We start from the raw sequence: 57,671 nt of genomic DNA on the forward strand, positions 1-57,671 counted from the left end.
GCGCGCGGGGGCAAGGTCATGGCGATGGGCGTGAACAACGTGGTGCCCGGCCTGGCGATCCGCGCGGGCGCCACCGACGCCGGCGCGGCCGCCGGCATCACTCGTACCATGCCGATCGACGCCGAAACCCTGCTCAAGGCCAGCCCCGACATCTTGTTCGTGGAGGATTTCATGGGCGCCGGACTTGAGCCCTTCGAGGATCTGCTGGGCAACCCGGCGCTGGCCGACGTGCCCGCGATCAGGGACGGGCGCGTGGTGCTACTGCCGATGAACGAGGCCTCCTCCACGGCCGGCCTGCAGATGGACAAGGGCTACGCCACGATCGCTACCGAGGTGCAAAAGTAAAGGTGAGGGGTTAGTCCTCTTCAGGGAGCACCTTCTCCTGCGGGATGTCGGGAAGCTCGGTCATCTCCTCGTCGCCCTGGCGGAGCGTGCGGTAGACCGACCAGGCGATCGCCATGAGCGGGATCGCAATCACCGCGCCCACCAGGCCGCCGGCGAAGCCACCTGCCGCCACGCCAATCGCCACCACGATCGGGTGAAGCGCCACCTGGCGGCCCATGATAAGCGGCTGGAGGAGGTGCCCTTCGATCTGGCCAATGCCCGCGATGCCCACGCCCACGACGATGAACTTGACCAGGCCGCCCGACGCCAGCGCTACGATCATCGCCACCACCATCGCCGCCGGTGCGCCGACCAGCGGAATGAACGTGCCGATCAACACCAGGACGGCGAGCGGGGCTGACAGCGGCACGCCCACGATTGACAAGAAGATGAAGGCCAGGATCCCGTTGATGATCGAAATGATGACGGTGCCGCGGGCGTACCCGGAGAAGGCCACCCAGCCGGCCGTCGCGCCCAGGTGGCTGCGGTAGCGGTTGCGCGCCGGGAGCAGGTTCAAGAACCACAGCCACATCTGAGGGCCCTGGGCAAGGAAAAAGAAGGTGACGAACAGCGACAGAGCCAGGATCGTCATGACGACGGCGAAGTTCGAGGCGTTGGCCAGCACGGTCTGCGCGATGGTGCCCGCGTTGGACTGGATCCAATCCGTGCCCGTGGACACGGCGTTCGAGATCGCCTCGGACAGGTCCTGGCGGGACAGGTGCCAAGGCAGGTTGTCGCGGGTGAAGAAGTCGAGGATGGAGTTCACGCCGTCCTGAAACTGATTGGCCAGCGAGTCCCATTCGTTGGCCACCGAGTAGACTACGTAGCTGACCATCCCGCCGAACACAATGAAGCCAAACAGCATGGCGAGCGCGGTGGCAGCCGTGCGGGGCATGTACTTCGACAGCCACGATACGATCGGGTAGAGCACGGCGGTGAGCACGAAGGACAGGAAGACGCCCAGGAACACCTCGGTGACCGCGCCCAAGATCCACGCGATCGCCACGATCACGATCCCCAGGCCGATCAGCATCCAGGAGGCGAGCCCATACTTGGCCAGCCAGTGCGGCACGCCCAGCGCCGAGTTCATCGCCGCCGGGGGCGCCACCATGCCACCCCACGTGCCAGTGGATTTCCCCGCGGCGATCGCGGCCACCTGTGCCTCATCCGTAGCCACCTGCGCCTTCTCGGTTGACGCCTTTTTGCGCCCACAAATCCAATTCATCATGCCTTCGAGCCTACTCGCTTGTGCCGGTGGGCACGACCCGTCCCGCCGCCCCGCCTGGCGGGAGAGAAATCGCATAGTCTGCGCCCAATACTGGAATATATGCGGAATTTATTCAAAGAATGGAGGTATGGAAGAAAAGAATCAGGACGTAAACTGGAGCGAACCGCTCGACGCTAACTCATCAGCCACCTCGGAGCTCGCCGCGCTCCTGTCAGTGGAAAAGGAAATCAACGCGGCAGACATTCAAGAAAAACCAGTCGAACTTGCCTCCGAAACCGCCGACGGCTCCATCAGCTGGCCCGTGGTCATCCCCGCGATGGCACTGGTGATCGCGGTGGTCGCCTGGGGACTCGGCGCCCCGGACAACTTCGAAAACGCTGCCTCGGCCATGTTCAGCTGGGTGCTTGAGAACCTGGGGTGGGCGTTCGTCCTGTTCTCCACGGTGTTCGTGGTATTCGTCGTCGTGATCGCCGCCTCGAAATTCGGCTCGATCCGGCTGGGCGCCGCGAACGAGCAACCGGAATTCTCCAACACGTCGTGGGTGGCGATGATGTTCGCCGCCGGCATGGGGATCGGACTCATGTTCTACGGCGCCTCCGAGCCGCTCGCCTTCTACCGCGACGGCGTGCCCGGCCACCAGCCCAACGAAGTGGGCACCGCGATGGCCACCGCGATGTTCCACTGGACCCTGCACCCGTGGGCCATGTACGCGATCGTGGGCCTCGCGATCGCCTACTCGACCTACCGGATCGGGCGCAAGCAGCTGATCTCCGCCGCCTTCACTCCGCTGATCGGGGAGAAGCACGCGAACGGCGCGCTGGGTAAGGCCATCGACTCCCTGTCCGTCTTTGCCACTGTGTTCGGCACCGCCTGCTCGCTCGGGCTGGGCGCCCTGCAGATCCGGGCGGGCCTGACCGCGGCCGGTATCGTGGAGAATCCGGGGACCGGGCTGATCGTGGCGATCGTGTCCGTGCTGACCCTGGCCTTCCTGCTCTCCGCAATGTCTGGCGTTGGGCGTGGCATCCGCTACCTGTCGAACGCGAACATGGTCTTCGCCTCGATCCTCGCGGTCGCCGTCTTCATCCTTGGCCCCACGATCGCCCAGCTCAACCTTTTGCCCGGCTCGGTGGGCGCCTACCTGTCGCGCTTCTTCGAGATGGCCGGCCGCACCGCCGAATCCGCTAACGGCACTGCCGGCGATTGGCTGTCCGGGTGGACGATCTTCTACTGGGCCTGGTGGATCTCGTGGTCGCCGTTCGTAGGCATGTTTATTGCGCGGATCTCGCGCGGGCGCACGGTGCGCGAGTTTTGCATGGGTGTTATGTTCATCCCTGCCGGCCTGTCCACAGTGTGGTTCGCGATCTTCGGTGGGTCCGCGATCTCGATGGAGCTCGCCGGCGAGTCGATCTACGGCGATGGCAACGTGGAGTCGCAGCTGTTCAACCTGTTGCACTCGCTACCGGGTGGGTTCGTGCTTGGGTTGGTTGCGGTGTTGTTGCTCGCCACCTTCTTCATCACCTCCGCCGACTCCGCCTCCACGGTCATGGCCTCCATCTCACAGGGCGGGAAGTCCACGCCTACCCCGTGGTTGTCCGGCCTGTGGGGTCTACTGACCGCGGCCATCGGGCTCACCCTGCTCGTGTCCGGCGGCGACAGTGCCCTCGGCAACATCCAATCGGTGACCATCGTGGCGGCCACCCCGTTCCTCTTCGTGGTGGTGGCGCTCATGTTTGCCCTGGTCAAGGACCTGCGCAACGACGTCGTCTACCTCGACCAGCGCTCCCAGGAGGCCTTCCAGCGCCAGCTCGCGATCGAACGCCGCCACCGGCGCGAGCGCGAGGAGGAGAAGCGGCTCAACCGGGCGCTGCGCCACGCGATGGGCCGCCGCGGGCCCCGGGAGCACAGCAAGACTGAGTAGTCCGCGCTGATCCTGTAACTAACTGGTGAGTCTGGGGGCGTTGCTGAAAACGGGGCTTTCGGGCTCAGATTCACCAGTTAGCCACGCCGGGGCGTTTGCTGCCCCGCCACGTGGCCCACAGGGCGGGCCAGCGGGAGTGGGTATGATGTGCGGGAACCGACTGAAGGCGGAAGTGACATGACCTCAACCCTTGACCAGCTGATCTTGGACGTGGTGGCGGCCGAAGCGCCGGGCGCCGCGTCCGTGGCGATCCTCGACGACCCCGCCGCCACCCTCCTGCGTAGCGCCCTTGATGCCGCCGAGCGGGTGTGGGTGGCCTCGCGCACGGTGATGCAGGCGCGCGAGGCGGATCGGATGGCTCGTGAGCTGGGCGCCCGCGATCGCGTGCGGATCGCGGGCGCGGACGGTCCCCTGCGTCTCGATGAGTTCTTTACGGAAAAGATTGACGTGGCGCTCGGCCACACCCCGAAGTCGCTGGAGGAGGTTGCCTATCTCGCCGGGTCCGTGCCCGCCGGCGCCCTTATCTTCGGGGCGAATAACAAGCATATGGATCGCGGGCACAACGCCACGCTCGCCCGCTATTTCACTGACGTCCACGCCTCCCGCGGCCGCGGCAAGTTCCGTTGCCTTGTGGGCACCGGCCGCACGGGCCAGGGCTACGAGCCGGCATCCCGTGAAACGGAGGCTGGGACGATCGTGGGCGTGGGCGGGGTGTTCTCCGGCGCGGAGGTCGACCACGGCGGCCAGCTACTGGCCGACACCGCCCTGGCCGAGCTTCGTGCCGAGCGCCGCAAGGCGAAGCTCGCCGCAAACCCGTGGGATTCCTGGGAGGCGCCGAGCGAGGTCGATACCGGCCGCAGCGTCGTCGACCTCGGATGCGGCAACGGAACCGTTGCCCGCATCGTGCTTGCCACCCTGCCCGACGCCACCGTGCTCGCCACGGATGCCGATGCCGACGCCGTCGTCTCCGCCAGCCTCACCCTCGCCGAGTTCGGAGACCGCGCCCGCGTGACCTGGGACGACGCCGCCGGGCAGGAGCCGACCGGGAGCTCCGACGTCGTGCTCCTCAACCCGCCCTTCCACGCGGGCACGGCGCTGGACGCCACGCTCGTCCAGGACCTGCTCGACGCGGCCGCGCGCCTCCTGCGCCCCGGCGGGCGTCTCTACATGGTCCACAACAACCATCTGCGCTACCGCCCGGAGGTGGAGCGGCGGGTGGGCCGCACGCGCCAGCTGGCCCGGAACGCGAAGTTCACGGTGCTGCGGGCAGACGTGTCGTTCGGTTCGCAGGTTTAGGCCTTGACGTACCCGTAGCCCTCGGACTGGAGCTTGGCGATCTCCACGATGCCGGCGGGGACCACCTTGACGTATTCGGGGATGAGCTCTTCCTTGACTTGCCGCTCGCCGAGCGCGATCTGGCACACCACGAAGGACACGCCTTCGGCTTCGAGGCCGCGGATGCGGGCCATGCGGTTGGGGTCGGCTTCGAGTTGGGAGAAGGAGCGGACGGCCCCGCCGTTGGCGACCACCACTGCGCGGTGGCGGTCGTCGGCGCGGATGAAGTTGCGTACGGAGCGCAGGGTGAACGGCCAGCGGTCGTTCTCGTTGATGTGGAAGACGAGCTTGTAATCGGACATTCTTTTCCCCTTCGAAAATCCCGGCGTGTGCCGGTTGTCACCTGATTATTCTTCTGGTGCTCACACTACAATGTCCGCGGAGTATTTTCACGTCAAGATAAAGCCTTACCCTATCGGTTCTAGCGGGTGCCCGTGCGTCCGCCTGCCCGGCCCTCTTGTTCACGACGCCCGAGCCGCCCTGTCCGCCTGCGGGATCGCCTTGCCTTCACCCACCCCACAAGCGGCCTGGCTGCCGTGACGCAAAAGCTTTCGAGGTGGTGCCGTGGCGAATCAACACGCGTTCGCCTTGCTGGCGGCTCGCTACCCGGTCATGAAGGTGCTGGGCGCGGTGCTCGGGATCGTACTGACCGGCGTCGTCCTGTACTGGGTGTGGTTCGCCCTTGCGACGTCGACCAGAGCAGTGGCGACCAGACGGCGTTCGTGTGCGACCCCGTCAGCCAGACCGGCGGGAAGAACGGCATCCTTCTGGTCGGCGACGGCATGGGCGACCAGGAGATCACCGCGGCCCGCAACTACGCGGTCAGCAACGGAAACAGATCGCCATCCTCCCCAAGGTGAGAGCATCTAGAACCAATCCTTGACGATCGCTATGTGATCTTATGCTCACTGACAAAACGCCCGTAGGGGAGTATCCCTCAACGCCTTGCTGTTCAATTGTTGGCCGCCTCGGATATGCGAAATCCGCGCAGTGTCGAAAGCAAGAAAAGTGCAGTATCCTAGATGCGAATGCTGTTAACTCCTTTACAAACCTGCCGACCCCGAGCCTGCGAGGCCGGCGGTGGAGAGTGTTCTTGCGCGCCGCCCCGTCCTCCGGCTGCCGCAGAAGTCATATAGAAGATTGGAAGGACTTAGGGATGGATTTATCTAAAGCTTCGACACCGGGAAGGCGCTTTTTGCGTGCCCCGAGTGCTGCACTGACAGCCCTCGCCTTAACTCTGGGCGCATCTGCCGGATCCAGCCTCGTGACGGCCTCACCGGCGTCCGCGTCAACCTTCACCGGCGGCATCCGAGACACGTCCGGCGCGGTGGAGAAGGACGCCCAGAAGGCTTCCGACCTCCCGGCTGGATCGTGCGTTGTCTCTGAAAGCACTCCGGACGGCAGCCAGGCGGGTTTCACGTGGAAGACGTTGGAGCCAAGCGCAACGAGCCCCTCGAAAACCCTATGGGGCGTGAGTGTGTCTTTTGATAACTCGAAAGATCGCACATTCGCTGATTGGAGCTTCACCAATTCGGGTCTACTTGGCGGCGTTCTGGATGTCGGCGAGCTGCCCTCCATGGAAGTCGGTCAGACCTTCCTTGACAAGAACGTCACCCACAAGGCTGACGAGAACATTGAGATTACTGCGGCCGTCCGCCAACGAAACGTTAATATCTATGCAGAGCTGACCGAGGAGAAAATCAAACAGTTCGCCTCGGCCACTGCCGATAACCCTGTGCGTTACGGTTGGCAAAGTAACTACAAGAAAGAGAACCCGACCGGACCGTATGCCTCGCAAGGTAACAGTGCTGGATTCAGCGCTATCGTAAACCCGTGGCCGAGCGAGAACATCGAATGTAACCCGATCACGGTGTCGTGGGAGTCTTTCGAGAAGCACGTTATCGTCCCTGGTGTGGAAACCAAGGTCGGTAAGATCAACGTTCCTGCTGTCAAGGGCGAAGGCACGGACGATTCGATGTCTCGCATGGTCGTGGAGGCCTACGGCGGCAACGGTAAGTTCATCGGCACCACCGACCCGGCAGCGTCCGGCGGTACGCAGAACCTGCGTATCGCCGAAAAGACCGGCGAGATCTACTTCACCTGGCCTGAGTATCGCGGTACCGACTTGGCCACTGACAAGAACGTGAGCTTCTCCGTTCTGGCTAAGCCACGTACCGTGGACCAGCTCCAGGCTGCTGACAAGAACAACAACCTCTATGGCGAAGGCAAAGTCTTCGACAGCTCCAATTCGCTGACTCGCTACAACAAGGCGAACGTCATCGACTCGAAGGCCTTCTCCCTGGATGACACGGAGTACCACTCCCCGAAGTACGACAAGACCGAGGCTTCGATCGTCTCCGGCGTCGATAGCGCTACCGGCCCGATTGCGACCGAGCCGCAGAAGGTCACCTTCACCCAGACCGCTGACCTGATTAAGGAACTGGCAAAGAAGAAGGGCGACGGCGGCTTCGAAGCTAAGGTCACCCTCGACGAGAGGTACGTCTACGAGGGCTGGACCGTGGAGATGGACGAGGACTACAACGTCACCGTCACCGCCCCGGAGAATCCGCGTCCGGGCACCTTCGCGCGCCCTGTTATTACAGTGGAGTACTCCAACGGCTCCACTGACAAGCTTGAACTGCTCGTCGTTGTTGACCCGAACAACACCCAGGTCACCGACCTCGTACGCCCGGGTCTGACGAAGGGCACGATTGGCGACGAGCTGACCGCCCAGGTGGGCACGAAATCCATCATGAAGGGCTACAAGCCGGTTCACCCGGCTAAGTTCGAGATCGATGAGTCCACCGTTCCTGAAGGCTGGACTGTCACTATCGATGAGACCGGCAAGGTCACTGCGAAGGCCGACGACACCGTGGCGCCGGGCACCATCATCACCCCGAAGGTGAAGGCAACCTACCCGGACCAGACCACGGACGAAATCGAGACCCAGTTCCAGGCGATCGTTGACATCAAGATCCCGACCTACGGCACGGTGACCAATAAGCCAAGCGCCAAGGTCACTCTCAAGCCTGAGGTTCCAGAGCGCGGCCTGAGTGGTAACACGAGCGATGAGGCGCCGAAGCGCTACACCTTCAAGGAAGGTAAGACCGAGTACACCGTCGAAGATGAGAGCGGTAAGTGGACCGTCAAGATTGATGAGACCACTGGTGAAATCACCACGACCATTCCTCGGACCGCTCCAGAGGGCTACATCCTGAACGTGCCGGTTCTTGCCTACTACGACAACGTTGACAAGCCGCAAGAGGTCAAGGGCACCGTGGTCGTTCTGAAAGGCGATATCAACGCGTCATACGACGTGCAGACCACCGGCCCGAACCAGGCTGTGAACCACAACGTTCAGGACGCCCCTAAGGGGTCGAAGTTCTCGTTCGGTAAGGATGAGAACGACCAACCGATCACCGAGCAGGAGGTTGACGGCTGGAAGTACAAGGTCGACCCGAACACCGGTGTCGTCACTTCTACCCCTCCGGCAGATGCCAAGCCGGGTGACAGCAAGACCATCAACGTCACTGTTGAAACCCCAGACGGTTCAACTCCGTTGGTGCCTGTCACCACCGTGGTGAAGCTAACCAACAGCTGGGAAGCTGAGCCGACCTACCCTGTAGAAACGGTCTACCCGGGCGAGACCGCGACACTACCAGTTGCTCTGGAAAAGCCAGACAACGTCAACGTCGCAAAGGAAAACCCCTACAAGCTGGGTGAAATTCCGGCCGGCTGGGATGCCCGCATTGACGAGAACGGCCAGGTAACCGCAACCGCACCTGCGGATGCAAAGCCGGGCGACCAGGTCAAGATTCCCGTCACCGTTTCCTACGAAGACGGCTCCACGGATAGCGCTTACGCAGTGGTGAACGTTGTTGACGTTCCTACCCGTGAAGTTCCGTTCAAGGTCGAATACAAGTACGACGACACCATCCCTGCCGGCGAGTACAAGGTTGAGACCAAGGGCGAGCCGGGCTCAGAAAAGCAGAACAAGGACGGCAGCTGGGAGCAGACCAAGGCGCCGGTGAACGAGGTCGTCATCGTCGGCACTAAGCCTGCTAAGAGCGCCAAGGAAGTCACGTGGACGGTTCCGATCCCGTACCCGACCGAGGTTCGCGAGAACCCGGACCTGAAGCCTGGTGAAACCCGGGTTGTTCAGGAAGGTGAGAACGGCGAGAAGACCTATACCGCTAAGTTCACGGCCGAGGGCGATAAGGCTGAGGTAGCCGAGGAGAAGACCACCAAGGAGCCTGTCAAGCGGATCGTTGAGTACGGCCCCGGCCTAGCTCCGAGCGAGCTGGTGACCAAGGTCGAGAAGCCTGTTCCGTTCGAAACCGAGATCGTCTTTGACAACACCCTGGAAGAAGGTCAGCAGAAGGTTGATCAGAAGGGTGAACTCGGTACCGAGGTTGTGACTTCGACTCAGAAGATCGTGGACGGCAAGCCCTCGGGTGACCCGGAAGTGACGACTGAGCGCACCAAGGAACCGGTCAAGCAGATCATCCGTGTCGGCACCAAGACCACCACTGAAGGCACTCACACCAGTGAGTACACCAAGGACGTGCCGTTCGAGACAGAGGTCATCTTCGACGACACGATGGAAGCCGGGAAGCAGGAAACTGTTCAGGAAGGCAAGCTTGGTAAGGACAAGGTCACCACTACCCTGACCATCGAGAACTCGAAGGTTGTGGACTCCAAGACCGAAACCGAGCGTGTGACCGAGCCGGTCAAGCAGATCATCAAGGTCGGCACGAAGGGCAAGCCCGCCTCCACCGAGATCGAGTGGACTGAGAAGACTCCGTTCGACGTCGAGGTGCGCGTCAACCCTGACCTGCAGCCTGGTGAAACCAAGGTTGTCCAGGAAGGTAAGCAGGGTGAGGTCAAGCACACCGTCAAGGTGAACGCCGAAAACGGTAAGATCTCCACGGAGGACACCTCCGAAAAGATCAGCGATCCGGTTAAGCACATCGTCGAGGTTGGTCCGGCCAAGAACCAGACCGAGCTGACCGATAAGCACACCGAGAAGATCCCGTTCGACACGGTCATCGAGTACGACCCGAACCTCGAAGTCGGCAAGATCGTTGAGGACCAGCCTGGCGCTTTCGGCGAAAAGGAAATCACCAAGACCTGGAAGCTCGAAAACGGCAAGCCGGTCGGTGACCCGGAGACCACCGAGAAGGTCGTGACCGAACCGCAGCCGCGCAAGCTGCGCGTAGGCGCCAAGTGCAACTGCGAACAGCCGACCCCGGACCCATCCGAGGACCCGAGCGAAGAGCCGACCCCGGACCCGACCGACGATCCGTCAGACGAGCCTACGCAGGACCCGTCCGAGGATCCGGGTGACAAGCCCAGCAACCCGACTGAACCCGGCACGCCCGGCGACGAGCCGAGCCAGCCTTCCACGCCCGGTGACAAGCCGAGTGATGGAGCTCAGACTCCTGGCACCTCGGGTGGGCACGGTAGCAACCCGGCGGGCTCGAGCAGCTCTGGTAGCTGGTCTCTGCCGCACACCGGCGCCAGCGTCGCAGCGGCACTCGTTGCAGCAGCTATGCTGATCACCGGCGGCGTGGGACTGCTCGCAGTGCGCAGGCGCCCCTCGAAGCGCTGAGCTGTAGAACAGTCACTGCGCTGAGTCGCTGACTAACACAAAAGCGGCGAGGCCACGGGAGAGATCCCGTGGCCTCGCCGCTTTTTGTATACGAATTTGTGTGGCGCGTTCAAAGCTGTCTCCTGCAGTGGGTTCAGGCTGCTCGTAAGGCTGGGTTGCCGTCGCCTGGTGAGGGGGACATGAGCCTGGACAACGTCCGGCTTCGTGCCGCGGGCAGAGCGTCAGAGCCGTGCGGGACATGGCACTCATTTGAACGCGCGAAGAGCATGCATGACGCGCGTGATTGCAGCTATGGAGTGTGGAAAATGTGGCAGGCCCTGCACCGTAATGGCATCGCGGTTAGTTGAGAACAGACTGCTAGACTGATGTGCATAGCTGGAGTATCGGGTAGAGGCAAGGGCACATCACCGGTGACAACTCGTAGCTCGAAGAGATTAGATATGTGTCCTGATCTGGTCGGCCGCGACTTCCACCCAGGACGCTTTAGGCTCTTCTCAATTGGTGGTGTATTGGGTCTATGGCTGGGGCCGGGCCGACGGCGACCGGCCGGCGTGCGGGCAAGCCCACCCAGACGACGACCGGCCGGCCTGCTCAGGTGCCCGCTTCTCCTCCAGTAACATGGCAAGCAGCATGTCGGCGTTGGTGCCGGAGTCGAAGTAGAATGTGGGTTGAGTGATGAATAAGCAGGAGCTTGCTTCCAGGATTTGGAAGTCTGCGAATCGTATGCGCTCGAAGATCGAGGCGAATGAATATAAGGACTACATTCTTGGCTTCATTTTCTACAAGTTCCTGTCTGAAGAGCAGGTGGCGCGGCTGAGGCGGGACGGGCTGGATGACTTGACGGCGCTGACGGAGGACGACGTCGAGATCGTCGAGTACACCCGAGACCTGTGTGGCTACTTCATTTCTTACGAGAACCTGTTTGGCACGTGGCTGGCCAAGGGCAATGATTTCGGCATCGATAACGTTCGCGACGCGCTCTCCGCGTTTAGCCGCAACATTGACCCGGCTCGCAAGAAGGTCTTCAACGGCATTTTTGACACGCTTCAGTCGGGTCTTTCGAAGTTGGGTACGGATGCCCGCGCCCAGTCGAAGGCGGCGCGTGACCTCATCTACCTCATCCAGGACATCCCGATGGGGGGCAAGCAGGACTATGACGTGCTGGGCTTCATCTACGAGTACCTCATCTCGAATTTCGCGGCGAACGCGGGTAAGAAGGCGGGCGAGTTCTACACGCCGCACGAGGTGTCGTTGCTGATGAGTGAGATTGTGGCCTGGCACTTGCGGGACCGCGAGAACATCGAGATTTATGATCCGACCTCCGGATCTGGTTCACTGCTCATCAACATCGGCGCGGCCGTGGCTCGCCGAAATGGGAGCAAGGACAACATCAAGTTCTTTGCGCAGGAGCTGAAGCAGAACACGTACAACCTCACCCGTATGAACTTGGTGATGCGCGGGATTCTGCCGGACAACATCGAGGTCCGTAATGGTGACACGTTGGATGCGGACTGGCCGTGGTTTGAGTCGGAGGAGAATAAGGAGGAAACCTATAACCCGCTGTTTGTGGACGCGGTGGTGTCGAATCCTCCGTATTCTCAGCAGTGGGAGCCGGAGGACAAGGAGCTCGACCCGCGCTTTGCGAACTATGGTGTGGCCCCGAAGTCGAAGGCGGATTACGCGTTCCTGCTCCACGATCTTTTCCACTTGAAGCCTGACGGCATCATGACGATCATTTTGCCGCACGGCGTGCTTTTCCGTGGCGGTGAGGAGGGCAAGATCCGCCAGAACCTGCTGGAGCGCGGCCATGTCCAGGCGGTGATCGGCTTGCCGGCGAACATTTTCTATGGCACGGGTATTCCCACGATCATCATGGTGTTGCGCAAGGCGAGGACGGAACGCGATGTCCTGATCGTGGATGCCTCGAAGAACTTCGTCAAGGCTGGAAAGCAAAACGTGCTGCGTGCTTCGGATATCCAGCGGATTACGGACACGGTGGCGGGATGCCGCGAGGTGGACAAGTTCAGCCGCTTGGTTTCACTCGAGGAGATCCGCGCTAACGACTACAACCTCAACATCCCTCGCTACGTCGATTCCTCGGAGCCGGCGGAACCATGGAACCTGCACGCCCTACTTTTCGGTGGCATTCCGGCGGATGAGTTGGGCAGGCTGTCACCGTTCTGGGAGGCGTGGCCGGGTCTGCAGGAGAAGCTGTTTGACGTGAGCGGGGACGCGATCGCGGCTCGGGATGTCGACGTTGAGGAGGTTGTGTCCAACGACGACGCCGTGGCCGCTTTTCGTTCGGGCTTCGGCCAGGCTGTGGGTTCCTTCCCAGCCCACATCAAGAAGCGCCTCATTGACGCGCGGATGGGTGTCAACGCGCTCGCGGAGCAGGGGATGTTCGCGGCGTTGCTCGAGGAGTCGCTGGATGGCATCCCGCTTATCGACTACTACGATGCGTTCCAGGTTCTCGACGAGGCATGGGATGAGATGGGCCAGGATCTTGAGATCATCCAGACCGAGGGGGACTCGGCGATCACTGCCGTGGCGCCGAACATGGTGGTGCGGAAGAAGAACGGTAAGGAAGTGGAGGTCCAAGAGGGATTCGTGGGAAGGATCCTGCCGTTCGAACTCATCCAGCGCAGGCTGCTGAGCGACGAGCTGGGCGAGCTGGAAGATTTGAAGCGCAGGGCTGCCGAGGCCGGGGAGGAGCTGACCGCTCTGTTTGAGGGCCTACCCGAAGATGCTCCAGACGACCTGCTCAACGAGGCCAAGACGGCGTTCGCGCGCAAGGGTGTAGTCGATTACCTCAAGGGTGTGGGGGTGAAGCCGCGAGCGGTGCCGGAGGACTTCCCGGAGGAGTCAACGGAGCGGATTGCCCTGCAGGCGAAGTCGTTGCTGGAGTCGAAGAGTGGACTCGATAGGGACGTCAAGGCTGCATCGCGCAAGCTTGAGGATGACACGAAGGAGCGATTGGAAGGCCTGAGCGTGGAGGAGGGCCTGGTGTTTCTCCACGACAAGTGGAGCTCGCCCCTCATGGAAGGTCTGGCCGGCCTGGCGGAGGCTAAGGTTGCCGAATGCGTGGCGGCCGTGCGTGCGCTCGCGAAGAAGTACGAGTCCACCTTCGCGGACGTCTCCCAGGAGATCGCCGACACCGAGCGTGAGCTCTCCGCGTTGCTCGGCGACCTCACGGGTAGCGACGCCGACATGGAAGCCATCGGCGAGCTCGAGCGCCTGCTCGGGGGTGAATAAATGCCTGAAGAAAGGAATGTCCCGCAGATCCGTTTCAAGGGGTTCACGGATCCTTGGGAACAGCGTCAGCTGGGCGAGCTCGTCAATAGGCTCGTGCGAAAGAATGTCAATAATGAGTCGACGTTGCCGCTGACTATCTCAGCCCAACACGGGTTGGTCGACCAGATCGCATACTTCAATAATCGTGTTGCGAGTCGAAATGTTAGTGGCTACTACTTGGTGTTCAATGGCGATTTTGCCTACAACAAGAGCTCCTCCGATGGCTACCCATTCGGCACTGTCAAGCGGCTAGATCTGTACGAAAAAGGCGTGCTTTCAACGCTCTATATTGTCTTCGCACCCAAGGGCAGATTAACGGTCAATTCGGATTTTCTTGCGGTATTCTTTGAAACTGACCGCTGGCATAGGGGTGTTGCAGAACGGGCGGCGGAAGGCGCCAGGAATCATGGATTGCTTAATATTGCTGCTGATGACTTCTTAGAAATTGAAATCTCTGTTGCGGCAGAGAACGCCGAGCAGAAAGAAATTGGCCGCTTCCATACGCGTCTTGATCGTCTTATCTCCCTTCATCAGCGTAAGCTCGACAAGTTGACGAACGTCAAAAAGTCTCTATTGGAAAAAATGTTCCCGAAGCCCGGTTCGGATGTTCCGGAGATCCGATTTGCTGGATTTACTGCCCCTTGGGAACAGCGTCAGCTGGGTGAGGTTTGCACGTTCCGGAAGGGGCAGGGCTACAGTAAAGCGGATGTTTCCGACAAAGGCACACCGATTCTTCTGTACGGGCGACTGTATACTCACTATCAAACCTGTATTCGAGGTATTGATACCTATGCGGATGAACGTGCGGATTCGGTGATCTCTCGAGGAGGAGAAGTCCTTGTTCCGGCATCCGGTGAGAGTGCAGAAGAAATCGCGGTCGCCGCATCGTTGGATAGACCAGGAGTCATTCTTGGCGGTGATCTCAATGTCGCAACTCCGTCGGGTGTCTTGAAACCAGAGTTTCTTGCTTATGGAATCACCTACGGTCCTGCACATCAAGATCTTGCGATGCGTGCTCAGGGTAAATCAGTAGTTCATGTCCATAATTCAGATATCGCTGAAGTTCAAATCTGCTATCCGGTTCCTGACGAGCAGAATCTGTTTTCGACCCTGTTTATACGTCTGGACTCTCTCATCGCCCTTCATCAGCGTAAGTTGGACATGCTCGAGAACGTTAAGAAGTCCCTGCTCGAGAAGATGTTTGTCTGAGATTGCGAGCTGAAGTCCGTAATGGAGGTCAACGTGGATCGGGAACGCGCCGTGGAGGAAACTCTTCATTCCTGCGAAATGGCGGACGCATACGTGTCCACGCGGTTCCGAGAGGATTCTGATGAATGCGTCAAGGACGAGATCTCGATCGGGGAGCTGGTGACACGGACGGGGGTGTCAGGGGATTCCGGAAGGCTTGCAGGCTGATGAGTGACAAGCTCGGGGCTCCGTGGATCGGTGGAGAGGTTGGGGTTACGCCTCGTGTCAGTGACACGGATGGCCTCCCGGCAGGTATAGGAGGGACACGGGTGGCCTTAGATAAAGACTTGCCCTTCGTATCGTCGGCATGTTGTGTTGAGAATGAGTTAGATTCAGTATTTGTCTCGCTTGGCCGGCTGGAGGGCGCATGATTATCGGCACTTCGGTCGCAAAGTGCCGGCCCACTTGGGAACAGCGTCAGTTTCGAAACCTGGCTCAGCGTCTGTCTACGGCCGTCATAGGAAACATACTGCCTGCTGTCGAATACCAGGATCTTGTTTCTGGGACGGGAGAACTTAAGACGGACTATCGTAGCTTGTTGCGTGGGAAGACTGGCGTTTTCTTCAGTCCGGGAGATGTGCTTTATGGCAAGCTTCGACCGTACTTGCACAACTGGTTCTTGCCTGGTTTTGAAGGGGTTGCAGTAGGGGATTTCTGGGTACTGCGGCCACAAGAAGTTGATAGTGAATTCCTTTATAGGCTGGTTCAAAGCGAAGAATTCGATAAGATAGCCAACCAATCAAGCGGCACCAAGATGCCACGAGCTGACTGGAACCTTGTCGGCCAGAGTGAGTTCCGTGTTGCTCGATCGGGCACCGAACAGGAGAAGATCGGTGTCGTATTCTCCGCCCTCGACCGTCTTATCTCCCTTCATCAGCGTAAGCATTCGCACTCCAAAACCCGACTTTCAACCCTGCGTCCGCTACAAGTAAAGGAAGTCTCATGACGTTTGAACGTGAATCGGACTTTGAAGAGGCCGTCATCGAGGTCCTGAAGCAGAACGGCTGGAACGATTCGGGCGGCGTGCTGAAGAATCCGACTGAAGAGGATCTCATCCGGAACTGGGCCGAAATCCTGTTTGCTAACAATAAGCACAGGGATCGGCTCAATGGCGTGCCGCTCACGGATAGCGAGATGGCCCAGATCCTCGACAAGGTCCAGGAACTCCGCACCCCCTACGCGCTCAACGCGTTCATCAACGGCAAGACGGTGTCAATCAAGCGCGACAACCCGGATGATCCCGAACACTTTGGCAAGGAGATCAGCCTCAAGATCTACGATCGGCAGGAAATCGCTGCGGGTGACAGCCGGTACCAGATCGCCCAGCAGCCCAGATACCCCGCACACAACCGCATTCGCAACGACCGCCGGGGAGACCTGTGCCTACTGATCAATGGCATGCCGGTCATCCACATTGAGCTCAAGCGCAGCGGGGTGGCAGTTAGCCAGGCCACGAATCAGATCGAAAAGTACTCCCACGAAGGGGTATTCACGGGCATCTTCCAGCTCGTCCAGGTGTTCGTGGCGATGACCCCCACCGAGCTGAAATATTTCGCGAACGCCGGCCCGGACAGGTTTAACCCCGCCTACTTCTTCCATTGGGCGGACGTGAACAACGAGCCGATGTGCGCGGGAGGCGACACCACGCCGCACCCGTGGAAACGCGTCACGGAAAAATTGCTCTCCATCCCGATGGCACACCAGCTCATCGGCTTCTACACCGTGGCTGACGCCACGGACGGTTCCCTCAAGGTGATGCGAAGCTACCAGTATTACGCGGCAAGCGCGATCTCAAACGCCGTGCGCAACCACGACTGGAAGACGCCGCCGCTCGCCGGCCAAAGCGGCCACCTTGGCGGCTACATCTGGCACACCACCGGCTCAGGCAAGACTATGACGAGCTTCAAGTCCGCCCAGCTCATCGCCGATTCTGGCGACGCCGACAAGGTCGTCTTCCTCATGGACCGCATCGAACTAGGCACCCAGTCCCTGAGGGAGTATCGGGCTTTCGCTGATGACGCTGCCGACATCCAGGGGACCAGAAGTACCCTCGAGCTCAGGGAGAAGCTCCTCAGCTCGAGCCCGTCGGAGAAGCTCATCGTGACCTCGATCCAGAAAATGAGCAAACTGAAGATCGACGGTGACATGCTCCGGCAGCACGACGTGGAAATGCTGGCCCGGAAGCGAATCGTGTTCGTCGTCGACGAGGCACACCGTTCGACGTTCGGTGAGATGCTGCAGACGATCAAGCAAACGTTCCCGAACGCCCTCTACTTTGGGTTCACTGGCACACCGATTCTTACCGAGAACAAGAAGAAGGACACGACCACGTCGATGGTCTTCGGCTCCGAGCTACATAGGTATAGCATTGCGGACGGGATTCGCGACGGCAACGTGCTCGGCTTCGACGTCTACCAGGTGACCACGTTCAAGGACGCGGAGGTGCGCAAAGCGGTGGCGCTGGAGAAGGCGAAGGCATCGAACGTCGACGAAGCGCTGGCTGACACGCGCAAGAAGGAGGTTTTCTACCGCTACATGAATGAGGTGCCGATGGGGCCGTCACAGGACGAGCTCGGCCGGTCCCAAGAATCGATCGAAGGGCACCTCACCCAGGCCCAGTACGGAGACGACACGGCACACAAGGACATGGTCGTGTCAGACATCCTCGACCAGTTCCAGGTCCTCAGCCACGGCGGGAAGTTCCACGCGATCCTCGCCACCAGCTCCATCCCTGAGGCGATCACCTACTACCGCAAGTTCAAGGATCAGGCACCGCGTCTGAACGTTACCGCCCTCTTTGATTCGAGTGTGGATAACTCTGACGGTGCGATCGTCAAGGGCGACGCGCTCGAGGAGATCATCGAGGACTACAACTCCTGCTATCGCAAGAGCTTCACGATCCCTACGTGGGCGCTGATGAAGAAGGACATCGCGGCACGCCTTGCACACAAGACTCCCTACGTCACGATCGATAGGGATCGGGACGAGCGGATCGACCTCCTCATCGTGGTTGATCAGATGCTCACCGGCTTCGATTCGAAGTGGGTCAACACGCTCTACCTTGACAAGATCATCCTGTTCGAGAGCATCATCCAAGCCTTCAGCCGCACCAACCGCGTGTTCGGGCCGGACAAGCCGTTCGGGACCGTACGCTACTACCGCAAGCCGCACACGATGAAACGCAACATCGAGGCGGCGGTAAAGTTGTATTCAGGAGAAAAGCCGCTCGACATCTTCGTCCAAAAACTCCCCGAGAACATCGACCTCATGAACGAGCAGGCGGCGGCCATCCGCAGCCTCTTCGAGGTTGCCGGCGTGGCCGACCTCAGCCGCCTGCCCGACACCGAAGAAGAGCGCAAGATGTTCGCCAAGATGTTCATCGAGTTTGACCGGGCCCTTGAGGCCGCCCGGATCCAGGGCTTCACCTGGGACACGTCCACCTACGAGTTCATCGACGACGACGAGCGCCAGGTCACCCGCACGGTCGCCATCGACGAGCGAGCCTACCGCATTATGGTCCAGCGCTATAAGGAGCTCTTCTCGGCGGGCGGATCCGCGGACACCTCCGTGCCCTACGACCTGGCCGGCCACACCATCGAAAACGACACGGAACGCATCGACGCGGACTACATGGAGCTTCGATTCACCAAGTGGCTCCGGGCGCTCAATTCCGGTGACCCGAACCTAGGGGCGATCGCCAACGAACTCCATCGCTCGTTTGCCGCACTGAGTCAGGAAGACCAACGCCACGCACAGACCCTGATTCATGACATCGAGTACGGGCGTGCCGTCGTGGAGGAAGGCCAGACCCTGCGCGACTGCATCAACGCCTACGCCAAGCGAACCGAGAACGCGCAGGTGGCGCAGGTGGTCGACGGTTTCGGGGTGGACAGGTCGGCCCTCGAAGAGCTTCTCCGCCTGAGGCTGACCGAGAACAACCTCAACGAGTTCGGGCGCTTCGACGAGTTGGCCACCACGATCGATGCCAGCCGCGCTATCCAGTTCCTCAGCGAGCACGGCTCGAGTTACGCCAGCGTCTTCCGGGCAAAGATGAGGGTGCGGACCCTTCTCAAGGACTTCGTCCTTGAAGGCGGCTTCGACCTCGAGGAGCGGATAAGAATGGAGGGTTAACAACACCTTTTGCTTTCTTCATCAGCGTAAACGATCAACTGAAGAAAGAGGCGATGACACGTGCAGATCTCCAATGATAGAAACGCTCTGTTTGCTACCTACTACGCGGAATGGGTGCAGATCTACAAGGAGGGCGCAATCCGTGAGGTCACGATGGACAAGTACCGCTTGTCTCAGGCGTGGCTCAAGCGGCTCGCGCCTGACCTCCTGCTCAAGGACCTCAACCGCATCCGCTACCAACAGCTCATCAACGCGTATGCCGAACACCACGAGCGCCAGACCACGATGGACTTCCACCACCAGTTGAAGGGCGCGATCCTCGACGCCGTGGACGAAGGTTTTATCCCGCGCGACCCCACGCGCAAAGTCATCATCAAGGGCAGGACTCCGCGTCAGAAGAAGATCAAGTACCTCAACCAGTTCGAGCTCCACTCGGTGCTAGCCAACCTGGAGCTCGGCCCGGAGCCGAGCTGGGACTGGCTCATCCTCCTCATTGCCAAGACAGGTCTGCGCTTCAGCGAGGCCCTCGGCCTCACCCCGAACGATTTTGACCTCGCTCACCAGAGCCTCTCCGTCAACAAGACGTGGGACTACAAGCGCAAAGGCGGGTTCGTCCCCACTAAGAACGCCTCGTCGGTCAGGAAGGTTCAGCTCGACTGGCAGTTGGTTATGCAGCTGTCAGGGCTAGTGAAGGATCTTCCTGCCGACGAGCCGATCTTCGTCAAGGGCTCGGTCTACAATTCCACGGCCAACGCTGCGCTTGCTCGCCACTGTGAGGCGGTGGGTGTTCCCGTCATCACGATCCACGGCCTGCGCCACACGCATGCCTCGCTGCTCCTGTTCGCGGGTGTGTCGATCGCGAGCGTATCGCGCCGCCTCGGGCACGCGAGCATGACGACGACGCAGGAGACTTACCTCCACATCATCAAGGAGCTGGAAAACCAGGACATCGACATCGTCATGCGTTCGTTGGCCTCCCTAGCGTAGCGACTGCAAGGCGTCTGGTTGGGCCGGCGTCGGCCGGCCCAACCAGACCCCTACAGCACCGCGAGCGCCTGCGCGATGTCTTCGAGGATGTCGTCCACGTGCTCCAGCCCGATCGAGATCCGCACCAGCCCCGGCGTGATGCCGGCGGCTGCCAGCTCGCTATCGGTCAGCTGCCTGTGCGTGCTCGACGCGGGGTGCAGTACGCAGCTGCGCGAGTCGGCCACGTGGACCTCGCGGGCAACCAGCTTGAGCGCGTCCATGAAGCGGGTGCCGCGCTCGCGGTCGCCCAGGTCCACGCAGATCACGCCCGAGTACCCGCCAGACAGGTACTTGTTCGCCAGCTTGTGGTAGGCGAAGGACTCGAGGCCGGGGTAGCGGACCTCCCCAACCTCCTCGCGCCCCTCAAGGAACCGCGCCACGGCGAGCGCGTTCTCGCTGTGCCGGGCCATTCGCAGGCCCAGCGTTTCGAGGGACAAGTTGAGCAAGAACGCCGAGTGCGCCGCCGGGTAGGCACCAAAGTCGCGCTGGAGCTGGGTGCGGGCCTTGACCATGTAGGGCGCCGCCGCATAGTCCTTCGTGTACACCACCCCGTGGTATGACTCGTCCGGCTCGGTGAAGTCGGGAAAGCGCCCGCTCGTGTAGTCAAACTTCCCGGCGTCGACGATCATGCCGCCCACCTGCACCGCGTGCCCGTCCATGTACTTGGACGTGGAGTGGATGACGACGTCGGCGCCCCACTTAATCGGCTTGCACAGCGCGGGGGTGGCGAACGTCGAGTCGACGATCAGCGGCACGCCGGCCCCGTGCGCCACGCGGGCAAACTTCTCGATGTCGAGCACCGACAGCAGCGGGTTCGCGATCGTCTCACCGAACAGGGCCTTCGTGTTGGGCTTGATCGCCGCCGCGATCTCCTCCTCCGGCGCGCTCGGGTCCACCCAGATAACCTCGATGCCGAACTTCGCCAGCGTGACCGAGAACAGGTTCGCCGTGCCGCCATACACCTCGATCGACGACACAAGTGAATCACCTGCCGAGCACAGGTTGAGGACCGCCATGAGGGTGGCAGCCTGACCGGACGACGTCGCCATTGCTGCCACTCCTCCTTCCAGCGCCGCGACCTTTTCCTCCACCGCCATGACGGTGGGGTTCGCGAAGCGCGAGTAGATCAGCGCGTGCGTGGGCTCGTCAAAGACGCCCGCGATCGAGTTGGCCGAATCGAACGTGTACGTGGTCGACTGCACGATCGGCAGCTGGCGCGGGTCGCCGTCGCCGGGCTGATAACCTGCGTGAATGTATTTGGTGTCGTCCTTCATGGGGCTCTCCTTTTTTCACGACGCCGTCGCCACGGCGCCCTTGATGCTCCACCTTAGTCCCGGGTCGGTTTTAGTTCTGCGCCGTGCACCATGTGGACGGGGGTAGTTTCAGGGTCAGCCCGACAGAAGTCGTGAAAATACCGGCTACCGATTTCTATAGACGCCAGGTCCACGCCAGGTTCACGAGTTGTGCCGGGGATCCCGGCAGACACCGGCTGCCGGGCCCGCCGCGACCGCTTCTAGACCCAGCTGGGTAGCCACATGTGGAGCTTCCAGAACCAGCGTGGAATCGGAGTGCCCCACCACAGGGGCATCCAGAACAGGGCGGCCACCACGATCAGGCCCACGACCACCGCGATGAGCACCCACGCCTTGCGCGTCCGCGGCAGGGGGCTCACCACCGAGGGCAGCATCTCGTGAGGGCCTGAGGCGAGCGGGGCGACGGTGTCGTCGGTGACCTTGATCAGGCGCAGGGGAGGGAGGGTGCGCGCGGCCCAGCCGACCCCGTACGCGAGCGCGAGCGCCACAAACGGAAGGAAGGCCACGGCATAGAACTGGTAGATCGTGCGGTCGAGGTAGAAGAACCATGGCACGTACATCGCCAGGTAACCGGACAGGATCGCCCAGGCGCGCCAGTCGCGGCGGATGGCCGCAGCGATCACCACGATGAGCGCCAGTGCGGCGAGCCACCACACGAACGGGTTGCCCACCGAGGTGATGGCCATGACGCAGTCGTCGCTGGGGCAGGAGCCGGCGGGGACGTCGTCACCGGCGCGCCAGAAGAAGGACACCGGGCGGAACTGGATGATCCACGCCCACGGCTGGCTCTGGTACGTGTGTGGGGAGGACAGGCCCCGGTGGAACTCCATCGTGGCCTGGTGCCAGTGGAGGAAGGAGTTCACCACCCCGGGCGCCCACGGCAACGGCAACTGCGCGGTGTGCTCCACGGCCCACTGGCGATCCCAACCGGAGGGGGAGGCGAACCAGGAGAACCAGGACGCGACGTAGGTGACGATCGCCGTGGGCACCAGCTGGAAGAACGCCGGCACCCCCTCGCGCCAGAGCCCCGCCCCGATCCACAGGCGCGCCCCGATCGCACGGCGGGCGGCCAGGCCCCAGAAGAAAACGAGCAAGCCGAAGACCGCCAGCGCATACGCCCCTGACCACTTCACCCCGCACGCGAGCCCCACGAACACGCCCGCGAGGATGAGCCACGGGCGGAAGGCGACGTGGGGGCCCCAGACGTCGTCCACGCGGCCCGGGGAGCCGGTGGGCCAGGCCACGCGGGCGGCGAGGCGCTCGCGGGCGTAGTCGCGGTCGCGCAGGATCGCCCAGAAGCCGGCGAGCACGAAGAACGTCACCATGTTGTCCAGCAGGCCCGTGCGGGAGAGGGTGATCCCCATGCCGTCCAGCGCCATCGCCAGGCCGGCGATCGCGGCGAGCGGCACCGAGCGGAACAGGTGCAACGCCACCCGCACGAGGATCGCCACCGCAATCACACCCAGGATCGCGGTGGTGGCGCGCCAGCCGAAGCCGTTGTCGTCGCCGAAAAGACGCATCCCCACGCCCATCAGCCACTTGCCGAACGGCGGATGGACCCAACGGTCGGGGGCGGTTTCCATGGCGGACAGGTCCCCGTTCACGAACAGCGCGTTCTGGTCCTCGCCCTCCCAATTGCGCTCATACCCGAAGTTGAGCAGGGAAAAGGCGCCCTTGACGTAGTAGGTCTCGTCGAACACCATCGCGTGCGGGTGGGTTAGGCGCGGCAGGCGCGCTAGCGCCGCGATGAGCGTGGCCAGGGCCGTGACAATCCACCCCTGCAGCCGCAGCTGCGCGGGCAGGCTCGCCCCCTTCGGCAGCAGGCCGAGCAGGCCCCGAAGCTCGTTCTCACGGCGAAGGTGTGCATGTATGGTGTCCACGGCCAAAGTCTACGCAAAGGCACGGCGGGCTTCGAACGACGCCGGAGCTCGGCTTGCGTACTGGTGGCGCGGGGTGGGCGCGGGGCGGGCGCTGGGCGGGCGGGGGCCGGGCGTCGTCGCCTGGCGCTGGATGTGGCGTCCGCTTTCGGGGCGGGCCGGATTCTGGGAAACTGGGTGCATGGTTGAGATGACCGAAGAGCGATTCGAAGAGCTTGTAGCCGACGCCCTGGACGAGATCCCGGACGAGTTCGCGCAACGGCTGGAAAACCTCGTGTTCCTTGTGGCCGACGAGCCGAACGAGGAGCAACTCAAAGAATCCCAGGGGGAGGACCTGCTCGGGCTGTATGAGGGGATCGCGCTCACCGACGGCGACTTCTTCGGCTACGCCGAACCCAACCGCATCTGGATCTTCCGCGGGCCCACCCTGCGCATGTGTGAGACGGAGGACGAGGTGGCCGAGGAGGTCATGGTGACTGTCTTCCATGAGGTGGCACACCACTTCGGCATCGAGGAGGACCTGCTGTGGGAGACCGGCTGGGCGTAGCGCGGGCGCGGGGCCGGCGGGTGCGTGGGGCGCGGCGCAGGCAAGGCCGGCGAAACTGGGCATAAAAAATGCGGACCTCTTTGTCCGCCTCTTTCATCCGGTTGCCCGGCCTAGTGTTTTTGCTTAGCGACCGAAGATTTCAGCCTGGACTGACTGCTCGAGTGCACGCGCTTCGGTGATGTAAGCGTTGGAGCGCTCGTCCTTGTTGCTTGCAAAGATCTTCCATGAAATTGCCATGGTGTTTCTCCCTATTTAATTGTTGAGGTGAAGCCAAAATCTTCGACTTCCCGACCTTTCGGTCACTTCCAAGTATAGCCCCGCGATGCAACGGTGTGAAAAAACTTGCCCGGTCTCACACTGCGCGAAATCCGGCGTTATAGGGTGGAGCCATGATCGTGCTAGCTGCAACGCCTCTTGGCAACGACGACGACGCCTCGCCCCGCCTCCGCGCCGAGCTCGAGGGCGCCGACCTCATCGCCGCCGAGGACACCCGCCGCCTCCTGAATCTCGCCGGCCGTCTCGGCATCACCCTGCACGGCAAGGTGGTGCCCTACCACGAGCACAACGAGTCGGAGGTGGCCCCGCAGCTCATCGAGGCGTCGCGAGAGGGCCGGCGAGTGGTGGTGGTGAGCGATGCCGGCATGCCTTCGGTGTCCGACCCGGGCTACCGGCTGGTTTCCCTCGCCGCCGCGGAGGGCGTGCCCGTCACGGTGGTGCCCGGGCCGTCCGCAGTCCTCACGGCCCTCGCTCTGTCCGGGCTCGCCTCTGACCGATTCACCTTCGAGGGTTTCCCGCCGCGCAAGGAGGGGGAGCGGCGCCGCTACTTCGAGTCACTCGCCGCCGAGCCCCGCACGATGATCTTCTTCGAGTCCCCGCGCCGGCTTGTTGCCACCCTCACCGCGATGCGTGACGAGCTCGGCCCGGACCGCCGGGCCGCCGTCTGCCGCGAGCTGACCAAGATCTACGAGGAGGTCAAACGGGCCACGCTCGCCGAGCTCGCCGACTGGGCGGAGGGTGTGCGTGGGGAGATCACGATCGTGGTGGAGGGTGCACCTGCCCACGTCACGGCCGACGCTAGCGCCCACGTCCCCGAAGTCCTGGCGTTGCACGAGGCCGGGCTCCGCCTCAAGGACGCCGCCGCTCACGTTGCCGCCCGCGAGGGCCTATCGAAGAATGAGCTGGCCAAGCTCGCCCTGGCCGCCAAGCAGTAATCCCGTGGGTCCTGCCGGCAAGAGGACCCACCCTAGCCACTGAGACCAGCCGTTTATGGCTGGAAATCGATGTCTGAGAAGTCGAAATCGTCGTCGTCGGCGTCGCCGGAGAAGTCCACGTCCTCCAGGTCAAGGTCAAAATCGGATAAATCGTAGTCGGAGAGGTCCTCGCCGAGCTGGACCTGGTTGGCCAGCGTGTCGAGCTCCTCGTCCTCCCCGTCGGAAGTCAGCTCGGCGTCGGAGTCCTCGTCGTATTCGTCGCGTACGAAGTCGTCCCGGTCGAGCGCGGCCCCGCGGCGGGGTTCGTCGTCGCGGTAGTCGGCGGCGCCCCACTCGTCGTCTTCGAGGTCATCGGCCAGGCCGTCGCCGTCCAGGTCGTTGTTCTCCAGGTCGTCCCAGTCCTCGCGAGACCAGGCAGACTCGTCGTCGTCCCAGTCGTCCTTGTTCCAGGCTTCCACGCTGTTGCCTTCGCCGTCGTCGTAGCCGGGGATCGGTGTGTCCTCGCCCTCCTCGTAGAAGCCGAAGGCCTCACTCGAGGAGATCTGCTCGATGCCCGCCTCGTCCATTTCCGCGCGGGCCGCCTCGCCCAGCTCCTCGCTGACCGGCACGGTCAGGTCCGAGAACACGCGCACGGGCCACCCGGCGCGTAGCGCGTCGAGCGCGGTTTCTTTCACGCAGTGCGACTCGGCGATGCCGACCACGTCGATCGCCCCGACCTCCGCCTCCCGCAGGATCCGCTCCAGGGTGTCCCCGTCCTTGTTCACGCCCTCGAACCCGGAGTAGGCCGCGGCGTATTCGCCCTTCTTCACCGAATCATCGAAGGGGAGGGAGGCAACGGCGTCGTGAAGCTCGGCTTCGGGCGTGCCGGCAACCCCGTGCGGGGGCCAGGTGTCCACGAAGTCGGGGGTGTCGGAGAAGTGCGTTCCCGGGTCGACGTGCCAGTCCTGGGTGGTGACGATGAGGTCGTATTCGTCGGCGTGGTCGGTGACGAAGTCGGCGATGCGTTCGGCGCAGGCGTTGCCGCCCACCACGCCTAGCGCCCCGCCCTCGCAGAAGGTCGGCTGGACGTCAACGATGATGAGAGCACGATTTTCGGACATTGTTCCTCCTCAGTATGACCCGATTCTACCCGCTTCCCCCCGTGCCCGTCGCCCGGCCCTCACCGTGAACGACGACGCCGTCCGCGCCTGTCACGCCCGCGGCTCGGCGTGCGGCCGCACCGAGGCGACGCACGCGGGTCGCTCGCGCCACATCGGCTCGGGGCCGGTTTCGCTGATCCGCGCGCAAAGGTTACCCTTGAAGCATGTCTAGGATCCTTTCAGCTGTTGCTTGGCCGTATGCAAACGGGCCGCGCCACATCGGCCATGTTGCCGGGTTTGGTGTGCCCTCGGATGTATTCTCGCGTTACATGCGAATGCGTGGCCATGACGTGCTGATGGTGTCGGGCACGGACGAGCACGGCACCCCGATTCTGGTGGCTGCCGACAAGGAGGGCGTGACCCCGCAGGAGCTGGCGGACAAGAACAACCGCATCATTGTGGAGGACCTGGTCAAGCTGGGCCTGTCCTACGACCTGTTCACGCGCACCACCACCGGCAATCACGAGCACGTGGTGCAGGACCTGTTCCGTGGCTGCCGCGACAACGGTTACATGCTGGTGGAGACAACGCCGGTGGCGATCGACCCGAAGACGGGCAACACCCTGCCGGACCGCTACATTGAGGGTACGTGCCCAATCTGCGGCGCCGCGGGCGCGCGCGGCGACCAGTGCGACAACTGCGGCAACCAGCTCGACCCGCAGGACCTCATCGACCCGATCTCGAAGGTGTCCGGCCTGGCGCCCGAGTTTAAGGAGACCGAGCACTACTTCCTTGACCTGCCCGCGCTGGCCGACTCGCTACGCACGTGGCTCGACGGCGTGGAGGAGGACGGCAAGTGGCGCCCGAACGTCATTGCGTTCTCCAAGCATTTGCTCGACGACGTCCGCCCGCGCGCGATGTCGCGCGACATTTCGTGGGGCATCCCGGTTCCGGGGTGGGAGGATAAGCCGAACAAGCGGTTGTACGTGTGGTTTGACGCCGTCGTCGGCTACCTGTCCGCGTCGATTGAGTGGGCGAGGCGCCGTGAGGTGGCTGGCACGGGCTCGGCGGAGGACTGGAAGCTGTGGTGGACGGACCCGGAGGCTCTGTCCTATTACTTCATGGGTAAGGACAACATTGTTTTCCACTCGCAGATTTGGCCGGCGGAGCTGCTGGCCTACAACGGCGAGGGTGCGAAGGGCGGGGAGCCGGGCGGCATGGGCCGTCTCAACCTGCCCACCCAGGTGGTGGCCTCGGAGTTCCTCACGATGGAGGGTAAGAAGTTCTCCTCGTCGAAGAATGTGGTGATCTACGTGCGTGACGTGCTCGAGCGCTACCAGCCCGACGCTCTGCGCTACTTCATCTCGATCGCCGGGCCGGAGAATCAGGACGCGGACTTCACGTGGTCGGAGTTCCTGCGCCGGAATAATTCGGAGCTGGTGGCCGGCTGGGGCAACCTGGTCAACCGCACGGCGGCGATGATCGCGAAGAACTTCGGCGAGATCCCGGCCCCGGGCGAACTGGAGGACATCGATCGTGAGCTGCTGGACGCCGTCGGCGCCGGCTTTGACACGGTGGGCGATCTGATCGCGAACCATTCGCAGCGCGCGGCCCTGGCCGAGATCATGCGCCTGGTGGGGGAGGCGAACGCCTACGTGGCGCGCACCGAGCCGTTCAAGCTCAAGGCTCCCGAGCAGCGTGAGCGTCTGGCCACCGTGCTCAACACGCTCATCCAGGCCGTTTCGGACCTCAACACGATGATGTGCGTCTTCCTGCCGCACTCGTCGAACACAATCGACGCCGTGCTCGGCGGGGCTGGCGACATCGCGCCGATGCCGCAGATTGTGGAGGCCACGGACCTCGACACCGGCCACCCGTACCCGATCATCACTGGCGACTACGCGGGTGTTCGCGCATGGGAGCACCGCGCCGTGGTGCCGGGCACCCCGATCGCGAAGCCGAAGCCGGCGTTCGTCAAGCTCGACGAGTCGATCGTGGCTGAGGAGCTCGAGCGCCTGGGGATCGAGTAGTGGGCGATTCGGCGTCGAAGAAGGACCGGCGGCGGGCGTTCCCGGACATCCCGGCCCCGCTCGCGGTCCCGATTGTCGACAACCACACCCACATCTACCCCGACCCCGCGCCCGACCCCGGCCAGGTTACCCCTGTCCAGCGCCTCAATAACGCCGGGGTATGGAAGCCGCCGATCCTGCTGGAGAACCTGCGGGAGGGCATGGCGCGTGCGGGCGTGCGGGCCGCGATCACGTCGGGGTGCGAGTACCCTGCGCTCGAGTGGACGGTCGAGCTCTCCCGCACCTGCCCCGAGATCTGGGCGGCGCTCGCGATCCACCCCAACGAGGCCGCGATGCACGCGGGCGTGCGCGAGGTGGCACCCGACGGGCTCGAACCGCGCGTCGAGGAACACCATGCGATCTCGCTTGAGGACGCGATCGGGCGGGTCGCCGCACTGTGCGCCGACGACGCCGTGGTGGCAGTCGGCGAGACCGGCCTGGACTACTTCCGCACCGGCGAAGAGGGCAAGACCGCACAGAAGCGCTCGTTCAGGGAGCACATCGCGCTCGCGAAGGAGCTGGGCAAGCCGCTCCAGATCCACGATCGCGACGCGCATGCCGACGTTGTCGACATCTTGAAACGCGACGGCGCGCCCGAGCGCACGGTGTTCCATTGTTTTTCCGGCGATGCCGACCTCGCGGCCGTGTGCCGCGAGTACGGTTGGTATGCCTCGTTTGCCGGGCCGGTGACGTACCCTGCTAACGCGTACTTGCGCGAGGCCTTCGAGGCGCTGCCGGACGAGCTGGTGCTCGTGGAAACGGACGCTCCCTACTTGACGCCGGCGCCGTACCGCGGGCAGCCGAACGCGGCGTGGGCAGTGGCTTACACCGCCGCCCACCTGGCTGAACTTCGGCTCATGCCGCTGACGGACTTTTGCGCGAAGCTGGATGCGACGACGCGCGAGGTTTACGGGATCTGACACCCGGCCTTCGCCCGCACAGGACTGGTGGTCGAGTAAGATCTCGCACTTTCTGCTTGCGGTTGATAACAATTTGATTACAATCGATTTCGTTGATGTAACTTTCGCTGGGCGCACACCCGTGCGCGTGGACTGGAGACGTTTTGACAGATCATTCGACCAATCGTGGCGTGGCCTTTGATGCCTCACTTCTGGCTACTCCTCCGAAGCCGGGTTCGCGCCGCGCCCGCCGCATGGCCGAACGTGTAGCCGGCCAGGCCGCCCAGCATGGTTCCGCTTTCGCCCAGACACCTGACACGGCGGAGATCCCGGCCGTCACCCGAGTGGTGACCTCCGGCGCGATGCCGTACGCCGAGCACATGAACTTCCACCTGGTCACCTCCCGTGCGGCTCACGCCCCCGCGCGTAAGCCGCGCCGTTACACGAAGGCGATGCACGTGGCCGGTGCTGCCTCCCTGGCCGTTTTCGCGGCCGGGGGCACGGTTGGTTTCCCGGCGCTGACCGCCCCGCAGGTGGAGCAGGCCGTGGCGGCCGTCGTTGACGCTCCGGAGGAGGCCCCGAGTGCGACGGCCGGCACCGTCTCCTTCGATGTCACCGTGGATGGGCAGACCACCCGCGTCGTCGCCTCCGAGGGCGACACGTACGCCGCGGCGCTGGCGAACGCCGACATCTCGATCGCGGCGCGCGACGAGGTCTCCGTCTCCCTGTCCGACACCGTGACCACCGCCCCGATCACGATCGCCCGCGTCACGAACACCACGGTTTCTGAGGAGTACACCATCGCGTTCGAGACCGAGCGCGTGGAGACCGCCGAGCTTCCCAAGGGCGAGGAAGAGGTTGCCACGGCTGGCGTGGAGGGCAAGGGCACGCGCACATACCAGGTCACCTCGCGCGACGGCGCGGAGAGCGCCCGCATGCTCCTCGTCGAGACCGTCACCGCTGAGCCCGTCAACGAAGTCATCAAGGTCGGCACCCGCGAAGAGATCCAGCCGGAGCAGGCCGCGACGTCGGCCGCCGCCTCCGCGCCCGCGTCCGCCCCGGTCCCGGCCGGCTCCTCACGCGAGATCGCTCAGGGCATGCTCGCCTCCTACGGTTGGGGCATGGACCAGTGGGCGTGCCTTGACGCGCTGTGGCAGCGCGAGTCGGGCTGGAACTCCCAGGCAGCGAACCCGTCCTCGGGCGCGTACGGCATCCCGCAGGCGCTGCCCGGTTCGAAGATGGCCTCCGCCGGCGCCGACTGGCAGACCAACCCCGCCACCCAGATCTCCTGGGGCCTGGGCTACATCGCCGGCCGCTACGGCAGCCCGTGCGGGGCGTGGGGCCACTCCCAGGCGCGCGGCTGGTACTAAATGCTGCTCGGGCCCGTTCAGATTCACGAGCTCGTTGACCGCCTCGGCATCCGGCCAACCAAGACCCTCGGGCAGAACTTCGTTCACGACGCCGGCACCGTGCGTCGCATCGTTCGCGACGCCGGCGTGGCGGCTGGCGACCAAGTGCTCGAGGTCGGCCCCGGGCTCGGCTCGCTGACATTGGCAATCCTCGAGGCGGGCGCCTACCTGTCCGCCGTGGAGATCGACCCGCCGCTGGCCGCCGTGCTCCCCGAGACGGTCGCGTCCTTCATGTCCGACGCCGCCGGCCGCTTCGCCGTGCTCCGCGAGGACGCGCTCAAGGTTCGTCGCGGGGATCTGGCTGTGCCGCCCGAATACGCCGAGGCCCACCCGGGCGCTTTCGAGCCCACGCACCTGGTGGCCAACCTGCCTTACAACGTGGCCGTGCCCGTCATCCTCACCCTGCTTGAGGAGCTGCCCTCGCTGCGGTCCGTGACTGTCATGGTCCAGCTCGAGGTGGCCGATCGCCTGGCCGCCGCTCCGGGCTCGCGCGTCTACGGCGTGCCCTCGGCAAAGGCTAGCTGGTATGGGGACGTGCGGCGCGGGGCGAAGATCTCCCGCAACGTCTTCTGGCCGGTCCCGAACGTCGACTCTGCCCTCGTCCACCTCGAACGCCCCGCCGTGCCGCGCTTCCCCGAGGAACTCCGGGCCGGAGCGTTCGCCGTCGTCGACGCCGCCTTCGCCCAGCGCCGCAAGACCCTGCGCTCGGCCCTCGGCACGTGGGCTGGTAGCCCGGCGCAGGCCGAGTCGATCTTGCGCATCGCCGGCGTGGATCCCGCGTTGCGCGGGGAGCGCCTCGCGATCGAGGACTTCGTCAAGATCGCTCGCGCCGCCCGCTAGGCCCGCCGCCGGCGAGAACCGCTAGAATACGACACGTGCAACGAGTCTTAGTTTCCGCCCCCGCAAAAGTGAACCTGGCCCTGCGCGTCGGCGGCCCGCGTCCCGACGGCTTTCACCCCCTCGACACGGTCTTCGAAGCGATCGACATCTTCGACGACGTCGAGGTACGGCCCGCGCCCGAGCTCACCGTGTCCATCTCTGGGCTGGGGGAGGACCTACCGACCGATGAGTCGAACCTGGCTATCCGCGCCGGCCGTGCTCTGCAGTCCCGCGCGCGCGAGGTGGGCTTGGACTGCCCGGCCGGCGCCAACATCCGCATCACCAAGCGCATCCCCGTGGCCGGGGGGATGGCCGGGGGTTCCGCCGACGCCGCCGCCACCCTCGTGGCCCTCAACGAGCTGTGGGGGCTCGGGCTGAGCGCCGAGGAGCTGCGGGCGATTGGCGGGGAACTGGGCTCGGACGTGCCGTTCGCGCTCATGGGTGGCCTGGCCCACGGCGTCGGGCGCGGGGAAGAACTTGCGCCGCTGCGGGCCGGGGCGATGCATGCGTGGGTGCTGCTCACGCGCGAGCACGGCCTGTCCACGCCCGCCGTTTTCCGCCAGTTCGACGCGATGTACCCAGGTGCGGGCGAGCCCGCCGACACCGCCGAATTGCGTGCCGCTCTCGCCGGCCCCGCGATCGACACCGTGGCCGCCCTCCTCGCCAACGACCTCCAGGCCCCCGCCTGCGCGCTTCGCCCCGAGATCGGCGCGGAGATTGAGCTTATCGAAGCCGCCGGCCGCGCTGTCGTCCTCTCCGGGTCCGGACCCACGATCGCCGTGCTTACCTCGCCCGAGCAGGCCGAGGAACTCGCTGCGCAGATGCGCGCCGACTTCCCCTACGACGTCCACATCGCCTACGGCCCCACCGCCGGCGCACACGTCAGGATGGCCGAGTAGTGGCGCACATCCTGGGCATGGAGGAGGTCGGAGTCTCGCTCGGGTCCCGGCCGATCGTCGGCGGCCTCAACCTCTCCCTCGAAGACGGCAACCGCATCGGCATCGTGGGCCCGAATGGTGGCGGCAAGACTACCGTGCTGCGCCTCCTCACCCGTGCCCTCGAGCCCGACACCGGCCGCGTCACCGTCCGCGGCGGCACCCGCTTCGCCGTGCTTTCTCAGCGTGACGGCCTCGACCCCGACCTCACTGTCCGCGATGCCATTCACGGGGATGCCGCGACCTTCGAGTGGGCCTCGGACGCGCGCGTTCGCGAGCTCCATGCGGGCCTCATTCCGGAGGTCGACCTCGACCGGCCACTCGGCCAACTCTCCGGCGGGCAGCGCCGGCGCGTGGCCCTGGCGGCGACGCTGGTGCGGGATGCCGACGTCGTCGTGCTCGACGAGCCCACCAACCACCTGGACATCGAGGGCGTGACCTACCTGGCCGCCTACCTGAACGAGCGTTTCGCGCGCGGGGAGGGTGCGCTAGTCGTCGTCACGCATGACCGCTGGTTCCTTGACGCCGTCTGCACGCGGCTGTGGGAGGTGGTGCCCGGCAACGACGGCGCCGGCGGGCGCGCGCCCGTGCCCGGACACGTGGAAACCTATGAGGGCGGGTATGGCGCCTACATCCTCCAGCGTGCCGAGCGGCAGCGTCTTGCGGCCCAGGCGGCCGAAAAGCGGGCGAACCTGCTGCGCAAGGAGCTGGCTTGGCTGCGCCGGGGCGCGCCCGCTCGCACGTCCAAGCCCAAGTTCCGCATCGAGGCGGCCAACGAGCTCATCGCGAACGAGCCGCCGCCGCGTGACACCGTGGAGCTGACCAAGATGGCCACCACGCGCCTGGGCAAGAAGGTGGTGGACCTTGAGGACGTGACCTTCGCCTGGCCCGGGCGGGTTGAGCCCGTCTTGCGGGACGTCACGCTGCGGCTCGCGCCCGGCGAGCGCGTGGGGATCCTCGGACGCAACGGCGCCGGAAAGTCCTCTCTGCTCGGACTGATCGCGGGCGCGCTCGAGCCGACCGAGGGCGCGGTCAAGCGCGGCAAGACGGTGGAGCTGGCGGTGCTCAGCCAGGACACGAAAGAGCTCGACGAGGTCGCTCACCGCCGGGTGGTCGAGTCCGTGGCGGACGTGGCCACCCACATGATGGTGGGCGGCAAGGAGGTCTCCGCCTCGCAGCTGGTGGAGCGGCTCGGCTTCACCCGCGAGCGTGCGTGGACTCCCGTGGCCGACCTGTCGGGTGGTGAACGACGCCGCCTGCAGTTCCTCCGCCTGCTCATGCGCGAGCCCAACGTGCTCCTGCTCGACGAACCCACCAACGACCTGGACACCGACACCCTTGCCGCAATTGAGGACCTGCTCGACACGTGGCCAGGCACCCTGGTGGTTGTCTCGCACGACCGCTATCTGCTCGAACGGACCACCGACCACCAGGTCGCCGTGATGGGTGGGCAGGTGCGCGACCTGCCCGGTGGCGTGGATCAGTACCTCCAGCTCTCCGAGGCGGCCGAGGCGGGCGCGGCTAGTGGCTTGGGCGCGGGTGGGGCGACGGCGTCGTCGGACATGGCACCGGCGGGCGCAGCTCCGCTAAAGAACGCGGCCAAGGAGCGCGAGGCGCGCAAGGACATGGAGCGCGCCGAGCGGAAGATGGGGCGCGTGCGGGACAAGATCGAGAAGCTGGGTGTGGCGCAGGGCGAGGTCGCGGCGACCGTGGGGGAGACGGGCGACTACGAGCGCCTGGCCGCCCTCGGCAAGGAAATCGTGGCGCTGAAGGACGAGCTCGAGGGCCTGGAGTTGGAGTGGCTCGAGGCGGGGGAGCGCGCCGAATACTACGGGTGACTTCACGTTTATCTCGATGTGAAGTAAACTCTCGGCATGGACAAGCACGATGAGGTGGACCGCGTTGTAGCGGCCTGGCGCGCCCAACGCCCCGACTTTGATGTCGAGCCCCTGGAGATTTTTTCCCGGCTCTTGCGGGTGAACCGGCACTTTACGAAGGTGCGCAAAGCGGTCTACGCGCGCCACGGGCTCGAGACCTGGGAGTTTGAGATGCTCGCCGCCCTGCGCCGCGACCCCGCCCACGTACTCACGGCCGGTCAGCTCATGAAAGACACGTTCGTCTCCTCCGGCACGATCACCAACCGGATCGACCGCATGCAAGCCCGCGGGCTGGTCAAGCGCAAGTCAGCTCCCGACGACGGGCGCGTGGTCAAGGTGGCCGCCACGAAGAAGGGACTCACGGCTGTCGACGAGGCGATGGCCGACCTGCTTGAGATCGAGCACGATATCCTGGCCCAGTTCGCCGACGAACAAAACGAGCGGGCAGCCGGCTACCTGCGCGACATGCTGCTCACCCTCGTAGACCTGAAGATCAAGCCCGCGGAGCCGGCCGGCAAGTAGGCGCGGCCCCGCGCGGCCTGCCGCCGGGCCACGGCGTGCATCTGCTGCACTAAACCGCAAGATGCTGCACTAAATTACCGTAAATTAGTGCAGCATCTTGCGGTTTTGTATAGCATCTGCGGAAATCCGGGGCTTCCGCCACGGCGGGGCAGGGCCGCCGCCTTACTGGCCGCGGAAGCCCTGGGCCAGGGAGAGTCGCTTGCCCGTGTGCAGGATCGAGTTGGAGTAGATCTTGCCGGCCACCATCGCCACCAGCGGGATCGCCACCAGGCCCAACCCGGCCGCGAGCACCATCTCACCCACCGGCACCGCGCCGTAGGCCTGGCGCACCGGGATCATGAACGGGCTGATGCCGGGAATCATGGACACTACCTTCGTCCACACCGAATCCGGCGCGGAGGGCACCATGAACAGGGCGAGGTAGAACGGGATGAGCATGCCGAGCGTCAGCGGCGTGGTGACCGCGCCCAGGTCCTCCTGGCGCGAGGCCAGTGAGGCGAAGGCGCCCATGAGCATCGCGTAGAAGAAGAAGCCTAGGATCAGCCACACGAGCATCCAGCCCAGGTAACTGCCGATGTTGATCGAGAAGTTGACGCCGGCAATCTGGAGGCCGATGTAGATCGACGCGCCAAGGATAGCGAATTGTACGAGCAAGAACGCGCCAATGCCGAGGATCTTGCCGAGCAGGAGCGTGCGCGGGCGTACCGAGGTCAGCAGGATCTCCACCACGCGCGAGGACTTTTCCTGCACCACGCCGTTGGCGATCGTGGTCATGCCCATCATGATCATCATGAACAGGATCAAGATGCCCGCGAGCGAGGTGAAGTAGCCGACCGGGTCGGTCGCCATGAGGAAGCCCGAGTCGAAGGAGACGAACGTGGGCATCACGGCCACGGAGGCGGCCAGCTCGCCGTAGTCGGCGTCGGTCAGCGTTACGCCCTTCGATTCGACCAGGTAGGCGGTGGCGGCCAGGTTCGTCACGTTCGTGACCACCGGATCCACGCCCTCAGCCGCGTTGCCGGGCACCATCAGGCTGGGATCGCCCGGTGTGCCCGTGAGCACGGCCGCGTTGGGTTCGTCCGCCTCGTGCCGGGCTTCGAGGTAGGACTTGGCGCCACCCGAGTCGATCGGCTCGGTCGCGATCGAGCCCGCCCCTACCTTCTCCAGGTAGGGCGCGTAGTCGCTCATTTGCTCCTCCACGGCGATGGTCACCGTGTCGGGGTCGGCCGGATCGGAGCCGGAGTCGTCGTTCAAAAAGTAGCGGGCGGCAAAGCTACCAAGAAGGATGAGAGCCGCCATGACCGCGATCGAGATAACCATGGCCTTCGAGCGTGCCATCGTGGTGAATTCGCGCTTCATGATGTGAACGAGCATTACTTCTTACCTCCAAACAGGCCAAGGAGGCCCTTCTTCGGTTTCGTCTCTTCGGGCTGCGGTTCGGGCACCTGGACGATGTTGCCAAACAGGTCGGTGAGCGTGGGTCGCACGTGCGTAAACCCGTGGACCGCGCCGGCGCCCATCGCCGCCTGCAGCACCTGCTGGTCGGTGACCGCTCCCGTCAGCCGCACGCGCACGTGGTTCCGCTCCACCTCGGGAGTAAGACCAAGCCCGCGAATGGCGCCAGCCGTGGCGGTGGCGTCGGGAACCTCGAGCTCAAGGAGCGTGTCGGAGCCGGAAGAGCGCAACTCGTCGATCGTGCCCTCGGCGGCGATCTTGCCGAGCGAGGCGATGCCCACGCGGTCGCACAGGCGCTCCACCAGATCGAGCTGGTGGGAGGAGAAGACCACCGTGGCTCCGGCCTCCGCCTTTTCGCGCAACACGGTGCTCATGTCGGCCACGGCGAGCGGGTCGAGGCCGGAGAAGGGCTCGTCGAGCACCAGCACCTCAGGGTTGTGAACGAGGGCCGCCGCGAGCTGCACGCGCTGCTGGTTGCCGAGCGACAGGGCCTGGACCTCATCGCCGCGGCGCATGTGAACGCCGAGCCGCTCCGTCCAGTACTCCATCGCCGTCCTCGCCTCGGATTCTGACAGGCCGTGCAGGCGCGCGAAGTAGATCAGTTGCTCGCCCACCTTCATCTTCGGGTACAGGCCGCGCTCCTCGGGCATGTACCCAAAGCGCTGGCGGTCCTCGAAGGTGAGCGGCTTGCCATCGCGCGAGACCTCGCCCGAATCGGTGCTGAGCACGCCCAGGGCGATGCGCATCGTGGTGGTCTTGCCGGCGCCGTTGGAGCCGACGAAACCATAAAGCTCGCCTGGATGAACGGTGAAGTTCATCCCGTCAAGCGCCTGGGTCTTCCCAAAGCGCTTGTAGAGTTGGTGAATGTCAAGACTCATGATCCTCCTTAGGGCTCGTGCGCGTCTATAGATCAAGGGTAGCGCGGCGGGGTGCGGGCGGCGGGAACGCGGCTCTGATCGCGCTACTTACTCGCGCCCCGAAAGCTCCAGGGTCGGTTCGTGCTCCAGCCCGCGCAGCCCGTTCCACATGAGGTTGACCAGGTGGGCGGCGAGGACCTCCTTCTCCGGCGCCTTGTCATTGGCCCAGATCTGGCCCATCGTGCCCACCGCGCCAGCCAGCATCTGGGCGTACAGCGGCGCCGTTTCCACGTCGAAGCCCAGGTGGTCGAAGTAGGCGGCCAGCAGCTCCGTGAGGTATTCGCCCATGTCGGACATGATCGTGGAGAACTGCGCGCCCGCAATCGCCTGCGGCGACTGGTGGACCAGCAGCCCGAAGCCATCCGGGTTGACCTCGATGTAGTCGAGCATCGCCAGGATCGAGCCTTCGAGCGCCTCGCGCGGGGCGAGTGCCGGGCGGACCTTTTCTTGTAGCAGCTCGTACAGTGCCGTGGTCTCCCGGTCCACGATCACTTGGTACAGGCCTTCCTTGCCGCCGAAGTGCTCGTAGATGACCGGCTTGGATACGCCGGCCGCGGTGGCAATCTCCTCCACTGACACGGCGTCAAAGCCGTGGGCGGCAAACAGATGGCGGCCGATGCCGATCAGCTGTTCGCGCCGTTGAATACGCGACATCCGTGAACGCTTTGGCCGAGGATCTGCGGTGGGCTCAGTTGTCATGTTCCCATTATCTCAAATGCCACCGACATTGCTAAGACCACCCCGGCTTGATTGGAAAACACGGGGCGGAAACTGGCACAATGGTAGGGAATTCCGCCATGGTGTAATGGCAGCACACGGGTCTTTGGAACCCTTTGTCTAGGTTCGAATCCTAGTGGCGGAGCGCTGACCCCAGGAGGAATCATGGCCGAACTCACCGCAGCGATCGTCCTTGCAGCTGGCAAGGGCACCCGCATCAAGTCCTCGATCCCCAAGGTACTTCTACCGATGAACGGCCGCTCTTTGGTGGGGCATGCCAACGACGCCGTCGTCGGGGCTGGCGCCCAGCACATCGTTTTCGTGGTGCGCCACGAGCGCGAGCAGGTTGCCGCCCACATCTCCCAGATCAACCCGGGCGCCACGATTGTCGATCAGGACGACATCAAGGGCACCGGACGCGCCGCGTGGTGTGGACTCCAGGGCCTGCCGGCCAACCTCGAGGGTTCGGTGCTCATCATGGCGGGCGACTCGCCGATGTTCACCGCGGACACGCTCGCCGAGCTCGCCCGTGTTCACCGCGCAGGCTCCAACGCCGTCACCGTGCTTTCCACGGTGGTCGAGGACGCCACCGGCTACGGCCGCATCATGCGCGATGAAGCTGGGGGAGTGATCGGGATCGTCGAGCATAAGGACGCCACGCCCGAACAGCTCAAGATTCGCGAGATCGGCACCTCCACCTACGTCTTCGACATCGCCTTCCTGCGCGAATCCCTCGACACGCTCGACACGAACAACTCCCAGGGGGAGATGTACCTGACCGACGTCGTCGCCCGGGCTCACCAGCTCGGCGCGGGCGTCGGTTCCTTCGTCCTGGAGGATTCCGTCCAGGCCGAGGGCGTCAACGACCTGGTCCAGCTCGCCTCCCTGCGCGCGGAGAAGAACCGCCGCATTCAGGAAGCCTGGATGCGCACCGGCGTCCACATCGTCGACCCGGCCACCACCCACGTCGACGTCGATGTCCGCCTCGAACCCGACTCGATCGTCCAGCCCGGCACCGTCCTGCGCGGGACCACGCGAGTGGCCGCATTCGCCGTCGTCGGTCCGAACACCGAACTTGACTCGGTGGACGTGGGGGAGAGGGCGGTTGTGGCCCACGCGGTCGTCGTCGGCACAAAGATCGCACCCGGCGAGGTAGTCTCGCCATTCAGCACGCGTAACACCAACAAGTAAGAAGGGCCCACCGGGCCCCACTGACGCGGGGTAGGGTGGGAAGTATCACTCAGGCACCGCGGACGCGGCCGAAGAAAAGGGAAGTGGAATGACGGGAATTCACGCCAGCGGCGCGAAGCATCTGGTTCTGGCGAGCGGGCGCGCTCACCCCGAGCTGGCGAAGGCGGTGGCTGACGAACTCGGAATCGACCTCCTGCCCGTCACCGCCTACGATTTCGCAAACTCCGAAATCTACGTGCGATTCGACGAATCGCTGCGCGGCTCGGACGTGTTCGTCCTCCAGTCCATCACGGTCCCGGTCAACAAGTGGATCATGGAGACCCTCATTATGGTCGACGCCGCAAAGCGAGCCTCGGCCAAGCGCATCACGGTGGTCGTGCCCTCTTACCCCTACGCCCGCCAGGACAAGAAGCACAAGGGCCGCGAGCCGATCTCGGCCCGTCTCATGGCGGACCTGTTCAAGACGGCCGGCGCGGACCGCATCATGTCGGTGGACCTACACGCCGCCCAGTCCCAGGGCTTCTTCGACGGGCCGGTGGACCACCTGTGGGCCATGCCCACGCTGGTGAACTACGTGCGCACCCGCATCGAGCCGCACGAGTCCGTCATCGTCTCTCCTGACGCCGGGCGCATCAAGGTTGCCGAGCAGTGGGGCGAGCGCCTCGGCGGCGTCCCGCTCGCCTTCGTGCACAAGACCCGCGACATCACCCGCCCCAACCAGGCCACCGCGAACCGCGTGGTGGGTGACGTGGTGGGCCGCACCGCCGTCATCGTGGACGACCTCATTGACACCGCCGGCACCATCGCGGGGGCCGTGCGCGTGGTACTCGAGGCCGGCGCTAAGGACGTCATCATCGCCGCCACCCACGGCGTGCTCTCCGACCCGGCCGCCCAGCGCCTGGCGGACTGCGGCGTGCGCGAGGTGATCCTCACCGACACGCTACCCATCCCCGTGGAGAAGCGCTTCCCACAGCTGACCATCCTGCCGATCGCGCCGGTCCTGGCCCGCGCCATCCAGGAGGTCTTCAACGACGGTTCGGTCACCAGTCTGTTTGACGGCGCTCACGCCTAGCGTGGGACGCGGGCGGGTGCTCGGCGCAAGTCTGGTGTTGGGCGCGGGCCCGCGGGCGGCGTCGTGCGCTGTGAAATTCCCCCACCTGTTTCCGGAATCGGCAAGGCGGACGGTAGGATAATGGGGTTGCCTCGGCGAGGGAAGCGCGTGCTTCCGTTATCGACGCGGTGTCTATGCCTGGCGTAGCCTCCGTATCGGGGCCATCCGCTCACAGCGCGTGAGCCTAGTAGAACAGGAGATAGACATGGAAAAGCAGATTCTTCAGATCGCCGAGCGTACTGAGTTCGGTAAGGGCGCGTCGCGCCGCATCCGCCGGGAGGGCGGCCTGCCCGTCGTCGTCTACGGCCACGGCGCTGAGCCCAAGCACTACGTTGTCGACTACCACGACGCGTTCCTCATGGTCCGCGGCAACCCCAACGCGCTGCTCACCCTCAAGTCAGACGACGTCGAGCAACTGGTCATGGTCAAGGACGTGCAGCGCAACCCGCTCACCCGCAACATCGAGCACCTCGATCTGCTGCGCGTGAAGGCCGGCGAGAAGGTGGCCGTTGAAGTTCCGGTCGTCGTTGAGGGCGAGCCCATGGGCGACGCGATCGCAACCATCGAGCTTATGGTCCTGCCGGTCGAGGTCCCGGTCCAGGAGATCCCCGAGGCGATTGTCATTGACGTCGAGGGCGTGGAAGATGGCACCAACATCACCATCGCCGACGTGAAGTTCCCGACCGACGTCACCACCGACCTGCCGGAGGACGAGGTCGTGGTGGTTGTGGCCGTTCCGCAGGTTGAGGCGCTGCCCGAGGCCGAGGAAGGCGACGCCGCCGAGGCTCCGGCTGAGGAGGCTCCGGCCGAGGACGCCGAGTAAGCAAGGCGCACATCAGCCAATCTTGCGCAGGGCTCGCCCGTGGGGCGAGCCCTGCCCCATTTTCCGGCGGCTTTCTGGCAGTGCACAAGCGACTTTCTGGCAGTGCGCCGGCCGCCCGATAGATCGGGGGCGGGCATCGTTGGTAAAGTTTCGGTGGAGGGAAAATGTTTGCAGTCATTGGCCTAGGCAACCCGGGGCCCAAGTATGAAGCCACGCGCCACAACATCGGCCAGCACGTGATCCACGAGCTGGCTCGCAGGGCGGGTTCGTCGCTGTCGATGCACAAGCAGTCGAACACGCGGGCGGCGTCGGTACGGATCGGCATCGGCCCTGGTCAGCCGGGGGAGCCGGTGGTGCTCGGCGTCTCCAACGGCTACATGAACACCTCGGGCGGGCCGGTCAGCTCGCTGCTCAAGTACTACAAGGTAGCCCCGGAGGACCTGATCGTTGTTCACGACGAGCTTGACCTGCCCTTCGGCCAGCTCAAACTCAAGCGCGGCGGTGGGTCTGGCGGCCACAATGGCCTCAAGTCGATCACGCAGTCGCTCGGCACGCAGGACTACATCCGCCTCCGTTTCGGCGTGGGCCGCCCGCCGGGCCGCCAGGATCCGGCCGACTTCGTGCTCTCCCCCTTCTCCTCGAAGGAGGACAAGGAGGTCGACCTGCTCATTGCGCTCGCGGCCGACGCTGTCGAAGACGTCCTCCTCCTTGGCCTGGACAAGGCCACCATGCGCCTTCACACCAAGTAACCCGGTAGCTTTAAGGACCTCATGGATCTGCGCCCCGTTCTTTCAATCCTCGCCGACCAGGACACGCTGTCCTCGCGCGCGAACTCCCGCTTCGCCGACTTCGGTATGCCGCGTGGCGCCTTCGCCCCAGCGATCGCTGAGCTCCTGGCCTCGGGGGACGGTCGGCTACAGGTGGCGGTGACGGCGTCGGGACGCGAAGCCGAGGACCTGCGCGACGCCCTGCGCGCCTACGTCCCGGCCGAGAAGATGGCGATTTTCCCCGCGTGGGAAACCCTCCCGCACGAGCGCCTTTCGCCCCGCTCGGACACGGTGGCCGAGCGCCTGACCACCCTGCGCCGCCTTGCTCACCCCGAAGACTTCCCCGAGCTGCGCGTGCTACTCGTGCCGATCCGTGCCTTCCTCCAGCCGATCGCGGCTGGGCTGGGCGAACTGGCGCCGGTGCGGCTGGCCGTGGGCGACGTCGTCGACTTCGATGACCTGCAAGAACGCCTGGTCGCTGCCGCCTACGAGCGGGTGGACATGATCGAGGTGCGCGGGCAGTTCGCCGTGCGCGGCGGGATCATCGACGTCTTTCCGCCCACCTCCGACTCCCCGTTGCGAATCGAATTCTTCGGCGATGAGGTGGACGAGATCCGCTCCTTCGCCGTAGCCGACCAGCGTTCACTGGACGACGTCGGGCACCTGTACGCCCCGCCGTGCCGGGAAATGCTGCTCAACGACGACGTTCGCTCGCGTGCCGCCCAGGCCCTCACGGAGCTGCCGGGCGCGGTGGACATGCTCGACAGGATCGCGAACGGGATCGCGGTGGAGGGCATGGAGTCGCTACAGCCGGTGCTGGTGGAGCAGATGCACCCGTTCGTCGACGAGCTGCCCGCCACCGCGCGGATCATCATGATTGAGCCGGAGCGGATCGAGGCCCGCGCGCAGTCCCTTCAGGAGACCACGGAGGAGTTCCTGGCGGCGGCGTGGTCCTCGGCGGCGGCCGGCGGCGAGATCCCGATCTCGGTATCGAAGGCGTCCTTCCTTGAGATCCCGGACGTGCGCGCCCATGCGCGCGAGCTCGGCCTGGGCTGGTGGAGGCTCGGCGGGTTCGCAGGCGAGGACACCGTTCAGCTGCCCCTGCGCGAGCCACGCAACTTCGCCGGCGACGTCGACGCCGCCCTTCGCGAGCTCGGCCACAAGGCCCGCCAGCAGTGGCGGATCGTTGTGGCGGTCGAGGGCGCGGGTTTGGGGCGCCGCCTGGTCGAACAGCTTTCCGACGCCGACGTGCCCGCCCGCTTCTCCGAGGACCTGGGCGAGGTGCGGCCCGGGGTCGTCGAGATCGTTACCGCGCCCGTCCAGTCCGGGTTCATCGCCGACGCCGAAAAGTTCGCCCTGCTGGGTGCGAGTGAGCTCATCGGGCGCAAGCGCTCGAGGTCGGCCCAACAGCGGCAGATGCCGAAGCGGCGCAAGAACGCTGTCGACCCTCTGCAGCTCAAGCCGGGCGACTACGTGGTGCACGCGCGCCACGGCGTCGCGCAATTCGTCCAGCTCGCCAAGCGCAAACTGGGCGGGCCGAACGGGACACAGCGCGAATACGTGGTGCTTGAATACGCGCCGTCCAAGCGCGGGCAGGCACGCGACCAGCTGTGGGTGCCTACCGACCAGCTCGACCAGATCTCGAAGTACGCCGGCGGCGACGCGCCCACCCTCAACAAGATGGGCGGGGCTGACTGGGAAAAGACGAAGTCAAAGGCGCGGGCCGCGGTCAAGCAGATCGCGAAGGAGCTCGTGCGGCTCTACGCCCAGCGACGGGCCACCAAAGGCCACGCCTTCGCCCCCGACACCCCGTGGCAACACGAGCTGGAGGACGCCTTCGAATTTGTGGAGACGCCGGACCAGCTCTCCACCATCGAAGAGGTCAAGCGCGACATGGAGGCACCCGAGCCGATGGACCGCCTCATCTCCGGCGACGTCGGCTACGGCAAGACCGAGATCGCCGTCCGGGCCGCGTTCAAGGCCGTGCAGGACGGTAAGCAGGTGGCGGTCCTCGCGCCCACCACCCTGCTTGTGCAGCAGCACCTCGAGACCTTCCAGGAGCGCTACGCCGGATTTCCCGTCAAAGTGGCGGGCCTGTCACGTTTCCAGACGGACAAGGAGTCGGAGGACGTCAAGGACGGGGTGCGACGCGGGGAGATCGACGTCATGATCGGAACCCACCGCCTCATCACCGGCGACGTGCGGTTCAAAGACCTGGGGCTCGTGATCATCGACGAGGAGCAGCGCTTCGGTGTCGAGCACAAGGAGACCCTCAAGCAGATGTACCCCACGGTGGACGTGCTGTCGATGTCGGCCACCCCGATCCCGCGTACGCTCGAAATGGCGGTGACGGGGCTGAGGCAGATGTCCACGCTTGCCACCCCGCCCGAGGAGCGCCACCCCATTCTCACGTATGTGGGCGCGCACGAGGACCAGCAGATCGCGGCGGCCATCAAACGCGAGCTCCTGCGCGACGGGCAGGTCTTCTACGTCCACAACCGTACCGAATCCATCAACCGGGTGGCGACCCACCTGTCCGAACTGGTGCCCGACGCGCGGATCGGCGTCGCGCACGGAAAAATGAGCGAGAACCAACTCGAGGCCGTGATCCAAGAGTTTTGGGACAAGGACATCGACGTGCTCGTGTGTACCACGATCGTGGAAACCGGGCTCGACATCTCGAACGCCAACACGCTGATCGTGGAAAATGCCCACAAGCTCGGGCTTTCGCAGCTCCACCAGTTGCGCGGGCGTGTGGGGCGCGGGCGCGAGCGCGCATACGCCTACTTCCTCTACCCGCGAGACGGGTCCATGACCGAGACCGCGATCGAGCGGCTGCGCACCATCGCCGCTCACACCGAGCTCGGCGCCGGCTTCCAGGTGGCGCTCAAGGACCTGGAGATCCGCGGCGCCGGCAACCTGCTGGGCGGGGAGCAGTCCGGACACATCGCCGGGGTTGGCTTTGACCTGTACATCCGCATGGTTTCCGAGGCCGTGGCGGGGATGACCGGGCGCGACACCCGCACCGAGGCAGAGAAGGCCGCCGAAACCCGCATCGAGTTGCCGGTGGACGCCTACGTGCCCGAATCGTGGGTGACGTCCGAGCGGCTGCGGCTGGAGATCTACACGAAGATCGCCGCGTCGACGACCGAGGCGCAACGGGCCGACATCCACCAGGAACTCGTGGACCGGTACGGCTCCGTGCCCGTGGAGGTGGAGCGGCTCTTCACGCTGGCCCAGCTGAGGGAGAAGGTGCGGTCCGTGGGGATCGAGGAGATCGTCATGCAGGGCAATAACGTGCGCTTCGCGCCCGTGGTGCTACCCGATTCGCGCCACGCGCGGCTGCGCCGTCTCTACCCGAAGGCGATCGCCAAGCCCGCCATCCGGACGCTACTTGTGCCCCTGCCCGTGGAGAACGAGCGGCGGCTTGGCGCGGCAAAGGTCATCGAGGGCGACGCCGTGGTGCAATTCGTGGAGCAGGTGGTCGACTCGGTGATGCTGGCGAGCATCGGCAGTTAGGCCGGGCGCGGGGCGGCAGTGGGGCCGGCTGGCGTGGGGTGCGGGGCCTGGCTGCATGGGGCCGGGTTGTCAGGCGCCGCCACCGGAAACCCTGCGAGGGTTCTTGTCTGGCTGTCAGCTTGTAGGGTGCTCTTCCTCAATGGTGTGGTCGAGCAACCACCGGGTGATGTATTGGAGGTCGGCTCACTTCGCGACCGTCAGGCCGAACTCGATGAGCTCGTCATTTGTTGCCGTCAGGGTGATGCCCTCCAGAGTTCTGTCAGAGCACGGTTGTACCGGTCGGCAAACTGCTTTGCCATGTGCATGACGAGCTCATCCGGGACATCCTCGGCAACCTCAGGTTGAGCCTGGTCTGCCTGGTAGGCCTCGGCGTCGTCGAACTTCATCAAGATGAAATGGGGTTTGTTGTTCTTGAGGATCACCACTTGCCCCTTGATGTCGGTCAGTCTGGCGACCTTGGAAAAGTTCTGGTTCGCGTCGCGCATGGAGACTAGAGCGTCGCTATCGATCAGCATCGTGCACCACCTCGGTCCTATTGTTTGTAGCTATAGTATGTCCTACTTGCCTGATCTGGGACAAGGGCCTGAGTGGTGGCGGGTCCGTAGGCGGGAGCGGGTGTGAGAAGGGTGCCGGGAGAGCGTGGGTGATCTCGGGGCGGGGCGAGTCCGCGCGGAGTCGGGACGAAAGACGCCCGCGCGTGCGTCGCGTCACAGCAAGGGATTGCCCCAGGAGATGAAAAGTTGGGAGATCTGGGCGGGGCGGTGTCTTTTGTCGGTGATTCGTAGGACAATAGTGGGTGGAGGTAGTGCAGTCCCGCTGCGGTACCGAAAGTAACCCTATAGAAGGAGTTCTTGTGGCAAACATTGAAGCCGTTCACGCTCGTGAGATTCTTGATTCGCGCGGCAACCCCACCGTTGAGGTTGAGGTCCTGCTGGATGACGGCCACTACGGCCGCGCTGGCGTTCCGTCCGGCGCATCGACCGGCGCCTTCGAGGCGGTTGAGCTTCGTGATGGCGACAAGGCCCGCTACGGCGGCAAGGGCACCTTGAAGGCTGTTGCCAACGTGATCGAGGAGATGGAAGAGGAGCTCATCGGCCTCGACGCCTCCGAGCAGCGCTACATTGACCAGATCCTGCGTGACCTCGATGGCACCCCGAACAAGGGCAAGCTGGGTGCCAACGGCATCCTCGGCGTTTCGCTCGCTGTGGCGAAGGCTTCCGCTGAGTCCGCTGGCCTCTCGCTCTTCTCCTACCTTGGTGGCCCGAACGCCCACGTTCTGCCCGTCCCGATGATGAACATCCTCAACGGTGGCTCGCACGCCGATTCCAACGTTGACATCCAGGAGTTCATGATCGCCCCGATCGGTGCTCCGACCTTCAAGGAAGCCCTGCGCATGGGCGCCGAGGTCTACCACGAGCTGAAGGCGGTGCTCAAGGAGCGCGGCCTGTCCACCGGCCTGGGTGACGAGGGCGGCTTCGCCCCGAACCTTGAGACCAACGCTGCGGCCCTCGATCTGATCGTTGAGGCCATCGAGCGCGCTGGCTACAAGCCGGGCGCCGACGTCGCTCTCGCACTTGACGTTGCCTCCACCGAGTTCTTCAAGGATGGCAAGTACATGTTCGAGGGTGGCGAGAAGGATACCGCTTACATGGTGGACTACTACGAGAAGCTCATCACCGACTACCCGATCGTCTCCATTGAGGATCCGCTCTCGGAGGACGAGTGGGAGGATTGGAAGGCCCTCACCGAGCGTATCGGTGACCGCGTCCAGCTCGTCGGCGATGACCTCTTCGTCACCAACCCGGAGCGCCTCGCCAAGGGCATCGAGATGGATGTGGCGAACGCCCTGCTCGTGAAGGTGAACCAGATTGGTACCCTCACCGAGACCCTCGAGGCCGTGGAGATGGCCCACCGCGCCGGCTACAAGTCGATGACCTCGCACCGCTCCGGTGAGACCGAGGACACCACGATTGCCGACCTCGCCGTTGCCACCAACTCCGGCCAGATCAAGACCGGTGCTCCGGCTCGTGGCGAGCGCGTCAACAAGTACAACCAGCTCCTGCGCATCGAGGAGGAGCTCGACGACGCGGCCGTCTACGCCGGCCGTTCCGCGTTCCCGCGCTTCAAGGCTTAAGTTCATAGCCTGAAAAAGGGGTCCGGGGTTGGGAAACCGACCCCGGACCCCTTTTGTTGCGCCAGCGTGCTGAGACGCGCCTGACTGTGGCGCGCCCATCGGCCTTTCCCGGTTGACGACGGACGGGCCCTAGACTGGGAGCCATGAGTTCGCGGCGTCCACCATCGTCCGCCCGGGGCCAGGGCGGCCGCCGGCCTACCCGGAATTCCGCGGCATCTGCGGCTCGCCGCCGCCATAGCGAGGACCTGCGAAACCAGGACCCTCAGCGCCGCCAGAGTGCGTCGTCGGGGCCGGAGACGCGCAAGCCGACGTCGTCGGGAAAGGGTGCCCGGCGGGCGGGGAAGAACGAGGCAGGCACTTCGACTCGGGCCGACGGTACTCGCGCCAACAGCACGCGAACCGGCACCCGAACCACGAACACGCGAACCAGCTCCCGGTCCGGTAGCAACCGCCCCGGCGGCTCCCGCGGATCCCAGGATCGTTTCGCGAAGAAGTTCAACGTGCGGTTTTCGTCGGGGGAACGCACCCGCCAGTTTTCGGTACGCATGCTCGCGGTGGCACTGTTCGCGCTGGTGGGGATCATTATTGTGGCGAGTCCGCTCAACCAGTACCTGAATCAGCAGCAGGAGAAGCGCGAGCTGCTGAGCCAGCTGCAGGAGACCACGGCCCGCGTAGAGGTGCTCGAGCAGGAGCTGGCGCGGTGGCAGGATGACGACTTCGTGCGCTCCCAGGCCCGCGAGCGGCTCGGCTACGTGATGCCAGGGGAGACTCTCTACCTCGTCTCGGACCCGGAGAAGGGCACCCCGGAGGAGATCCGGGCGGAGCGGACGAAGGAAGTCAACGATCGGCGCCGGCAGGCCACGCCGTTCTACCAGACGATGTGGGATTCGATCCAGATCGCGGGCGCGGCGGGCGAGGTGGTCAACCCGTCGAACATTCCGCTCATTGGAACGACGCCGGAGCAGGACACCACCCCCACCGACACGGCTCCGGTCGAGGATGAGACATCCACGACCCCGCCCGCCGATGAGGAGGGCGAAGGCTAGCAGGTAGGCTTAGGGCTATGAATGAAACGCCCCAGGTTACCCCTGAGATTCTGCGCCAGATTGCCGCGAATGCGAGCCCGATCCGTGATACCGACGTCGAGGTGTTGACCGAGCAGCTCGGCCGGCACCCGCGTGGGCTGGTGGGGATCGGGGCGCGGTGCGCATGCGGTAATCCCGCGGTGACGATCACGTATCCGCGCCTGCCCGACGGGACCCCGTTCCCCACGCTCTTCTACCTCTCGCTGCCGGCGTTGGTGAAGCGTATTTCGCGCGCCGAGTCGTCGGGGCAGATGGAGGCGTTCAACGAGCGCCTCGCGAACGACCCCGATTACCGCGCCGCCCACGAGCGCGCCCACGTCTCCTACATTGAGCGGCGCAACCTGCTGGAGGACGTGGAACACCTGGCGGACCGTTCGGCTGGCGGCATGCCGGACCGCGTCAAATGCCTGCACGCGCTGGCGGGCTACGCGCTCGCGGTGGGCCCCGGGGTGTGCCCTGCTGGCGACGACGCCCTGGCCCTCGTCGGTTGGGACACCGCCGTGTGCCACTGCCAGGATCCGGCTGAGGAGGGCGCGGAATGAGGGTTGCCGGAATTGATTGCGGCACGAACTCGATCCGGCTGTTGATCGCCGACGTCGACGCCGCGGCTGGCGAGCTGATCGACGTCGTGCGCCGGATGGAGGTCTCGCGTCTGGGGCAGGGCGTGGATCGGACCGGGCGCTTTGACCCGGAGGCCCTGGCCCGCACGCTCACGTTCGTGGATGACTACGCGGCACAGTGCCGCGAGCACGGGGTGGAGTCGATCCGGTTCGCGGCCACGTCCGCCACGCGCGATGCTGCCAACCGGCAGTTGTTCGTCGACGGCGTCCGGGAGCGTCTCGGCATTGACCTCCAGGTGCTGACGGGCGAGGAGGAGGCGCGGGCGTCCTTTACGGGGGCGATCTCGGCGCTGGCCTCGGCCGATGACCCGCTCCTCACCGTTGACCTGGGCGGCGGGTCCACCGAGTTCGTGCTCGGCCGGAGCGACGGCATCGTGCTGGGCGCAGCCTCGATGGACGTGGGGTGCGTGCGGATTTACGAGCGCCACCTCAAGGATTCGGGGGAGGCGGGCATCGAGGCCGCGCGGGCCGACGTGCGCGCGGCAATGGACGCCACTGGCATCGACTTCTCTGCGGCCCGCACGCTCATCGGGCTGGCTGGCACGATTACGACCGTGACGGCGAAGGCGCTTGACCTCGACGTCTACGACCCCGAGCGCATCCACGCCACCCGCCTGCCCTTTGCGGAGATCGACGAGGCGTGCGAGTGGTTCATCCACGCCAGCGTCGAGGAGCGCGCGGCCCGCGGATTCATGCACCCGGGGCGCGTGGATGTGATCGGCGCCGGATCGCTCGTGTGGCAGGAGATCATCCGCCGCCTCGAGCGCGAAACGGAGAACACGACGGCGCTGACGAGTGCGGTGACCTCCGAGCACGACATCCTTGACGGGATGGCGCTCTGGGCCGCACGCGAACCCAACCCTCCACACTTGTAACGCGAGCGGCCCGGGCACCATAGCACCCGGGCCGCTGGATGAGCGGTCGTCGCCGGCCCAGCGGCCGGACTGGCCGGACTAGCGGTCGTAGTGGCCGGGCCCGACCTCGGGTTCGCCGCCGGGGACCTCGCCCCAGGACTCTTCGATCGTGTCGTCGGCGAGCACCTCGTGGCGCTCCAGGGTGGCGCGGTTTTCGGTCATGTGCTCGTAGTCGTAGACCGGGGCGTGGTGGCGGTGCCACTTGGCACGCCCGCGCAGGAAGAACGCGCCGACCACGAGCGAGATGAGGGTGCCGAGCAGCACGGCCACGCGGGCGTGCGGGCCGGCCGGGTCGTGACCGGGGAAGGACAGGGTGGCGATCAGCAGCGACACGGTGAAGCCGATGCCGGCGATGAACGCCATCGCGTTCACGTCGCCCATGTAGAGGTTCTTGCCCAGCTGGAGTTTGAATACGTACACCATGAGTGCCACGCCGCCGGTGATGCCGATCATCTTGCCCAGCGGCAGGCCGAGGTAGATGCCCATGGCCGCCGGGTCGGTCAGCATCGCCATGACGCCACCGGAATCCACCACGTTCACGCCCGCCGCGAAGAACGCGAACACGGGCAAGATGATGCCGGCGGAGTAGAACTCGAGCTTCTCGGTGAGCTCCTCGGTGAGCGGCAGCTTCTCTGTGGCGAGCTTCTTGGCGGGGATGGTCATGCCCATGAGCACGCCGGCGATCGTGGCGTGGATGCCGGAGGAGAACATGAAGTACCAGGCCACCAGCCCGATCGGCCACAGCAGGTACCACTTGATGATGCGCTTCTGGGCGAGCGTGCCGAAGGCGGCCACCACCAGGATCGACAGCCCGAGGTAAATGAAGTTGAGGTTGTCGGAGAAGAAGACCGCGATGATGAGGATGCCGAGCAGGTCGTCCACCACCGCGAGGGTCATGAGGAAGGTGCGTAGCGCGATGGGCAGGCCCTTGCCAAACAGGCCGAGCACGCCGAGCGCGAAGGCGATGTCGGTGGCAACCGGCACGGCCCAGCCGTTCCAGTTCGGATCGGCGGAGAGCAGCTGGATGGTCACGTACACGAGCACCGGCCCGATCATGCCGAACACCGCGGCGAGGATCGGCACCAGCGCCTTACGGATGTCGCGCAGCGAGCCGACCACAAACTCCTGCTTGAGCTCCATGCCCACGATGAAGAAGAACAGGGCGAGCAGGAAGTCGGCCGAGATGAGCGAGAGGCTCATCCCGTGCCCGTGCAACTCAAACAGGGAGGTGTTCGCGAGGGAATCGTACGCGTTCCGCGCACCCTGGACCGGGAAATTCGCCCAGATCAGGGCGAGCACCGCCCCGATAATGAGGACGACTCCGGCGGTCGTTTCGTTTTTCAGGGCCTGGTGGTAACGCGCGATCATATAAGTCCAATCCTCGTGTCGTTGACCTCCCCAGTCTAAAACGTTCCGCCTATTTTGGCGGCATCGATCGCACAGGTAGTGTTACTTGCAGGCCCCCATAGCCCAACGGCAGAGGCAGTCGACTTAAAATCGATTCAGTGTCGGTTCGAATCCGACTGGGGGTACTGCCGCGTCTAGATGTCCCGTTTCTTGAAGGCGGTGAGCGCGCCGACGACACCGACCACCGCGTATCCCACAAAAATGGCGAGCGCCACCCAGCGGCCCGTGATGAGGTCCCCAAGCGGCTGGTCGCTGATGGCCACCGAGCCGAGCGCGCTCGGGATCAGCTGGGAGACGGTCTTGCGGAAGAACTCCTGCGGGATGATCTGGACCAGGTCAATGAGGTACATGAAGCCGATCATGATGGAGATCGCGCCGGCCGTGGAGCGCACGAGGTAGCCCATCGCGGTAGAGAGCACGCCGATCGAGACCATGATGATGCAGAAGATCGAGTAGGCCGCGATGGCCTCCCCGCCCGGATTGAACCCGTCCTTGAGGATCCTGGTGAGCGTGTACCCGATGGCGATGAGGGTGGCGCTCAGCAGGAGAGAGACGATCGTGACCGCCGTCAGCTTGGCCGTGAACGAGCGCCCCCGGCGCGGGTCCGCAAGCACGGTGGTCCGCATCGTGTTGTGCGAGTACTCGCTGGTGACGGCAACGGTGCCAATGACGATGAAAAAGATGGTCATCGACGGCCAGCCGGCCGTTACAACCAGCGGATCGGCCTCCACGTACTCGGAGCTGGCCAGCATCCACATGATGAGCCCATAGAGGATGATGCCGATCGCGGTGGTCACCTGAATCGAGCGAGTGTTGAGCTTCATCAGCTCCGAGTTTAGGGAGCGCCCAAACGTGGGACGGTAGGAATCGGCGAAACGGCCAAAAAACATGGTCATCTTAGGCCTCCCAGGTGGTGTGCGCGGGCGGGGCGGGCGGCGTCGGCGGAACTGGGCCAGGCGGCGTCGGGGACATCGGCGCGAAACCGGAGGAGGGACCGCGCGCGGAGCTGAACTGCACCTGGTCGGAGGTCAGCTCCATGAAGACGTCTTCGAGGGTGGAGTGGATCTCGGTCAGCTCGTGGATCTCCACGTTGTGCTGATAGAGGTAGTGGCCCACCTGCTCGCGCCGGAGCCCGGGGAGTTCGAAGGAGCCGCGGGGGCTGGAGTGGCTCGGGGCGACGTCGTAAACCTGCCACCCCGCCTGGGTAAGCAGGCCGCGGATCGTGGCCATGTCCGGGCCGGAGACCCGCACGCGCGCGCCCCGATCCGACTCGGTGAACTTGGAGATCGGGCCGGAGTCGATGAGGCGGCCGCGGCCGATAATGACCAGATCGTCCGCCGTGAGCGCCATTTCGCTCATAAGGTGGGAGGAGACGAGGACGCTGCGGCCCTCCGCGGCAAGCGACCGCATGGTGGAGCGGACCCAGCGCACGCCGTCGGGGTCAAGACCGTTGACCGGTTCGTCGAGGATAAGCACCTGCGGGTCGCCAAGCAGGGCTGTTGCGATGCCGAGGCGCTGGCCCATGCCGAGCGAGAAACCCTTGATTTTCTTGCCCGCCACGGATTCGAGGCCGGTGAAGCCAATGACCTCGTCGACGCGCTCGTGGGGGAATCCATGCGTTTTCGCCACGACCCGCAGATGCTGCCTGGCCGTTCGTCCGGGGTGAAACGCCTTCCCGTCCAAGAGCGCGCCGACCGCGGTGAGCGGGGAGGCGAGGTTGCGATACTCGGTGCCCCCGATCATTGCCCGGCCCGACGTGGGGCGGTCAAGTCCGACAATGCAGCGCATCGTGGTGGATTTACCCGAGCCATTCGGCCCGAGGAACCCGGTCACGGCGCCGGGGCGCACGGAGAACGACAGGTTGTCAACCGCGCGCGTCTTGCCGTAGTCCTTCGTCAGGTTCTCGACGGTGATCATCTGGTCCTCCCTGCGGCCCGCCTGCGGTGCCGACTCCTTTAGCGTATGAGTCCACTATCCCCGATTTCGTCATACCGCGGACGGATCATCCACAGTTTTTCACGACGCACGGCGGGGCGGGCGGCGTCGTGCGCGCGTTCTACAGCGCGGACTCGCGCTATGGACGGCAGCGGGCCGGGGCGTTTCTCTTTGGGGAGAAAAGAGCGCGGGAGTATTGCCCTTAGTTACGCCATGGTTAGTATGGGATGTGGATGGCCGTAGCGACGGCCCTAATAAAAGGAGGCTCCCGTGAGCAATCCGATTACGACACGTAATCCCTACTTCTCGACCCAGCAGGTCCGGCCGAACCAGTTCGACCAGACCGCCTACGGCGACCAGTACGCCTACGGCACTCCGAACGCCCAGCAGGCGGCCTACGGCCAGGCGCAAGGCGAGGTCGCCGGGAACGGCGCGTTTGCCACCGAGCGCATGACGTACAACGACGCGCTGAACAAGGTGGCCGTGCTCCTCGGCATCGCCGTTATTTCGGGTGTGGCGACCGCCGTGCTCCTCCCGTCGGCCATGTGGATGTCGGTGGCGGTGGTTTCGGTGATCGGCGCGTTCGTGGTCGGCCTGATCTTAGCGTTCCAGAAGATGGTCAAGCCCGGCCTGGCGATCGCGTACGCGGTGCTCGAGGGCGTGGCGCTCGGCGCGCTGACCGCCGCCTTCGAAATCTTCGTGCCGGGCATCGCGATCCAGACCATCCTGGCCACCGCGATCATCGTCGGTGTGACGCTGGCATTGCACTACTCGGGCGCGGTGCGCACCACCCCGAAGGGCCGAAAGATCGTCATCACGGTGGCGCTCGGCTACCTCATCTTCTCGCTGGTCAACCTGGTACTGATGTGGACGGGCGTGCTGGATCAGGCGTGGGGCGTGCGCGGGTACGAGGTTGCGGGTATTCCGCTGGGTGTGATCCTGGGCGCCGGCATGATCCTCATCGCCGCTTACATGCTGATCGGCGACTTCGAGGACATCAACACCGCGATCGTCAACGGTGCGCCCCGCGAGTTCTCGTGGACGGTGGGCATCGCGATCGTCATGACGATCCTGTGGATCTACATCGAGGTTCTCCGCCTCATCGCGATCCTCTCGGACCGCTAAAGCCAACAGATTAGGGGGCTGGCCTGCGGGTCGGCCCCAGCGGGGCGCCGATGTTGGCACTCGCCGCGGCCGCCGCGCTGTGGGGAATGACCTGGCTGCTCTATCGCCGGTTGCCGATGAGCCGGGGTTAGGACACCGAAAGCAAGCCTGGCGCCAAGAAACAAGTGGGCCGGCCCCGCGTCGGGGCCGGCCCACCTCAGTTCACGGCGTCTAAATCACTCCATCGAGCAACTTGGTGTGATCGCCGAACCGGTGATTTGTGGCGGCAACCGCCTGCTCAAGGAAGAACGGGCGCAGTTCCACCCGACCATTGCCCGTGACGGGCTCAGCGTAAATCGCCACGTCCACCGAGCCACCCACGGCTTCGGCCACCGCGCGGGCGTCGTCGCCGACGTAGCGGATCTTGTGCGCGCCAGACTTGGGCAGGTCGGAGAGCCACTGGGCGGGCGATGCCACGCTGACCGTGGCGCCCGCGGCGCGGAAGGCCTGGGCCACGGTGTCGCGCAGGTCGTCGCCCACGCTCAGCTCCACCGACGTCTTGCCCGTGAGCGCGCCGGCCACCATCGGGGCGACCTTCCACCACTGCTCCGGATCCTCCAGGCGCACCATCACCGACGTGGGCCGGTAGCGGAACACGTTCTTCTCAACGCCCAGCGCCGACACGTCGCGCGCCGACAGGTAGTGTTCCTTGAGTGCCGCCTCCACGCTACGCAGCGCGGCACGGTACTGGCCGGCGTCGTCCTTCGGCAGCTTGTCGGCCAGGGCGTCGAACTCGCCCAGGGTGGGGTAGGACAGCGTCGCGAACGACTCCGGCACCGCCACCTCCACCGGCTCCGCGTGTGACATGCCGATGAGGTGGTTGGGGCCGCCCGCCTTCGAACCAGTGCCCACCTGCGAGCGCTTCCAGCCGCCGAACGGCTGACGACGCACGATCGCGCCCGTCGTGCCACGGTTAACGTAGACGTTGCCCGCCTCCACCTTCGACAGCCACAGCTTGATCTCGTCCGGGTCGAGCGAGTGCAGGCCGGCCGTGAGACCGAACTCCACCGCGTTCTGCAGCCGGATCGCTTCCTCCAGGGTCTCGGCGCGCATGATGCCCAACACCGGGCCGAAATACTCGGTCATGTGAGCGTCCTGGCCGGGGGTGACGCCGTCGCGAATACCGGGCGACCAGAGGCGGCCCGAATCGTCCAGTTGGCGCGGCTTAAGCAGCCACGTCTGGCCCGGCTCCAGCTCGGTCAGGCCGCGCTTGAGCTTGCCGGCCGCCGGCTCAATGATCGGGCCCATCTCCGCCGACGGGTTGGTCGGCCAGTCCACCACTAGCGACTCTGCCGCGTCGACCACCTGGTTAATGAAGCGCTCCGACTTGCCCATCGCCCCCACAAGGATCGCAATCGACGCCGCCGAACACTTCTGGCCCGCGTGCCCGAACGCGGACTGGACCAGGTCCTTCGCCGCGAGGTCGATGTCGGCCTGCGGGGTGACGATAATGGCGTTCTTGCCCGAGGTCTCGGCAAAGACCGCCAGGTCCGGCTCCCAGGAGCGGAACAGCTTCGCAGTCTCGATCGAGCCGGTCAAAATCACCTGGTCCGAGCCGGTGACGAGCGCCTCGCCCACCTCGGCCATCTCATCCGGGTGGATATCGACCAGACGCAGGGCTTCCTTCGACACCCCGGCATCCCACAGGGCTTGGGCGATGACGGCGCCACAGCGGCGAGCTTGCTCGGCCGGCTTGAAGACGACGACCGAGCCGGTGGCCAAAGGCGCCAGCGCCGAGCCAGCCGGGATCGCCAGCGGGAAATTCCACGGCGGGATCGCGGCGGTGACGGGCGCGGGGGAGAAGCGCACGCCCTCCAGCTCGTCCAGCTCCTCGGCCAGATCCGCGTAGTAGTTAGCAAAGTCGATCGCCTCGGAGACCTCGACGTCAGCCTCGCCCACGATCTTCCCACACTCCGAGGCGGCCACCTCGATCAGCTCCTCGCGGCGCTCGCCGAGCACCTGCCCAGCCCGGCGCAAGATCTTTGCGCGCTCGGCTCCGCTGAGCCCGGCCCACTCCGGAGCGGCCTTACGTGCCTCGGCCACGATCTGTTCCATCTCGGCAACCGTGCGCACCCGCGCGTCGTCGGCGCCCTGCACGCCCAGCTCCGAATCGCCCATCTTCGCAAAAATCTGGTTCGCCCACTCGATATTGGCGGGAAGCGACGGGTCCGAATCCGGGGTGTTACGGAATGAAGTGAGCAGATCGACGTCGTCGGTCAGCCTGTTCTGGTGCCGGTTCGGCCCGAAGGAAAGCGTGGGCACCTCGTTGAGCGGGCCCATGGCCTCCGCCAGGTCCGCCTCCGGGAACGCGGCCACGACGCCGGTGGCGAAGCGATTGCGCTCGCGGGCGAAGACGGAGTCGTTATCAGCGATCTCGAAAACGCCGGACATGAAGTTTTCGTGTGCCGCGGACTCCTCGAGGCGGCGGACGAGGTAGGAGATGGCGACGTCGTAGTTCGCCGGATCCACCACGGGCACGTAGTACAGGATCCGGCCCACGTCCTCGCGGATGGCTAGCGCCTGGTTGGTGGCCATGCCCTTGAGCATCTCCACCTCGAAGCCTTCCGTGACTCCGCGCGCCTTGGCGAGGTTGAGGCCAAAGCCGAGGGTGAAGAGGTTCTGGCCGGCGATGCCCAGGTTAACGTTCGAAATGTGCTCCGGGCGCAACGCGTACTCGAGGATGCGCATGTAGTTCGCGTCCGTGGCGGCCTTCGACGGCTGGACGGCAAGCGGCCAGCCGTGCATGAGCGCGTCCACCTGCTCCATCGGCAGGTTCGCGCCCTTGACCAGGCGCACCTTCACCGGCGCGCCCCCGTCCGCCACGCGCTGGGCGGCCCACTCCTGCAAACGCTCCATCGCGGGCAGGGTGTCGGGCAGGTAGGCCTGCAACACGATGCCGGCGCGCAGGTTCTTAAACTCCTCGCGGTCGAGGATACCGGTGAAGACGTCGATGGTGAGGTGGAGGTCGTGGTACTCCTCCATGTCCAAATTGACGAACTTGCCACCTTTGTTCGCCACCCGGTACAGCGGTAGCAACGCCTCAATCGCCTGGTCCACCGCCTTCTGGTAGCCCCACGGGTTGTGAACGCCGAGCACCGAGGAGACCTTGATCGACACGTAGTC

Annotated in this window: 41 protein-coding genes, 2 tRNA genes and 1 pseudogene (2 of these 44 cut by a window edge); 31 read left to right on the forward strand and 13 right to left on the reverse strand. The window is 64.6% G+C overall.

What is annotated here, in order from left to right:
• Positions 1-345, forward strand: partial view of an ABC transporter substrate-binding protein gene (locus QPC17_RS00825; RefSeq protein WP_101923817.1) — the 3' portion only. It extends 621 nt beyond the left edge of the window; 345 of the gene's 966 nt are visible here — the last part of the coding sequence; the start codon falls outside the window, past its left edge; it ends in the stop codon at positions 343-345.
• A 10-nt stretch (positions 346-355) separates the two neighbouring features.
• Here the strand turns inward: QPC17_RS00825 and QPC17_RS00830 are convergent, their stop codons facing one another.
• Positions 356-1,612 (reverse strand): AI-2E family transporter, encoded by a 1,257-nt coding sequence (locus tag QPC17_RS00830; protein WP_068539284.1) that lies wholly within the window; start codon positions 1,610-1,612, stop codon positions 356-358.
• Between the two features lie 127 nt (positions 1,613-1,739).
• Here QPC17_RS00830 and QPC17_RS00835 point away from each other — a divergent pair, with 127 nt between their 5' ends.
• A complete protein-coding gene (locus tag QPC17_RS00835; protein ID WP_101923818.1) occupies positions 1,740-3,530 on the forward strand; it encodes a BCCT family transporter in 1,791 nt (596 codons plus the stop codon).
• Positions 3,531-3,707: 177 nt separating this feature from the next.
• A complete protein-coding gene (locus QPC17_RS00840) occupies positions 3,708-4,826 on the forward strand; it encodes a class I SAM-dependent methyltransferase (RefSeq protein WP_285347364.1) in 1,119 nt (372 codons plus the stop codon).
• Here QPC17_RS00840 and QPC17_RS00845 read toward each other — a convergent pair.
• Positions 4,823-5,167 (reverse strand): DsrE family protein, encoded by a 345-nt coding sequence (locus QPC17_RS00845; protein WP_070445715.1) that lies wholly within the window; start codon positions 5,165-5,167, stop codon positions 4,823-4,825. The two genes, QPC17_RS00840 and QPC17_RS00845, sit on opposite strands and share 4 nt — an antisense overlap.
• 369 nt (positions 5,168-5,536) lie before the next feature.
• Between QPC17_RS00845 and QPC17_RS00850 the strand changes: the two genes are divergently transcribed.
• From QPC17_RS00850 to QPC17_RS00880, 7 genes are all read left to right on the forward strand, one after another.
• Positions 5,537-5,725 carry a hypothetical protein gene (locus tag QPC17_RS00850; RefSeq protein WP_285347365.1) on the forward strand — a complete coding sequence of 63 codons (189 nt, stop codon included), beginning with the start codon at positions 5,537-5,539 and terminating at the stop codon, positions 5,723-5,725.
• Between the two features lie 296 nt (positions 5,726-6,021).
• A complete protein-coding gene (locus tag QPC17_RS00855) occupies positions 6,022-10,476 on the forward strand; it encodes a G5 domain-containing protein (RefSeq protein WP_349018033.1) in 4,455 nt (1,484 codons plus the stop codon).
• 675 nt (positions 10,477-11,151) lie between these two features.
• On the forward strand, positions 11,152-13,728 hold the full coding sequence (locus QPC17_RS00860; protein WP_285347526.1) for a type I restriction-modification system subunit M: 2,577 nt from the start codon (positions 11,152-11,154) through the stop codon (positions 13,726-13,728).
• A complete protein-coding gene (locus QPC17_RS00865; RefSeq protein WP_285347367.1) occupies positions 13,729-14,976 on the forward strand; it encodes a restriction endonuclease subunit S in 1,248 nt (415 codons plus the stop codon). It abuts the gene before it with no gap.
• Between the two features lie 406 nt (positions 14,977-15,382).
• A complete protein-coding gene (locus QPC17_RS00870; protein WP_210382963.1) occupies positions 15,383-15,961 on the forward strand; it encodes a restriction endonuclease subunit S domain-containing protein in 579 nt (192 codons plus the stop codon).
• Positions 15,958-19,146, forward strand: coding sequence for a type I restriction endonuclease subunit R, EcoR124 family (locus QPC17_RS00875; protein WP_285347368.1), 3,189 nt, complete (start codon positions 15,958-15,960; stop codon positions 19,144-19,146). The genes QPC17_RS00870 and QPC17_RS00875 overlap by 4 nt, the downstream gene beginning before the upstream one ends.
• Positions 19,147-19,260: 114 nt before the next feature.
• Positions 19,261-20,133 carry a site-specific integrase gene (locus QPC17_RS00880; RefSeq protein ID WP_285347369.1) on the forward strand — a complete coding sequence of 291 codons (873 nt, stop codon included), beginning with the start codon at positions 19,261-19,263 and terminating at the stop codon, positions 20,131-20,133.
• A 50-nt stretch (positions 20,134-20,183) separates the two neighbouring features.
• Here QPC17_RS00880 and QPC17_RS00885 read toward each other — a convergent pair whose 3' ends face one another.
• Both QPC17_RS00885 and QPC17_RS00890 read right to left on the reverse strand, forming a co-directional pair.
• On the reverse strand, positions 20,184-21,446 hold the full coding sequence (locus tag QPC17_RS00885; protein WP_285347370.1) for an O-acetylhomoserine aminocarboxypropyltransferase/cysteine synthase family protein: 1,263 nt from the start codon (positions 21,444-21,446) through the stop codon (positions 20,184-20,186).
• Between the two features lie 239 nt (positions 21,447-21,685).
• The gene (locus QPC17_RS00890; protein ID WP_285347371.1) at positions 21,686-23,365 is read right to left on the reverse strand and encodes a dolichyl-phosphate-mannose--protein mannosyltransferase; all 1,680 of its coding nucleotides are present in this window, start codon (positions 23,363-23,365) and stop codon (positions 21,686-21,688) included.
• A gap of 178 nt (positions 23,366-23,543) precedes the next feature.
• Between QPC17_RS00890 and QPC17_RS00895 the strand changes: the two genes are divergently transcribed.
• Entirely contained in the window at positions 23,544-23,909 is a 366-nt protein-coding gene (locus tag QPC17_RS00895) for a metallopeptidase family protein (RefSeq protein ID WP_062614028.1), read from the forward strand.
• Positions 23,910-24,298: 389 nt separating this feature from the next.
• The gene (gene rsmI, locus QPC17_RS00900; protein WP_062613991.1) at positions 24,299-25,120 is read left to right on the forward strand and encodes a 16S rRNA (cytidine(1402)-2'-O)-methyltransferase; all 822 of its coding nucleotides are present in this window, start codon (positions 24,299-24,301) and stop codon (positions 25,118-25,120) included.
• 521 nt (positions 25,121-25,641) lie between these two features.
• On the opposite strand, the pseudogene QPC17_RS09565 reads toward rsmI, so the two are convergent.
• Positions 25,642-26,220, reverse strand: a pseudogene (locus QPC17_RS09565) (isochorismatase family protein); the annotation flags it as partial.
• A 203-nt stretch (positions 26,221-26,423) separates the two neighbouring features.
• Here QPC17_RS09565 and metG point away from each other — a divergent pair.
• The 7 genes from metG to QPC17_RS00940 all read left to right on the forward strand — a co-directional run bounded on the left by metG (position 26,424) and on the right by QPC17_RS00940 (position 34,789).
• Positions 26,424-28,229: a methionine--tRNA ligase gene (metG, locus tag QPC17_RS00910; protein ID WP_285347372.1), complete on the forward strand. Its 1,806-nt coding sequence runs from the start codon at positions 26,424-26,426 to the stop codon at positions 28,227-28,229.
• On the forward strand, positions 28,229-29,188 hold the full coding sequence (locus QPC17_RS00915) for a TatD family hydrolase (RefSeq protein ID WP_068538754.1): 960 nt from the start codon (positions 28,229-28,231) through the stop codon (positions 29,186-29,188). The genes metG and QPC17_RS00915 overlap by 1 nt, the downstream gene beginning before the upstream one ends.
• Positions 29,189-29,421: 233 nt before the next feature.
• Complete coding sequence (locus QPC17_RS00920) at positions 29,422-30,537, forward strand: resuscitation-promoting factor (RefSeq protein WP_062613994.1); 1,116 nt, start codon at positions 29,422-29,424, stop codon at positions 30,535-30,537.
• Positions 30,538-31,416, forward strand: coding sequence for a 16S rRNA (adenine(1518)-N(6)/adenine(1519)-N(6))-dimethyltransferase RsmA (rsmA, locus tag QPC17_RS00925; protein ID WP_062613995.1), 879 nt, complete (start codon positions 30,538-30,540; stop codon positions 31,414-31,416).
• A gap of 35 nt (positions 31,417-31,451) precedes the next feature.
• Positions 31,452-32,354, forward strand: a complete 903-nt coding sequence (locus QPC17_RS00930) for a 4-(cytidine 5'-diphospho)-2-C-methyl-D-erythritol kinase (protein WP_070445694.1) — start codon at positions 31,452-31,454, stop codon at positions 32,352-32,354.
• Positions 32,354-34,228: an ABC-F family ATP-binding cassette domain-containing protein gene (locus tag QPC17_RS00935; RefSeq protein ID WP_180947737.1), complete on the forward strand. Its 1,875-nt coding sequence runs from the start codon at positions 32,354-32,356 to the stop codon at positions 34,226-34,228. Before QPC17_RS00930 ends, QPC17_RS00935 begins: the two co-directional genes overlap by 1 nt.
• A 36-nt stretch (positions 34,229-34,264) precedes the next feature.
• Positions 34,265-34,789 (forward strand): MarR family winged helix-turn-helix transcriptional regulator, encoded by a 525-nt coding sequence (locus tag QPC17_RS00940; RefSeq protein ID WP_062613997.1) that lies wholly within the window; start codon positions 34,265-34,267, stop codon positions 34,787-34,789.
• 162 nt (positions 34,790-34,951) lie between these two features.
• Here the strand turns inward: QPC17_RS00940 and QPC17_RS00945 are convergent, their stop codons facing one another.
• The 3 genes from QPC17_RS00945 to QPC17_RS00955 all read right to left on the reverse strand — a co-directional run bounded on the left by QPC17_RS00945 (position 34,952) and on the right by QPC17_RS00955 (position 37,815).
• Positions 34,952-36,163 carry an ABC transporter permease gene (locus QPC17_RS00945; RefSeq protein WP_062613998.1) on the reverse strand — a complete coding sequence of 404 codons (1,212 nt, stop codon included), beginning with the start codon at positions 36,161-36,163 and terminating at the stop codon, positions 34,952-34,954.
• A complete protein-coding gene (locus QPC17_RS00950) occupies positions 36,163-37,122 on the reverse strand; it encodes an ABC transporter ATP-binding protein (protein WP_068538756.1) in 960 nt (319 codons plus the stop codon). Before QPC17_RS00950 ends, QPC17_RS00945 begins: the two co-directional genes overlap by 1 nt.
• Before the next feature lie 87 nt (positions 37,123-37,209).
• Complete coding sequence (locus QPC17_RS00955) at positions 37,210-37,815, reverse strand: TetR/AcrR family transcriptional regulator (RefSeq protein ID WP_068538757.1); 606 nt, start codon at positions 37,813-37,815, stop codon at positions 37,210-37,212.
• A 137-nt stretch (positions 37,816-37,952) separates the two neighbouring features.
• On the opposite strand from QPC17_RS00955, the gene QPC17_RS00960 reads away from it, so the two are divergent.
• The 6 genes from QPC17_RS00960 to mfd all read left to right on the forward strand — a co-directional run bounded on the left by QPC17_RS00960 (position 37,953) and on the right by mfd (position 45,289).
• Positions 37,953-38,023, forward strand: a tRNA-Gln gene (locus QPC17_RS00960).
• 20 nt (positions 38,024-38,043) lie between these two features.
• Entirely contained in the window at positions 38,044-39,069 is a 1,026-nt protein-coding gene (locus QPC17_RS00965) for an NTP transferase domain-containing protein (protein ID WP_070445690.1), read from the forward strand.
• 88 nt (positions 39,070-39,157) lie between these two features.
• Complete coding sequence (locus QPC17_RS00970) at positions 39,158-40,141, forward strand: ribose-phosphate diphosphokinase (RefSeq protein WP_062614002.1); 984 nt, start codon at positions 39,158-39,160, stop codon at positions 40,139-40,141.
• Between the two features lie 244 nt (positions 40,142-40,385).
• Positions 40,386-41,003: a 50S ribosomal protein L25/general stress protein Ctc gene (locus QPC17_RS00975; RefSeq protein WP_062614003.1), complete on the forward strand. Its 618-nt coding sequence runs from the start codon at positions 40,386-40,388 to the stop codon at positions 41,001-41,003.
• A 164-nt stretch (positions 41,004-41,167) separates the two neighbouring features.
• Positions 41,168-41,752, forward strand: a complete 585-nt coding sequence (pth, locus tag QPC17_RS00980; RefSeq protein ID WP_062614004.1) for an aminoacyl-tRNA hydrolase — start codon at positions 41,168-41,170, stop codon at positions 41,750-41,752.
• 21 nt (positions 41,753-41,773) lie between these two features.
• Positions 41,774-45,289 (forward strand): transcription-repair coupling factor, encoded by a 3,516-nt coding sequence (gene mfd / locus QPC17_RS00985; protein ID WP_285347373.1) that lies wholly within the window; start codon positions 41,774-41,776, stop codon positions 45,287-45,289.
• A gap of 233 nt (positions 45,290-45,522) precedes the next feature.
• Here the strand turns inward: mfd and QPC17_RS00990 are convergent, their stop codons facing one another.
• Positions 45,523-45,804 (reverse strand): type II toxin-antitoxin system Phd/YefM family antitoxin, encoded by a 282-nt coding sequence (locus QPC17_RS00990; RefSeq protein WP_062614006.1) that lies wholly within the window; start codon positions 45,802-45,804, stop codon positions 45,523-45,525.
• Positions 45,805-46,142: 338 nt separating this feature from the next.
• Here QPC17_RS00990 and eno point away from each other — a divergent pair, with 338 nt between their 5' ends.
• The 4 genes from eno to QPC17_RS01010 all read left to right on the forward strand — a co-directional run bounded on the left by eno (position 46,143) and on the right by QPC17_RS01010 (position 50,003).
• Complete coding sequence (gene eno, locus QPC17_RS00995; RefSeq protein WP_062614007.1) at positions 46,143-47,423, forward strand: phosphopyruvate hydratase; 1,281 nt, start codon at positions 46,143-46,145, stop codon at positions 47,421-47,423.
• Positions 47,424-47,923: 500 nt separating this feature from the next.
• Positions 47,924-48,469 carry an FtsB family cell division protein gene (locus QPC17_RS01000; protein ID WP_062614008.1) on the forward strand — a complete coding sequence of 182 codons (546 nt, stop codon included), beginning with the start codon at positions 47,924-47,926 and terminating at the stop codon, positions 48,467-48,469.
• Positions 48,470-48,486: 17 nt separating this feature from the next.
• Positions 48,487-49,050: a DUF501 domain-containing protein gene (locus QPC17_RS01005; RefSeq protein WP_082661218.1), complete on the forward strand. Its 564-nt coding sequence runs from the start codon at positions 48,487-48,489 to the stop codon at positions 49,048-49,050.
• The gene (locus tag QPC17_RS01010) at positions 49,047-50,003 is read left to right on the forward strand and encodes a Ppx/GppA phosphatase family protein (protein WP_068538760.1); all 957 of its coding nucleotides are present in this window, start codon (positions 49,047-49,049) and stop codon (positions 50,001-50,003) included. Before QPC17_RS01005 ends, QPC17_RS01010 begins: the two co-directional genes overlap by 4 nt.
• Positions 50,004-50,081: 78 nt before the next feature.
• On the opposite strand, the gene nhaA is transcribed toward QPC17_RS01010, so the two are convergent.
• The gene (gene nhaA / locus QPC17_RS01015) at positions 50,082-51,410 is read right to left on the reverse strand and encodes a Na+/H+ antiporter NhaA (RefSeq protein WP_285347374.1); all 1,329 of its coding nucleotides are present in this window, start codon (positions 51,408-51,410) and stop codon (positions 50,082-50,084) included.
• 91 nt (positions 51,411-51,501) lie between these two features.
• On the opposite strand from nhaA, the gene QPC17_RS01020 reads away from it, so the two are divergent.
• Positions 51,502-51,574: transfer RNA gene (locus QPC17_RS01020), tRNA-Leu, on the forward strand.
• 9 nt (positions 51,575-51,583) lie between these two features.
• Here QPC17_RS01020 and QPC17_RS01025 read toward each other — a convergent pair.
• The gene (locus tag QPC17_RS01025; protein ID WP_068538762.1) at positions 51,584-52,345 is read right to left on the reverse strand and encodes a DUF2705 family protein; all 762 of its coding nucleotides are present in this window, start codon (positions 52,343-52,345) and stop codon (positions 51,584-51,586) included.
• Between the two features lies 1 nt (position 52,346).
• Complete coding sequence (locus QPC17_RS01030; RefSeq protein WP_062614011.1) at positions 52,347-53,366, reverse strand: ABC transporter ATP-binding protein; 1,020 nt, start codon at positions 53,364-53,366, stop codon at positions 52,347-52,349.
• A 288-nt stretch (positions 53,367-53,654) separates the two neighbouring features.
• Between QPC17_RS01030 and QPC17_RS01035 the strand changes: the two genes are divergently transcribed.
• The gene (locus tag QPC17_RS01035) at positions 53,655-54,509 is read left to right on the forward strand and encodes a Bax inhibitor-1/YccA family protein (RefSeq protein ID WP_285347375.1); all 855 of its coding nucleotides are present in this window, start codon (positions 53,655-53,657) and stop codon (positions 54,507-54,509) included.
• A gap of 210 nt (positions 54,510-54,719) precedes the next feature.
• On the opposite strand, the gene QPC17_RS01040 is transcribed toward QPC17_RS01035, so the two are convergent.
• Positions 54,720-57,671, reverse strand: partial view of a proline dehydrogenase family protein gene (locus QPC17_RS01040; RefSeq protein ID WP_285347376.1) — the 3' portion only. It continues 525 nt past the right edge of the window; 2,952 of the gene's 3,477 nt are visible here — the last part of the coding sequence; the start codon falls outside the window, past its right edge; its stop codon occupies positions 54,720-54,722.

Origin of the sequence: Trueperella bernardiae (assembly GCF_030246965.1) — a bacterium.
Taxonomy (GTDB): Bacteria; Actinomycetota; Actinomycetes; order Actinomycetales; family Actinomycetaceae; genus Trueperella; species Trueperella bernardiae.

Coding starts and splice junctions, on each gene's coding strand:
- QPC17_RS00970 (WP_062614002.1), top strand. CDS start 39,158: ATGACGGGAATTCACGCCAGCGGCGCGAAGCATCTGGTTCTGGCGAGC.
- QPC17_RS01010 (WP_068538760.1), top strand. CDS start 49,047: ATGAGGGTTGCCGGAATTGATTGCGGCACGAACTCGATCCGGCTGTTG.
- QPC17_RS00940 (WP_062613997.1), top strand. CDS start 34,265: ATGGACAAGCACGATGAGGTGGACCGCGTTGTAGCGGCCTGGCGCGCC.
- QPC17_RS00990 (WP_062614006.1), bottom strand. CDS start 45,804: ATGCTGATCGATAGCGACGCTCTAGTCTCCATGCGCGACGCGAACCAG.
- QPC17_RS00865 (WP_285347367.1), top strand. CDS start 13,729: ATGCCTGAAGAAAGGAATGTCCCGCAGATCCGTTTCAAGGGGTTCACG.
- QPC17_RS00855 (WP_349018033.1), top strand. CDS start 6,022: ATGGATTTATCTAAAGCTTCGACACCGGGAAGGCGCTTTTTGCGTGCC.
- QPC17_RS00950 (WP_068538756.1), bottom strand. CDS start 37,122: ATGAGTCTTGACATTCACCAACTCTACAAGCGCTTTGGGAAGACCCAG.
- nhaA (WP_285347374.1), bottom strand. CDS start 51,410: ATGATCGCGCGTTACCACCAGGCCCTGAAAAACGAAACGACCGCCGGA.
- QPC17_RS00945 (WP_062613998.1), bottom strand. CDS start 36,163: ATGCTCGTTCACATCATGAAGCGCGAATTCACCACGATGGCACGCTCG.
- QPC17_RS00895 (WP_062614028.1), top strand. CDS start 23,544: ATGGTTGAGATGACCGAAGAGCGATTCGAAGAGCTTGTAGCCGACGCC.
- QPC17_RS01025 (WP_068538762.1), bottom strand. CDS start 52,345: ATGACCATGTTTTTTGGCCGTTTCGCCGATTCCTACCGTCCCACGTTT.
- QPC17_RS00835 (WP_101923818.1), top strand. CDS start 1,740: ATGGAAGAAAAGAATCAGGACGTAAACTGGAGCGAACCGCTCGACGCT.
- QPC17_RS00965 (WP_070445690.1), top strand. CDS start 38,044: ATGGCCGAACTCACCGCAGCGATCGTCCTTGCAGCTGGCAAGGGCACC.
- QPC17_RS00920 (WP_062613994.1), top strand. CDS start 29,422: ATGGCCGAACGTGTAGCCGGCCAGGCCGCCCAGCATGGTTCCGCTTTC.
- QPC17_RS01030 (WP_062614011.1), bottom strand. CDS start 53,366: ATGATCACCGTCGAGAACCTGACGAAGGACTACGGCAAGACGCGCGCG.
- QPC17_RS01005 (WP_082661218.1), top strand. CDS start 48,487: ATGAATGAAACGCCCCAGGTTACCCCTGAGATTCTGCGCCAGATTGCC.
- rsmA (WP_062613995.1), top strand. CDS start 30,538: ATGCTGCTCGGGCCCGTTCAGATTCACGAGCTCGTTGACCGCCTCGGC.
- QPC17_RS00845 (WP_070445715.1), bottom strand. CDS start 5,167: ATGTCCGATTACAAGCTCGTCTTCCACATCAACGAGAACGACCGCTGG.
- rsmI (WP_062613991.1), top strand. CDS start 24,299: ATGATCGTGCTAGCTGCAACGCCTCTTGGCAACGACGACGACGCCTCG.
- QPC17_RS00860 (WP_285347526.1), top strand. CDS start 11,152: ATGAATAAGCAGGAGCTTGCTTCCAGGATTTGGAAGTCTGCGAATCGT.
- QPC17_RS00875 (WP_285347368.1), top strand. CDS start 15,958: ATGACGTTTGAACGTGAATCGGACTTTGAAGAGGCCGTCATCGAGGTC.
- QPC17_RS00840 (WP_285347364.1), top strand. CDS start 3,708: ATGACCTCAACCCTTGACCAGCTGATCTTGGACGTGGTGGCGGCCGAA.
- QPC17_RS00975 (WP_062614003.1), top strand. CDS start 40,386: ATGGAAAAGCAGATTCTTCAGATCGCCGAGCGTACTGAGTTCGGTAAG.
- mfd (WP_285347373.1), top strand. CDS start 41,774: ATGGATCTGCGCCCCGTTCTTTCAATCCTCGCCGACCAGGACACGCTG.
- QPC17_RS00885 (WP_285347370.1), bottom strand. CDS start 21,446: ATGAAGGACGACACCAAATACATTCACGCAGGTTATCAGCCCGGCGAC.
- QPC17_RS00955 (WP_068538757.1), bottom strand. CDS start 37,815: ATGTCGCGTATTCAACGGCGCGAACAGCTGATCGGCATCGGCCGCCAT.
- metG (WP_285347372.1), top strand. CDS start 26,424: ATGTCTAGGATCCTTTCAGCTGTTGCTTGGCCGTATGCAAACGGGCCG.
- pth (WP_062614004.1), top strand. CDS start 41,168: ATGTTTGCAGTCATTGGCCTAGGCAACCCGGGGCCCAAGTATGAAGCC.
- QPC17_RS00870 (WP_210382963.1), top strand. CDS start 15,383: ATGATTATCGGCACTTCGGTCGCAAAGTGCCGGCCCACTTGGGAACAG.
- QPC17_RS00830 (WP_068539284.1), bottom strand. CDS start 1,612: ATGATGAATTGGATTTGTGGGCGCAAAAAGGCGTCAACCGAGAAGGCG.